Raw genomic sequence first — 57,671 nt, forward strand, 5'->3', positions numbered from 1 at the left:
AATTTTCCCCCTGATTTATCGGGTGAGCCAAAGTGAGGGTTATGGAATTACGTACAGCGAATGTTACCCGATATATCATGCCTCTGCGGGAAGGCGGATCATTGCCTGCTTTAGCGGAGGCAGACGATGAGTTTAAATATGTCGTTAAGTTCCGGGGGGCCGGACATGGGACAAAAGCCTTGATAGCCGAGTTGATCGGAGGTGAGATCGCTCGTTGCTTGGGTTTCCATGTACCAGAATTGGTCTTCCTGAATCTTGACGAGGCTTTCGGGCGGTCGGAAGGTGACGAGGAGATACAAGACTTACTACAAGCAAGTCAAGGGCTCAATCTGGGATTACATTTTTTATCCGGAGCCTTGACTTTCGATCCGGTAGTCAATCGTGTAGATCCCAAACTCGCCTCACAAGTCGTATGGCTCGATGCTCTTTTGACAAATATAGACCGCACGGTCCGGAATACGAATATGTTGATATGGAATAAAGAACTTTGGCTCATCGATCATGGAGCTTCCTTATTTTTCCATTTCTCATGGGTAAATTGGCAAAAACATGCGATCGGCCCTTTCATCCATATCAAGGATCATGTATTATTGCCACAAGCGACGCTGCTGGAGGAAGTAAACAAAGATTTCAAACGTATCTTAACGGAAGAGAAAATTCGTGAGATCGTAGGTCTAGTACCCGACGATTGGTTGCATTGGAACGATAGTCCCGGTACGCCTCAAGAGATACGTGATGTATATATCCGGTTCTTAATTGACCGAATCGCCCATTCTGACACGTTTATAAATGAAGCTCGACATGCAAGACAAACACTTATATGAATATGCCGTAATCCGTATCGTACCGAAAATCGAACGGGAGGAGTTTATCAATGTAGGCCTTATCATGTTCTGTAAACGGCCTAAATTCATCAAGGCTCGCTATCATGTAAACGAGGAGAAACTTCGTCTGTTCACATCAGATATAGATAAGGAATCTTTGTGTACGAATCTCCACGTTTTCGATAAGATATGTTCCGGCGCAAAGGATGGAGGTCCTATAGCCAGCCTAGATATTCCGGAGCGCTTTCGTTGGCTTACCGCCATAAGAAGTGCCTCTATCCAAACCTCGCGTCCACATCCCGGTTTTTCCAACGATCTAGAACAGACATTTGAGAGATTATTTCAAGAATTAGTCTTATAGATAATAAACATAAATCTCCGTATCACGATAAAAGAAAAAAGACGGATCGTCCAAACAACCCGTCTTTCCTTATAGAACTAATAGATATTATACTTATCCTCTTAAGTCCGCATCCATAGCGGCGGCAGCCTTACGACCGTCTCCCATCGCCAGAATCACGGTAGCTCCACCACGAACGATGTCACCACCGGCATACACATCGCCTAAAGCGGAGCGCATACTGTCTTCCTCCACTACGATCGTACCCTTCTTGCTCACCTCCAAGCCTCCAAAGGCACGGGGTATTAATGGATTCGGAGATACACCGACGCTAACGATCACCTCATCCACATCGATTGTTTCGATAGCTCCCTCGATAGGTACCGGACGACGGCGACCAGAGGCATCCGCCTCACCTAGCTCCATCTTCTGCAAGCGCATCTGCTTAACACGACCTCTTTCATCTCCTATATATTCAATCGGATTATGAAGCGTCAAGAACTCTACACCTTCTTCCTTCGCATGTTTCACCTCTTCCAAACGAGCGGGCATCTCCTCCTCGCTACGACGGTAGACAATCATAGCACGCTCAGCGCCCAGACGGCGAGCAGTACGGACAGAGTCCATAGCTGTATTGCCACCTCCGATCACGGCCACCTTCTTCCCTTGTAGCACCGGCGTATCACTTTCCGGATTCGCCGCATCCATTAAGTTTACACGGGTCAAATACTCGTTGGACGACATCACGCCCACAAAGTTCTCACCCGGAATGTTCATAAAGTTAGGCAGACCGGCGCCACTTGCCACGAACACGCCCTTAAAGCCATCCGCATGCAAATCATCATAACTGATCGTCTTACCCACGATACAATCTTTCTCAAACTGTACGCCCATCTTACGAAGGCCATCAATCTCCACGTCCACGATCTTATTCGGTAGGCGGAACTCCGGGATACCATATTTCAATACACCACCGATCTCATGCAATGCCTCGAACACAGTCACATCATATCCACGCTTCGCCATATCTCCGGCAAAAGACAATCCGGCAGGACCGGAACCTACCACGGCAATCTTGATACCGTTCTTCTCCGCAATCTCCGGAACCGAGATATTACCGCTCTCACGTTCGTAATCAGCGGCGAAACGTTCCAAGTAGCCAATGGCAACCGCTTCCTTACCCATTTTCAAATGGATACACTTGCTCTCACATTGTTTCTCCTGCGGACAGACACGACCGCAAACAGCGGGCAGGGCACTTGTCTCTTTCAAGGTCTTAGCGGCCTCCAAGAATTCCCCACGCTCGATATTCTTGATAAAAGTAGGTATATTGATATTTACCGGACATCCCTGCATACAAGTAGGATTCGGACAATCCAGACAGCGCTCGGCCTCTTGCATAGCCTGTTCTTTTGTCAAGCCTAAGTTAACTTCCTCCAAACGGGTACGACTCCGGTATTCCGGGTCCAACTCGTTCATCTTCACACGGGGGATATCCGCACGTTCTTTATTTTTCTTGCTTTTGCGAAGCGCCTCCCGCCAAGGTTCGGCACGACGAGCAGCGATTAATTCTTCTGTTGTCATGATTCAATTACGTGGTTTCGTTATTTCTTCTCTATATCCTTATAAGCGCCGAGGCGCATGATCATCTCATCAAAATCCACTTGATGAGCATCGAACTCCGGTCCGTCCACACAAACGAACTTGGTCTTCCCGCCTACCGTAATACGGCAAGCACCACACATACCCGTTCCGTCCACCATGATCGTATTCAAGGAAGCTACGGTAGGAATCTCGTATTTCTTTGTAAGAGCGGAAACGAATTTCATCATAATAGCCGGACCGATCGTAACGCATAAATCCACCCTCTCCCGGTTGATCACGCTCTCCACGCCATTCGTCACCAAGCCTTTCATACCATACGATCCGTCATCGGTCATGATAATTACCTCATCCGAGTTTTGGCGCATCTGCTCCTCAAGGATCACCAAGTCCTTGGTACGGGCCGCCAATACGACGATCACACGATTTCCTGCCTTATGGAAAGCCTCCACGATCGGCAACAACGGAGCGACACCTACGCCACCACCGGCACAAACAACCGTTCCAACCTTCTCGATATGGGTAGCCTGCCCTAACGGACCCACCACATCCGTGATATAGTCACCCTCATTCAATTCACAGATTTTACGGGATGAGCCGCCTACCGCTTGGATCACCAAGGTGATGGTACCTTTCTCGGTATCCGCCCCGGCAATGGTAAGAGGTATACGTTCGCCTTTTTCGCCAACCTTCACGATCACGAAGTGACCGGCCTTGCGGGAGCGGGCGATCAAAGGAGCCTCGACTTCCAGCTTCACCACGTTGGCTGAGAAATGTTCTTTACTTACAATCTTATTCATTATAATCGCTACTGTTGATAGTTTGTCTTGTTTTGCTGGCAAAAATAAGATAAAAAAGTGAATATAGCCCTATTTTCCTTAACAAAAGGCTTTATTCAAACAAACCTTCATCACGCACTAACATCAAAATAGCGGAATGAGGGACAATCAAGAACTTCTCGTCATTAAAATTGATCTCGTAAGCGGCATTCTGCAAATAGACAGCCAAATCACCTTCACGGGCTTGAAGCGGCAAGTATTGCACCTCCTCCCCTTTCTTTTTCTCCCAGACCTCATGCTCCTCAGATTGAGAAGGCAACGGATATCCGGGCCCCGTCTTTATGATATAACCCGCTTGTATCTTCTCCCCTTGTTGAACCGAGGGAGGCAGATACAATCCGGTCTTCGTCTGGCTCTGTGGATTCTTAGGCTTAATCAATACTTTATCGCCTATCATCAGGAATTTATCGATGTCTTTTTGATCTATGGATAGTTGCATGATTATAAGATGTTAAATTTTTATTTCGCGAACTTACGGAAAGTTTACCGAACAAAAAACCCTGTTCATCGAATAATTCCGCCAGTTCACTGATTCTATTTTTTATACTTCTCTCCTTAATTTACATTTGCACCGTTAGGACTTGTGAAAGCCCTAACAAACCGGTTCATCATACAGACCGGCAGAATAGGTAAACATTAAAGAAAAGGACACCTGCCGGTGTCCTTTTTCTTTGCCCAGACGGATAAAAAACAAAAGAATTCCACCAAAAGTTGTTCGCCGATTAAAAAGGCTTTTTCACCGAATAGATAAAGGCATTCATTGATTTTTATTGGTCTTCGTCTAAACAAACCTTAATATTGCCTCAGTTTACTAGACTTTATTAACCTATTTATTATGAAACACAGACATGCGATCTTTAAAAGCAGGCTAGGATTGGCCTTATGCTTTTTATTGGCAGGCGGTGCTATCATACCGCAAAGTTCCGTATTAAAAGCGGAAACCTCTGTTACGCAACAATCCCGGAAAATAACGGGTACGATCACCGACGCTAAAGGAGAGCCCCTATTAGGTGTTAACGTAGTCGTAAAGGGTACCACGAACGGAACGATCACCGATCTGGATGGTAAATACGTATTAGAAGTAGAGCCGAATGCCATTCTGGTCATCTCTTACATCGGGTACGTAACTCAACAAACACCTGCAAGCGGGAACGTCATGAACATTACCTTAAAGGAAGACACCCAAAATCTAGACGAGGTAGTCGTTGTCGGTTACGGTACCCAACAGAAAAAGGACATCACAGGTTCCGTAGCGGTTATCGATACTGAAGAGCTATTGGCGTCTTCCGGTTCTTCCGCCACACAACAGTTGCAAGGTAAAGCGGCGGGCGTAAACATCGGTACCTCCGGTGCTCCCGGTTCAGCCACGATGGTACGCATCCGAGGTATTAATTCCATCAATGACAACGGACCTTTGTATGTTATCGATGGCGTATCCACTCGTGACCAAGACCTAAGCTCTATCAATCCCAATGACATCGAGAGTATGCAAGTATTGAAAGACGCCTCTTCCGCTGCGATCTACGGAGCGCAAGCAGCGAATGGCGTCATTTTGATCACGACCAAGAAAGGGACAAAAACGGGACAACCGAGATTAACCTATGACGGATATTACGGTTTCTCTAAAACAGGTAAACGCTATGACGTCTTAAACGCTTATGACCGTATTGATGTTGAATGGCAAGCCTCGAAAAACAATCTGGACCTAACGGGAGCCAGCGCCAATGGAGAATTACCTTACCACCAGCAATTCGGAAGTACTTCCGACTCTTGGGTTAATCATCTACCCAATTACATGACCGTAACCGGCGCCGGTGGTAGCACCTCCATCGATCCTAGCGATTACGATCAAGCGAACAACGTAGTCTATGCGCCCGTAGGCGATACGAACTGGTGGGATGAGATCAGTCAACTCGGTTGGATGCAGAATCATCAGCTGTCCTTGTCTGGAGGTACCGATAAAGGGCAATACACCATGAGCATGAACTATTTCGACCAGCAAGGTACCGCTATCGAATCTTATTTCACACGCTATCAAGCACGTGCTAATTCGTCGTATAACGTCCGCCCATGGTTGCGATTCGGAGAGAACCTAACTTATAGTTTTAGCAAAAACAACGGACTTAGCTTCTCAGGTACAGAGTCCAACATCTACTCATGGACTTATCGGGCCTCTCCTTATGTACCGGTTTATGACTATGCGGGCAATTATGCAGGCTCCTTATTCGCCGGGACCGGCAATTTCCAGAATCCTGTAGCTATTCGTGAAAGGAATAAGGATAATTATGCCACTACCCAACGTATATTTGGCAACGTATATGGAGAAGCAGACCTATGGACTGGACTGACTTTCAAAACAAACTTCGGTATCGATTATCGTAATGACTATTCTTACTCGATGACTAAAAACAACCCGGAGTTCTCCGAGTCCGGCGGTCAAAATAACTTTTACGAAAGTAATTACTTTAATTATCGTTGGGTTTGGACCAACACGTTATCTTTCAGCCGGACATTCAATGAGATCCATTCCTTGAACATCTTATTGGGAACAGAGGCTATTCGGGACGGTTTAGGCAGATCCCTCAACGCACGTAGATATAACTATTTATTCGAAGACAATACCAATACATACACCTTGGATATGGGCGAGAACAATAGCCAACGTACCAACTCTTCCACTTACAATGGAGAATTCGCGCTATTTGGTATGTTTGCCCGTGCAGACTATGGATATAAGGATAAGTATCTATTAACCGGTATTATCCGCCGGGACGGTGTTTCCCGTTTCTCGGAAAATAATCGTTACGGAGTCTTTCCATCTATCTCCGCCGGTTGGCGTATGTCAGAGGAGGCATTTATGGAACCAAGCCGAGATTGGCTGGACGACTTAAAGATACGAGCCGGTTACGGCGTCACGGGTAACTCAGAGATTCCTGTCGCAACTAATTTCGCCAATTTGTTCACGACCAGCACCTCCTATACAAATTACGACATGACCGGAGCGAACAATAGCGAGACAACCGGATTCCGCCTCAGTACCTACGGTAACACTGATACGAAATGGGAAATGACCAAGATGGTCAACTTGGGTCTGGACGCAACCTTCCTGAATGGTAAATTCAGCGGTTCATTCGAATGGTATACGAAGAAGACATCCAATATGTTGATACAAGCGGCCTACACCTCGATGGCCGGAGAATCCGGAAGCCCTTATATCAACTTCGGAGATATAAAGAACACCGGTTTCGACTTCATGTTTAATTACCGTGACCGAAAAGGAGACTGGGCATGGGATCTATCCTTGAATTTATCCCATTATAAAAATGAGGTCTTGAAACTCGCGGAAGCTGACGATTATTCTCTATGGGCTAGCGGTACGCGCATCGAAGGATACGTAACCCGTACGACAAAAGGACATGCCGTGTCTGAATTCTGGGGGTTGAAGCAAAATGGTTTTTATGAGTCCGTAGCCGATGTTATGGCAACCAAGCCATTCGGACAAAGTGATATCACAGAGGCAGACGCTGCCGCTTATGTCGGCCGCTTCCGTTTCGAGGACTTGAACGGAGACGGCAAATTGGATGATAGCGACCGGACCTTTATCGGCTCTCCTCATCCGGACTTAACCGGAGGCCTCAACGCCACGTTAACATGGAAAAACTGGGACTTTACTATGTTCTGGAACTTCTCTATCGGCAATGACTTATATAATAACACAAAATATTTTACCAATTTCTGGACTTTCAACGGTAATAAATCCTCACGCCTCAGAGATCAATCATGGACATTGAATGGCGATAACAGTAATGCTATCCTTCCTATGCTGAATACGGAAGATAACTATTCCGGAGCTTATTCTAGCTCTTATTACGTAGAAGACGCCTCCTTCTTACGCCTGAAAAATCTCGTATTGGGATATTCCTTGCCTAAGGAATTACTCAAGAAGGCTGGTATCCAGAATCTCCGCCTGTATTTACAAGCCGAGAATATCCTTACGGTCACCGGATATACAGGCTTGGACCCAGAGTTTACCAACGCCTATTTACGGCAAAGCGATTCTGACACCGACGGAGCCGGACGTGTAGACTTAAAAAGAGGAGTCGATATGGGAGGCTGGCCTACAACTATGCGATTCTTATTGGGCGTGAATTTTACTTTCTAAATCCATTTTACTATAAAAACGACTATTATGAGACATAAAATATTAATAGTAAGCGCAGTTGCTTTATTTACCTTGAGTTCTTGCGGTGAGGATTTTCTATATAAAGCTCCTCAAGGCAGTATTGACCAAGAAGCATTAACAAATGCTGAAGGGGTTGAGTTATTGGTGGTCAACGCTTATGCCGGTTTGACCCGGCCGACCGGATATGACAATATGTTCAATTGGGTATTCGGTGGTGTATACGGAGGTGACGCTAATAAAGGCTCCGAATCCAATGACCAATCTGTATTGAATTCCGTAGAGACGTATGCCGTCACGGCCACAAACGACTATTTACAGAATAAGTGGAAAGACGCATATTATGGAGCACAACGTTGCAACTTAGCACTCAATGTGATGAAAGAAGCGGCAGACATGGATGAGACAACCAAGGCCTACCGGACCGCGGAGCTAAAATTCTTACGTGCCCTATTCATGTTCGAAGGGGTAAAGATTTTCGGACCGACCGGCATGCCCTATATCGACGAGACGATCGCCGCTGAAGAAAATGACCCGAAAGTTCATAACGGTACGGACATTTATCCTAATATTTTAGCAGATGTAGAAGCGGCCATCGAAGGATTACCCGAAAAACAGACCGAAGTGGCACGCCCTACGAAAACAGCGGCAAAAGCGTTAAAGGCTAAAATACTAATGCAACAAGGTGATATGACAGCCGCCAAACCGATCTTGGCCGATATTATCGCAAACGGATTAAGCCCTAAAGGAGAGAGATTAGCCTTACAAGATGATCTGGACGCAAATTTTAACGCAACTACCGAAAATGGGAAAGAGTCTATTTTTGAGGTACAATTCTCTGTCGGAGCCAATAATAACGGGAATTACGGATTTTTACTGAATTATCCTCATAACACAGGCCCCGGTGGATGTTGCGGATTTTATCAACCCTCTTACGAACTGGTAAACTCATTCCAAGTAGACGAAAACGGACTTCCTTATCTTGATGGAGAGTACAGAAATAAAAAATCCGTAACAGAACGTGTTACCGATTATGATTACATCTCTAAGAATGATAAAACAATCGCCGTGGACCCTCGTTTAGATTTCGCCGTAGGACGTATGGAGATTCCCTATAAAGATTGGGGATTGCCTGCTAATGATTGGATACGAAATGTAAGTAGCGGTGGTGTATTCCTACCGAAAAAGCATGTCTATAGCAAAGCGGAACAGGATGCCGGATTAGCTGGCTCCACCTATTCATCCGGCTGGGCTCCCGGTTCTGCCATGAATTTACAATATCTATGCTTACGTGATTGTAAATTGTTATACGCGGAATGCCTAGCGAACGACGGAGAATTAAGTGCCGCCATGCAGCAAGTAAACGATATCCGTGAACGTGCAGCCAAACCGGACAATATCATTTATCTGGAAGACGGAACGCCTGCCGCCAATTATTTAGTGAAACCTTATCCATCCAGTCACGCCGCATTCAGCAACAAGGAAACTTGTATCAAGGCGATTCATATGGAACGTAAGCTGGAACTTGCGATGGAAGGACAACGATTTTTCGATCTGGTTCGTTGGGGAGGTGATTATATGAACAAGGAATTGACGGCATATATAAATTATGAGAAGCAATACCTAACTAAATTCTATGGTGTATCCGCTCCAACCGCTTCTAAGACGATGTTCCCGCTTCCCGAGACAGAGATCCAGACCGCAGGAAACGATGAGAACGGCCAAGCTTATCTGGTACAAAATGATGCTTGGAAATAGTCCAATCTCATCCTTCTTATAAACAGAAAGGCGGGCTTCCCGAAAGAAAGTCCGCCTTCACGATTCTTTGTATCTACATTAAATAGAACGTCCCTTGAACACATTCGACTCGCTCGAAGGATAGAGATTTCCCGTAAAGGATATACGGTTGCTATTAAAGTTAGGCGATACCGTGGCAGTACATTTATTCGTACCTTTCGCCATACGGAACGTAACCCTAGCGGATACTGCTACACCCTGCACATTCATCTCGTACATAACGTTTCCTTTTTTGTCAGTCTTCATCTGTACACCGGAAGTTGTTCCATCAACCGTTATACCTCCTATTCCGTTAGGACCGGCCGCCGGAGTATTAAACGCTAACTGAATGGTAGCCTTCTCACCCTTCACCGAAACGAAGTTCGTGTTCGGAGTAACATAAACAAAACTACCGCGCTTAAACTCTATACGATCCGCTTCCAATACGAAATCCTTATTCTTCAAAGCTTGCACCGCTTGTTCAAACAATGCGTTAGCCTCGGCTTCCTCCGCAGCTTTCTTCGCTGCCTTCTCTGCTTTCTTTGCTTCTTTCTCGGCCTGCTTCGCAGCTTTCTCTGCTGACTTGTCCTGCTGTGCCATCATCGACCCTGCACCAAATAATAAAACGGCGAGCAATAATACAATCTTCTTCATATTAACTCATTTTTAAAGGTTTGTCTATAAAAGTACTTTTATACATACAATAAAAATACAATTAACATCGACATAAGTTCATCTTTAACCCTTATTTTTCACGTTTTTAACATGATACCATAAAAAGCCCCATGCGGTTACCGCCGCGATGAAATCGGAGAAAGGTTGCGCTAGCCAAACGCCATCCAATCCCCAGATCGGAGGAAATAGCAGGATAGCCGGTATCAGGAATAAAACCTGCCGACTTAGACTCAGAAACATCGCTTTCCATGCGACACCGATACTTTGAAAAAACTGGCTGATCGTAATCTGGGAACCGACAACGAAAAAGACCAGCATCGTCAGACGTAATCCATTATCCGTAATCGACACCAATTCGGCATCCGTCGAGAATACGCTAACGATCAGTCTCGGGAATAATAAACTGACGATACATCCTACCCCTGTAATCAAGGTCGATACTATAATAGACAACCGCAAGGTAGCCAATACCCGGTCATGATGCCCAGCGCCATGATTAAACCCGACAATCGGTTGCATCCCTTGGGCGATACCGATAATCAACATAACCAGCAGCATGGCGATACTGGAAATAATACCGCTGGCTCCAATCGCCAAATCGCCTCCATTCTCTTTCAACGCATGGTTCATGATCACCACAACCACACTGCCCGCCAGCTGCATGGAAAATGGAGACATGCCGATCGTAAATATATTCCAAATAATGGAACCTTTCAACCGGAAATATTTCGTATGGAAACGTACGATACTATCCTTGCTGATAAAATGACTCATCACGAAAGCGGCACCGGCAGCCATGGAGATCACCGTAGCGATAGCGGCACCCTGTATCCCCATATCCAGCCAGAAGATAAAGATCGGGTCTAGGATCACGTTCAATACGGCACCGATCATCATCGTGAACATCGCCTTTTTCGGATATCCGGAAGCACGCATCACGGCATTAAAGCTAAAACTTAATGTAGCCAGCAAATTACCCGGGATAGCGATATATAAATAGTCTTTCGCATAAGGTATCGTCTGCTCGCTTCCTCCGAACCACGTTAACAAATCATCCAAGAAAATCATACTGGGGATAATCGTCAAGGCTCCGATAATGAATGTCAAAGTGAAAGCGTTTCCTAATACGTTATCTGCCAGATCATTCGCCTTACGGCCTAGATGAATGGAGACCCTTGTAGCGGCTCCCGCGCCGATCAACATTCCAAATGCCTGCATAAAGAGTAGTATCGGGAAAGTCAAAGTCAATCCGGAGATAGCTAGCGCACCCACTCCTTGTCCGATAAATATACGATCTACGATATTATAAAGAGCATTAACCATGGTCCCGATAACGGCGGGAATCGCGTAATGTACCAACAAACGGCCTATATTCTCATTTTCCAGCCGCCATGTAATTTCATTTGTCATAACAAACTCGCTTCTTATAAGATTTGAATCCATGAGACCATCTCCGCCATACTTGTCGCAATCTTTACATCCCCATTGGGTAATTGGATACGCAGGCGATCCGGTGCCTCACAATAAACATTTATAGAATCCTTATTCACCGGGGAGGGTTTAAATCCATTCCGGATCAAGGCATTCCCCACCCAATAAGAAACCATGAAATCTCCCTCTACCCCGATCGGAACAGTAGGCGCTACCGTATTCAATTTTCCGGTATTCGGATCAAACACTATTCCTTCCTTACTGAAGAATGTCTCAAACGACCCTCCCATAATCAAGTCCTCCGGCGTTCCACATGCCATCGGACGTTTTTTCTCTTGCAGCCACAGGCAATCCCCCAGCTGGATCGCTAAATCCAGATCATGCGTTGATAAGAGAATCGCCTTTTGTTGTTCCACTGCCAACTTATGCAAGAGAACCATGGTCTCAATCCGGCTTGTCACATCCAGAAAGGCGGTCGGTTCATCCAGCAAGATTATCGGGCATTGCTGAGCCAAAGCTTTAGCGATCATGGCCTTCTGCCGTTCGCCATCGCTTAATTCCGACACATAATTGCGTGCTTTATGGGCAATCCCGGCAGCAGCCAACGACTCTTCGATAATCCTCCGGTCGTCCTGCCTCAACTGGCCGAAGAATCCCGTGTAAGGATGTCTTCCTAAAGAGACCAACTCGTAAACCGTTATTCCGCCGGCATTCGTTTTCTCCGTGAGAACAACACCTACCATCCGGGAAAAATCACCTTGCGAGTAAGAGGCCAACGGCTTTCCTTTCAATTCGATCTCGCCCCCTAGAGAGGGCTGGAAACCGCACAGCGTACGCAATAAGGTAGACTTTCCCGCACCATTCAACCCGAGAAGGCAAGTCACCTCGCCCGGATATAAATTCAAGTCGAGGGCATCATGCACCAACTTTAGGTGTCCACCTTTCAAAACATATCCAATACTCAGATTTTTTGTCCTTATAACTGGAATCCTTTCCATAACCACTAATTAAAATATTGAATATTCTTCCGGTTTACGATTACATAGATAATAACCGGCGCACCCAGCATAGGTGTCACCGCATTCAAGGGTAAAATCGTGTTGCTTCCCGGTACGACCATCAATAAATTACAAAGCAAGGCGATACAGGAGCCCGTCAACATCGTTATCGGCACCAATATCTTATGATTGGAAGAACCAAGCATCAGCCGTGAGATATGCGGAACCGCTAATCCGATAAAAGAGATCGGTCCGCAGAAAGCGGTAGTCGTAGCGGTCAATATCCCCGTACATAAAAGGATGGCTATTCGTGCCCGCTTGATCCGTATACCCAGATTAGCGGCATACATCTCTCCCAGCAACAAGGCATTCAGAGGCTTTATCAGCAAGACAGCCAACAGCAACCCGATCAATGCGCAAGTCCCGAAGAAAGGCAATTGTTCCAAGGATACCCCCGAGAAATTGCCCAGTCCCCACATCACGAAAGCATGTACCCTATCTGTCGAGGAATAATAGTTCAGTATAGAGATAACCGACGAGGCCAGATAGCCGATCATTATACCGATAATCAAGAGCATGACATTGTTCTTCACCTTCGCAGAGAAATAGATAATCAATCCCAAGATCACGCAAGCCCCTACGAACGCAGCAAGAATCACCGCCATATATCCGCTGACCGGCCAATCCGTAAACTGCCCCAGCGTACCTCCAAAATACAACATGATAGCGGCCACTCCCAGATTAGCCCCATCACTGATACCTAATATAGAGGGTCCGGCCAACGGATTCCGGAATAAGGTTTGCAACAACAGCCCACTCGTAGCCAGTGAAGCCCCCGCCAACAGTGCGGTTATCGCCTGTGGTAAACGAGATTGCAACACGATATTCTGCCATGCGATCTTATCAGATCCCTTCCCCAGTAAAATATCCATCACGTGATCCAAAGGAATCGGTACGGCCCCATACGCCAGCCCTCCCACAAAGAGCACCAAAAGAACCACCCCCAACAACGGATAAAAAAGCAGCGCTTGTTTGTTCATGGCGCGAAGGTATACAAAAAAGCGGAGTTATGTTATACTTCTCCCTACCTCCCGGAGAAAAACAGAATATCGCTCACGTACGCAATTATTAGGAATACACATTCTTAAACGATCGCCTCGAGTACCACACATCGTAAGCAAACCGTAATAATAAAGTAGACTACGGAAATTATCTATATCCGTTACCCGTTCGGCAGGAAAGGATGTATGTAAGTCCACCAAGATCTCTCCCTTTGCCGCGATTTCCTCGATGATACCCATACGATTTTCCTCCTGTACGAAGTCACGATCAATACGTGCCAGCATCTTCAGCTTACTATAGTCCGTTCGGATATTCTTATCGGCCATTTCTACCGGGGAACAATGAAAATCAACTTGCCAACGTAAATAATACAAAGTCATATCACAGTTAAAAATCCGATCGTCACCCAAGCTCTCTCTTGCGAAACAGTAATTATCATACCAAGGCTTCATTTCCGTAATCATAGCCTCAGCATCCCCTTTGAGCATATCGTTTTGCTGATAATAACGGAACATCTCACGAACATCCGTTTCATCAAAACCCATCATGGCATTAAAACGAGGATCTACCGAGATATTCCAGTCTATATTATATCCACTCGACAAATCATCCAGCGTCACAGGGCTTACCCCCATCATGAATATACGGTCAAACATTCCCTTGAATTGTTTGAAATACTCCCGGTAGAAACCACTGGCATGAGTCAAATCATGAAACATTCGCTGCCCATGCTCACTCAATATCACATTGGTAAAGTTGTCGTACTCATCTATAATGAGATACAGGGGATATCCCTTTTCCTTCGCTTTTACCTCTATGTAAGCCAGCTTAGACTTGGCGCTTTCTATATGCTCGACGGTCTCCTTAAAATCAGCGTCATAATAAGCTGCGTACACATGTGCGAACTGATTAATGATTAAGCCGCAATAATCATTGAAACTTGTCATCAGGTCCGCTCCCGGCATCGAACAGCCCGCTTTAGAGAAATCGAAATAAAGTACCTGATACTTATTCCTTTCACCGGTTGGATGCGTACCAATCCAGAGATCTCCAAAATATGCATCAAAATCATCCTGACGCAATATATCATAATACGTACGCATCATGCTAAGGAATACGCTCTTGCCAAACCGTCTCGGACGGATCAAGAAAAGATAGCTAGGCATCTTCTCGATAAGCGGAAGGTACATCGTTTTATCCACGAAATAGAAATTACCATTCCTTATTCGATTGAAATCTGATATTCCGTAAGGGATTCCTTTCACTTGACTCATACTGAAAATATTTTGTTGTTTGGCAAAGTTAAGGCATTTTATGGAACAAGCATTATAATATAATGAAAGATGATACATCTTATCGCTGCAACATGATACATCTTGTTATTGTAAGATGATACATCTTATAGGGAAAAGACGCATCATCTTTCATGGGGATAAATTTGGTAGGGTCCCATACGCCAGTCCCTCTGCAAAAAGCCTCAAAAGCCCCCCTAATAATCGATAAAAAAGCAACGTCTGTTTGGGGCAGTAGAACCTCAGTGGGGATAGGCGTATGAGTTAGCTATACCCACCCTTTTGATCAAGGAGAATTTCATCCGTATCGGCACAAGCGATAAGCACTAGTGCCTAGGACCTGCACAAGTAGTCCTTACGGCCCACGCCGGTAGTCGCGCATAAAAAAGGTTGTGCCAGTGTTTTGGCACAACCTTCTGCTCTTGTCTCTTTTATTTTCCAATGGATCTTCGGATTCATAGAATCCAAATACATCAGATTATACAAAACGAGCTAGACAAAGTATAAGCATACCTCATCTAGCTCCGAAAAATCCTTATTTGAACGCAGGATAACCCGGGTTCTGAGTCAATTTATCGTTAGATTGATAAGCATCTTGAGATATAGGGAACAATTTCAAATAAGCATCTGTCTTTCTCACACAATTTGAAGCAGCCCACATACCTTTGTCATAGACCCCGAAACGGATATCATCCTGACGGTTGTGCATCTCCCAAGACAATTCGAGTCGACGCTCAAGAAGGATATCATCCAGCGTAACAGTAGCGTAATTGTGATTGGAATCACCAAACGCACGTTCACGGACTTGATTAACCAAGCTTGTGGCCTCAGACGCACTACCACCACTACGAAGCAATGCCTCTGCTTTCATTAAAAGAACATCCGCATAACGGAACACATGGAAGTCATTACCCATAGCGTCTGTCAAAGTCGTTGAGTACGGCCATTTTTGGCAACGTGCGCCATCGTGCTGATTTACCGCTCCCCAAGTTGTTCCATCATATTCCGTACCAGCCAACATAGTAACATCGATCGTATGGTTCAACAAGAAACCATGGTCTGTCTCAATAGGCTCACCGGTCGAGGCATTATACATCTGGCCGATCAAGAATGTAGCTTCCTTACGAGGATCGTCATCAGAGAACAATTTAACATATTCCGGCTGCGCACAAACACCATTCCAAGCAGAAACACCGTTAGAAAGAGCCAACTGATCTTTGTAGTGCAACGTACGGTTCATCAATTGCCAACGATTATCCTTATCCGTATCCGTCTCTGAGAACGGAGCGGCCAAGATCGCCTCACGAGAACTCTCGTTCGTCAAGGAGAAGTTTGCCTTAAAGTCCGGCTCTAATATATAACCCATCGCCATCACCTTGTCGCAACACTCTGCGGCCATCTGGTAAGCATTGTTACAACTTACACCCCAAGCTTCCGCATTCAAATATAATTTAGCCAACAACGTATAAGCTGCACCTTTCGTAAACTTAGCATAACCATTTTCACGACCCGGACAAGTTTCCGCAATCTCTGTCACTTCTTTAATCAACCAATCAAACACGGCCTGGCGAGGTTGGCAAGCCGGAAGTTCCTTATCCGCATAATCAGTAACCAATGGAATATTGCCCCAATCGTCCATCATCTTGTAAATCCAAAAAGCACGGATACCTCGGATTTCAGATGTATATAGAGACATCTGTTCGTCCGATAAGAAATCAGAAGATTCCACTACCTTCAAGTTGGCATTACAAGTACCGATAGCCTCAGAAGCCGTAGACCATGCCCCCTTGATCACAGAAGTCTGCGAAGTCCATGTGTGCATGTAGATCTCACGATACTGACCACCATCATACCAGTCACCACCCTTACGGGTAGGAGTAACAGCATCTGATCCCGACATCACATCCAGCGCAATAAAATTTCCATCCGCAGGATAATTCTTCAATGTCTTATACACGGTCCCTACCAACACACTGATCTCCGAATCAGTATAACCGAATGAATCCGCAGGGACATTATCGTATACCGTTTCATCCAAGTTCGTACACGCTGGCATAGAAAAAAGGAGAGCCGTGCCAGTCAAGAACGATATTATATTTCTTTTTTTCATAACGAATGCATTTAAAATTAGAATGATAAGTTAACACCAAATGTAAATGAACGAGCCTTCGGCATATAGTTACGCGGTTCGATACCCGGTGACAGACCGGCATCCGTATCGCTAGCCTCGCCACGGAAGAGCTCCACTTCCGGATCCAAACCGGAATAGCTTGTGATTACGAACAAGTTCTGAGCAGCTACATAAATACGGGCTTTGTCTAGCCAATCAATCTTCTTCGTATTGAATGTATAACCAATAGACATATTATCCAAACGGGCGAAAGAGGCATTCTCCAAATAATATGAGCTTACACGTGAATTCTCTCTCAGTAACATCAAGTCATCACCTTTCATAGCGTTAGCTCCGGCTACATAGGTATTATTACCATAAGCGGCACGCGGGTTGTTCAACAACTTGCCACCGATCTGCCCACGTAAGAAGAAGCTGGCATCCCAATTCTTCCAAGTGAAGGTATTGTTCCATCCAAATGTCAAATCCGGCTGGGAATCACCTACGTATGTACGGTCATCGTCCGAGATTTGTCCATCCTTATTGACATCTTCCATAATAAACTTACCGTTTTCATCAATGCCGTTACATTTCAACATAAAGAACTGACCGACCGGATAGCCTTCCTCTACCACATGAGAAGTCACGCCGGAAGCACCGCGGATCCACGGATCACCTACATAAACACGGCTTGTTGAAAACAGGTCGTTAGACAACTTCGTGATCTCATTCTTATTGTGAGACAAATTAATAGAAGTATTCCAGTTAAAGCTCTTGTTTCGGATCACGTCTAAGTTCAACATGACCTCGATACCCTTATTGCTCATATCACCAACGTTGGCAGCGATCTTTTTATACACATACGTTGGAGTCGGTACAGCATAGTCATAAAGCATATCGGAAGTCTTCTTACTATAATATTCTACCGTACCGCCCAAACGACCGTTAAATAACTGGAAGTCTACACCGATATTAAACATAGCAGTTGATTCCCACTTCAAATCCGGGTTCGGGTTCTGCGTGATACGGAAAGAGGTAGATGTACCACCACCGTTGTAATAAGTACCATACGGCTGATACAACTCCAAGCTCTTATAAGGCTTCAAACCATCTTGATTACCTGTCACACCATAACCAGCACGCAACTTTAAGTCGTTCAACCAACTGATATCCTGCATAAAGGCCTCTTGAGAAATACCCCAAGCAGCAGATACAGACGGGAACCATCCCCATTTATGATTAGCACCGAACTTAGAAGAACCATCACGACGCATCGTAGCGGTGATCATATATCGCTCATCGTAGCTATAGTGCGCACGAGCAAAGAAAGAGATCAATTTATAGTCATTCTTGCTGGAAGTCACATTACCGATCTTCAAATCGTTACCAGCTTGGATAGAGTTGGCACCCATAGATGCTACAGAGAACTGTGTTGCCAAAGATTCTTGCGACTGATAACCGTTGGTTTCCCAAGAATAACCCAGCAAAGCGTTCAGTTTATGTTTTTCCTCCGCACCGAAAGACTTGTTATAGTCGGCCGTCCATTCCATCAACTCACGATCCCATACGAAGTTGCGTCTCTTGGCATAGCCATTCGAGCTATCACCCAAAGAGTTTCCGGCACCACCACCTAACGCATTGTCGGGGCTTTCCCATTGGCTATAATCGCTAGTATAACGACTCTTATATAAGTTCGCCTTTACGTTCAGGCCCTCAATTACTTCAAACTGCACATCGCCTTGTCCATAGAAATAATTATTTTTGAATAATTTGTAGTTTTCATCTTGGGCTTTCACCATGTTACCTTGGTTATAAGCGTTGTCGTTACCCGTAAAATAAGAGCCATCCTCATTGTAAATCGGAACGACCGGAACATTATTGTAAGCAGCGATGAAATAGTCGGCAAACGTAGCTTGCATATCTGTCAAGGTAGCAGCTCCCGTCAAACCAATACGCAAACGATCATTGATAGCTCGTTGCTGGAATTGGAAGCGGAAACTGTGACGCTTCATCCAGTTATCGCGAGCGATACCCTTACGGTCTAAGTAAGTATAAGACGCACGATAGTTACTTTTGGAAGAACCTCCAGACAATGACAAGGCATGATTCTGAGAAATACCCGTACGTAATAAAGCACCGAACCAGTCAGTATCAGCGTTATATTTGTCATATTGCGAGATGTCACTACCCAATTGTTTGTTCACATCACGCCATTCGGAAGCATTCAGCATATCCGGTTTGTTAGCAACCTTATCCATTGTCACATAACCATCATAATTAATCTGAGTCTTAGCTCCCGAACCTCTCTTGGTCGTAATCAAGATAACACCACCTGCGGCACGAGAACCATAGATAGCAGCAGAAGAGGCATCCTTCAATACGGAAATAGACTCGATATCTGAAGGAGAAACCGTAGACATATCACCACCGGGAACACCATCGATAACGATCATAGGACCTTGATCGTTTTGCAAGGTAGAAGTACCACGCAAACGAATCTGAGAGCTACGAGTCACATCACCAGAGCCAGAAGTAATCTGCAAACCAGCCACTTTACCTTGTAGCAAATCTGAAGCATCACGATTAACACCCTTGTTGAAGTTTTCCTCGGAGACATTGGCTACAGATCCGGTAATCTCCTTACGAGTCTGCGTACCATAACCGATCGCAACAACCTCACCCAAATTTACTACGGATGGAGCTAATTTAACGTCCACTTTGTTACGTCCTTTAACACCTTCTTCCAAAGTGTTATAACCAATAAAAGAAAATTGAAGAACGGCTTTTTTCAAGTCGTTAAGCGTTAGAGTGTAATTACCGTCAATATCGGTAATCGTACCATTGGTAGTACCCTTTTCTACAATGTTCGCACCGATGATGGGCTCACCTTGTTCATCTAGAACTTTTCCTTTAACAGCGCCAGATTGGGCAAATGCCGCTGTCATGCAAAAAGACATTAACACTGAAAGTATCACTACCTTACAGCGTCTGAAAGAATCAAATGTTTTCTTTCGTTGCATAATTACTTAATTTTTAGGTTAACAATCATTGAATTCACAAACACAATTGAGAATTTTCGAGGCAAATATAATAACTTTTTTAAATTAAACCATGATAATGTAAAAAAACATTACATAAAACCATCCATACTTTGTTTTGATGATTGATTTATTTCACTCTATTGTGTAATACTCATATGGTACCTGATATACCTAGATGCTACCATGCTTGATTTCTTATTACGGAAAAATATTGAATATGTTTGATATTAACAGAGTATACGTAGCATGATTCTAAACCATGGTACTAGATGAACTTGGTGAACCCATCATCGGTGCGAACATCGTAGAAAAGGGAACTACCAATGGTACTATCACTGACATGGACGGTAACTACAGCCTTACCGTAAATGATTTAAAAAAGGCTGTTCTTCAAGCATCCTTTATTGGTTATAACACGATCGAAGAGAGTGTTAAAGGACGTAGCACGGTAGAGATTAAGTTATCTCCATCCGTAGTAAACTTAGGAGAGGTCGTGGCGATCGGTTACGGTACGCAGACCCGTAGGGAGATCACAGGATCCGTGGCGAACGTATCCGAAGAAAGTTTTAACAAAGGTATCACACGTGACGCTTCCGACTTGTTGCAAGGCAAGGTAGCTGGTTTGACGATCACTTCCGGCTCCGGTGATGTGACGCGTGGATCTACGATGCGTTTGCGTGGTACATCCACGTTGCAGAACGACCAAGGTCCGTTAATCGTTATCGATGGTATTCCCGGTGGTGATATGTCGACGGTAGCTCCTTCCGATATCGAGTCTATCTCCGTCTTGAAAGATGCCTCCTCCGCCGCTATCTACGGCTCTCGTGCCGCTGGTGGTGTAGTATTGATTACGACCAAGAGAGGTTCTGGCTCCAAGACACAAATCAGCTATGATGGTTATGTTGCCTTTGATCTGATGGCCAATAAGCCCGATTTAATGAATGCGGACGAATGGAGAGGTTACGCAAATAGCAAAGGTCTAGACTATAGCGTATACGACCAATATGGTGCCGACACAGATTGGTTTGATGAACTGACTCGTACCGGAGTTTCTCAGAACCATTCAATCTCTTTGTCTGGTGGTGGTTCTAAGAACAACTATCGTGCGTCCTATACCTATTTGGATCGAAATGGTATCATGCGCGATAACGATATGCAACGCCATAGCTTCCGCTTCCAGTTCCAGCAGCGTGCGATCAATGACCGTTTGCGTATTGGTTTGGCTGGATCTGCTACCTTGACAGACTCACATGTTCCGAATGGTGACAACTTCGTGTTGGCATACAGCATGTTGCCTGTTTACCCAGTTTATAACGCTGATGGTTCTTACTTCACGAAAGTTAATGCGGAGTATGACCAAGGTAATCCTGTTCAAAACCAAAATCTGAACGAGCGAAAAAACAGCAACGTTTATTTTTATGGTGCCGGTGATATCCAATTTGAGATTATCAACGGATTGAACATCAAGGCAAATTTATATAAGAGCCGTTTCTCTAATGAGTATAGCCGCTATGACGACTCTCGTACGACGGTCGGACAGGGTAATAATGGCTTTGCGCAAAAACGTAATCGGGCATGGGATCGTAACTTGATGGAGTGGACTTTGGACTACAATAAGTCTTTTGGTGCGGACGAAAAACATAAATTGAATGCGATTCTCGGTTACTCTTGGGAGGATAACACATATTCTTATTTCTTCGCTCAAAACCGCAACTTTTTGATCAACGATTTGTCATATAACGCTTTGCAATCCGGAGCCGGATTAAAGACAGGCGACGTTGAGTCTGGTAAGAACTACTACAAATTGATCTCTATGTTCGCCCGCGCTCACTATAGCTATGACGAGCGTTATATGATTACGGCTACCGTCCGTCGAGATGGTTCCTCTAAGTTCGGTGCGAATCATAAATGGGGTACGTTCCCCTCTGTTTCCGCAGCTTGGGGTATCTCACAAGAGGCATTCATGCAAGACGTAAACTGGATCAATGACTTGAAGTTACGTGCGGGCTACGGTGTTACCGGTAACCAAGATGGTTTACAGCCGTATAAGAGCATGGAGCTTTATGGCATGTCCGGTATCTATTATGACAATGGTAATTGGGCTACATCTTATAAGATTTCCCAGAATGCCAACCCGGATTTGAAATGGGAGTCTACGGCTATGTTAAACATCGGTTTAGATTTCTCTTTGTTCAATGGCCGTTTAGGTGGTACAATCGAATGGTATGACAAACGTACATCAGACATGCTTTATACTTACAAGGTTCCGACTCCTCCGTATGTTTACGACCGTATGCAAGCCAATGTAGGTGATATGAAAAATACAGGTATCGAGGTTTTGTTAAACTTAGATGTGATCCGTAACAAGACATTCAACTGGAATATGTCATTGAACTTGTCCCACAATAAGAATGAAATCACGAAGTTGTCAAGCGATCTTTATACGACAGACCGTATTTATACAGGCGATCCATGGATCCGTGGTGCTTCCGGCGTAACTTCTCACGTAGTAGAGGAAGGCCGTCCCGTAGGACAATTCTTCATGCTGGAATGTACGGGTATCAAGGACGGAAAATATATCATTACGGATTTGAACGGTGATGGTGAGATCTCGGACGATGACCGCACATACGTAGGAGACGCACAACCAGACTTGACATTTGGATGGCAAAATAATTTCACTTGGAAGAACTGGGATTTCAGCTTCTTCTTCCGTGGAACGATCGGCAACAAGGTATTGAACAACCCGCGTGCGGCTTATGCGAATAATACGTACTTGATCGGTACAAACGCATTAGATGATGAATTGACTTATACGATGAAAGAATCTTCTCGCGTATGTTCTTATTATTTGGAGAATGGTTCGTTCATCCGTTTGGATAACTTGGCCTTAGGTTACACCTTCGATACGAAGAAGATTAATTGGTTGGATAAAGCTCGTCTTTATTTCGCCGCTCAGAACTTATTCGTAATTACTGGATACAAAGGTTTAGACCCAGAGGTTGAATTGTTCCGTGGTGAATCTTCCGATACGGATGCTGGTTTGTCTCCGGGTATTGAGCCTCGTCAATTCTTCCCGAAGGCACGTACCTTCACATTGGGTGTTAATTTAACTTTCTAAATTAAATCGTTATTAATTATGAATAAAAAATCAATTATATCATTATTTACTGGTGCTGCACTAATGTTTTCCATGCCCTCCTGTACGGATTTGGATGAAACGGTGTATGATAAGATTCCAGCAGAAAACTTCGGTAAAACCGATGGTGAAATCAATTCGATCATTGGCCCTGCATACAATACATTTAAAAGATATTTCTCTGACGCATGTATTGCTTTATCGGAATGCTCAGGAGATATGGCGGTCGTACCTACCCGTAAAGGTGGTGACTGGTATGATGGTGGTCAGTATCGTGAGTTACACATGCACGCATGGACTGCGAATACCTCAGCCGTGAAAAACGCATGGTCAAGATCTACGGAAGCGATCTCTGCTTGTAACTTAATTTACGAGACTATTAGTACTTCCGCATTGGAAGAATCCGCAAAAGCTAGAGCGTTAGCGGAAATCCGCGGTGTACGTGCGTTCTGGATTTATTACCTGATGGATAATTGGGGAAATGTTCCATTGAGTATAGATTACAATGACACAGAACTGCCCACTTGCAAAACAAGGAAGGAAGTTTATGATTGGTTGGTTAAAGAGGTAAACGAGATCAAGGACTTGCTTCGTGAAGATGTTTCTGACGCTAGTTATGGAAAATTCACGAAAGGTGCCGCTTATACCTTATTGGCAAAGTTGTACCTAAACGCAGAGGCTTGGGGCGTAGACTCTCCTCGATATAAAGAGGCCGCTGACGCTTGTGATGTCGTGATGGGGCTTCCTTATATATTAGAGGCTAACTGGAAAACAAATTTCCAAGTAAATAACCAACAATCAAGAGAAGCTATCTTGGCTTGCTGCTTTAGTGCGAACGATACGGAATGGCAAAATCAATTACATTACCGTACTTTGCACTATAAAGATAATATACCTCTTGGAGCTACTTTCAGCGCATGGAACGGTATTTGCGCACAGCCGGATTATGTATTGCTATTCGACAAGGAAGATCCTCGCTATGAAGGCTCTTTCTTAGTAGGTCCAAGTATCGACCCTGCTACTGGGAAAGTGTTGATCACGGCACACGACCGTCCTTTGATACACACTCCGGAAGTTACAGTTATCCCCGGAACGGAACGTGATGGTACGATTTGGGGTGACGTGAACCAAGAAGACGGCGCTCGTTGTAACAAATGGACTTTCGATAAGTCCTTAACTAATGCGATGGAGAATGATTTCCATATTTTCCGTCTGGCTGATGTATATTTGATGAAAGCAGAGTGTTTGATACGCACAGGAGGCAACAATGCGGAGGCTACACGTTTGGTCAATGCGGTCCGCGAACGTGCTTACGGTAACTCTAACCACAATTACGCATCCGTAGATCTAGAAAAGATCGCCTTAGAACGTAAGTTCGAGTTGGCATGGGAATGCCACGCACGTCAAGACAATATTCGCTTTGGAACTTTCCAAAACGCTCGTTGGCTGAAATCTGAAACGAAAGGGAAAGACTACATGAATATCTTCCCGATCTCTCAAGACGCATGGCAAACGAACCAGAACTTAAAACAGAACCCGGGTTATCCCGCATTCTAAAATATTCTATGGGCTAGATGAGACTTTTTAGGTTTCGTCTAGCCCTTTTTGTATAATCTTAAAATAATACGAACATGAAGAAGTATTTGATTTTACTTGCGATGTTACTCGTCGCCGTTGCGAACTATGCGGAAAAGCCCGCTAATTATGTGGAAGCCTCCCAAGAAGCGTATAGAGCTTCTGACCCTCTGATGCTAGAAGGATATTTTACAGGTGATACTTTCTCCGGGCAGATTGAGTTGATGACCGCAAACCAGATTCCCGGATACAATACACCCACAAGGCTTACAATTGTCGTAAGTAATCCCGTATTATCTTCCTATAATTGGTCTGTCTCCGGTAATGGTATATCATCTTATATCTCTGATAGCCATTTATGTGAAATATTCTTCAAGACAGGAGGATCACGTGGCTGTACGGTTACTCTATCAGGTCCTCTTGCGTCTACCGGTCAACAGGTGACAAAGGTTTTCGGATTCTATTGATGTTGAAAGTGAAGACATTCTTAGAAAGTAATGCCCCGTCACCAACTTATTCGTAAGTCTGTGACGGGGCGTTGCTTGTTTTGTATCTTCTATTATTCTATTGGATATTTGTCAATACCATAGACCTTTTTTATATGAGGATCAATGTAGTAGATTCTTTGCCTCTTCTTGTCCCCCGATCTTGAATATTGCGCTCTTACCTACTAGGCGTTTGAAAGAATGAACGTGTGCCCAAATGCTTATGGGCATTAGGGGAGCGTTACAGTATGTCCGATACCCTATCTGTCAGGAACTACCGCTCCATCCTCTCCTTCTCCTTTATCAACCCATTCCGATACGCATAAAGCAGTTTCTCCAAGTCCTTGATCTGGCTTTGAAGATCCGCACCCTTATCCGTATCTTTCACCATCTGGCGATGGGAGCTTAATTCTACCACGATCGTGGTGGATTTGATATCCAAGCCTTCCTCGATCGCTTTCGCCCGGGATTCGAAGGGTTCGTGTTGCACAAGCTGGAAACCACGGGAGTGATATACTAATGTATAGCCCGCAATACCGGTTTCCAAATGATACGGACGGGAGAAACCGCCATCGATTACTAACATCTTGCCATTCGCCTTGATGGGATTCTCACCTTGATTGGAACGGACAGGGACATGTCCGTTGATGATATGCCGATGCATACCGGTCACCCCAAACTCATCCAATATCCTATCACAAATTTCCTCTTGCTCTCGTAACGTATAATAAGCGCCTTTTTCCTCCTTATGAGTCTCGGCCTCTTCGATAAAGGCACGCTCGAAAGTAGCCATCTTGCTTTTATCGAATAACGGAGAGTCCTTGCCGCCCCAAAGATACCAGATATAATCATGCGCATATTCCACTTCTTCCTGCTCCCCGGTCTTGAAATAAGCCGTACGGATCAGTTGGTCTACACGGTCCAACAAAGCACGGCCCTTATAATCCTGCCCCAAGATACGTACTGACTTAAACGTCCCATCCGGATTCATCGGGATAGAGGCATGAAACAGTAAATTGGAATTACAAACCTGATACATTCCCCCATGCCGGAAGAAACAACGCATATGCTTTTTCATCTTCTCGCTGCTCTCAAAAGAATGCAAGATCTTTCGGATCAAATCCTCCTCCTCAATAGAAAGACGATACGGATCTTTCGGGTCTAAAGTAGGCCAGTTAGTATCTTTAAGCATATAATCCTTTCCATCGATATGAACCACTCCCCGCTTCAGATCGATATGGTGCAACAACATCCGGTCATCCATCTCAAACTCCGGACGACGGCGGATGATCTCACCCTCCAGCTTGAACTGGATGATGGTGATCGCCTTGTGCATCTGGGCGATCAAACGGGTGGTCTTCTCATCCATTGCATTATCGGCGAACTTTGTTTTCGGCATGAATAACGCACAAGGATCATCCCCGTACGCCTCCATCGCGAAAGTGGCCAACGGCAAAAGATTGATGCCATATCCATCTTCTAAGGTAGCCATATTACCAAAGCGTAAACACATACGAATCACGTTGGCGATACTTACCAAATTACCGGAAGCGGCTCCCATCCATAAGATATCATGATTACCCCATTGAACATCGAAATTATGGTAATCGCAAAGGATATCCATGATCAGATGAGCGCCCGGACCCCGATCGTAAATATCGCCGATGATATGTAACAGGTCGATTGTCAACCGTTGGATCAAGTTACACATAGCGATAATGAAATCGTCCGCACGTCCCGTGGAGATGATCGTACAAATAATCTGATCCACATAAGCGGATTTATTCGGCTCTACGGAAGACTCGTGCAATAACTCCTGAATAATATAGGAGAACTCCTTGGGTAAAGCCTTACGTACTTTCGAACGGGTGTATTTGGAGGACACGTTCCGGCAAACACGTACCAATTGATTCAAGGTCACTTGGTACCAATCTTCCAGATCTTGCTCTTGACTCTTGATCAGTTCCAGCTTATCCTCTGGATAATAAATCAAGGAACAAAGCTCCTTCTTCTCGGATTCCCGGAGCGTATTACTGAAAATCTCGTTCACCTTGCGCTTTACGGCACCGGAAGCGTTTCTCAGCACATGGCTAAAGGCTTGATCCTCGCCATGTAAATCACTCAAGAAGTGCTCCGTACCCTTCGGTAGGTTCAAGATCGCTTCCAGATTAATGATCTCCGTACTGGCATCCGCGATCGTCGGGAAACTCCGTGCCAACAATTGCAAATACCGTAAATCGTTTTGTACAGATTCGGCTATAATATCTTTTGTCATCTTATCTCTTATTTATACGCGAATATAAATAGATCCGGTCATTTAAACCGAACCTGCTCCGGTTTATTTTTCTCGGCTACTTGCTGGATCTCATAGGGGCTGACCTCTACGGCGCCTTTCGTCAATTCCGGAATATTGTAGGAATACAACTGATAGTCATACTTATCCGGATCTTCTTGAGGCAATAAGAACGGTTTCGAAGGCTTACCGTCTTTCCCTATATAACAAATATAAGGTAAAGTATATAAACCGTTATCCCGGCGGCTACTAAATACGACCCAATCACTATTACTACTCCAAGAATGATAGCTATCCGTATCCGGGCTATTCAACGCAGACATATCCATCGCTGTCCGATTCTCCAAATCCATCATCCGGATCTCCGCATCCGGGTGCCAAATAGGGAACTGCCCATAAGCGGTTTCCGTGTACATCAGGAAACGCCCATCGGGAGAGATACGGGGAAATGTATAGCTCAAGCTATCCGCATGTACCAACGTATCGATCGGGAAGCTGATCTCGCCACGATCCGGATCGAACGCGACACGGCAGAGATTATAACGTACCTTATCATAATTCTCCGGCATCTTCTGGGCCGGGGCCGTACAGAAATAAAGCCATTTACCATCCGGAGAGAACGCGGGGAAAGTCTCGAATGCATCTTTTGTGATCAATGAGGCTTTCGAAAGGATTTCTTTGTTTTTCACGTCATACACCACCACATCGGACTCCAAGTCGAACACTTCCATCTTTTTCTCTTTCACGGAATGGAAAAACTGTTTGATATCATTTACCGATGTGGTGATATAGCGCCCGGAAGGATGCCAGAAAGGATACGTCATATTACTGATCGTCCCATTCGTTTTCGTATTCAATTTACTGATTTTCTTGTCTTGGACAATATAAGTTCCCCCATTCGCCGCACGCATATGGAACATCATCTGCCCCGGATCTCCCATACAGAACGAATGGCAGTTCATACAATTATAGCCGGTCATATCGTTACGGATAATCGGCTGTTCGTCAAACGACTCCAAATTCCGCTGATAAATACCCACAATATGCCATTTCTCGTATCCCGGCTCTATCAAACGGTATACTAAATGAGAGTCGATCGCTTGATCACTGATATAGACAGAGAATGGTGCCCATTTAGTCCACTCATCACCTATCTTCGTGGCGATCGTAACAAAAAAGGCTTTTCCACGGTTCGCACGTGTCAAGCGAATCCAATCCTTCATCTTAAAACGGATCGTATTTGTCCCATGATATTCAAATACTTCCGACTCACTACCTTCTATTTTCGCATAGCATTCATCCGCTGGTACATTTATCCGGAAATTCAACGGAGCTATATTATAAGGTATAGTCGTCCCTTTATAATCCGGAAAAATAGGAGGCGGGGACATACGTTCGTTCGTGACATTCGTAATGCCTTCCGGATGCAAGGACCAAAAGCCTAAATATACGACTATAGTGAGAACTTGTATTATTAGATATCCGATCACAAAATTTCGGACGATCTTTCTTTTCTTTGTATTATCCATGTATTATTGTCGTTTAGGAGTCGGGATAAATTGAGCGTAATAATAAATAGGTATCACCAAACTGTTGCTTCAAGGCTGCCGGCGGCATAGAGCGTGCCACTTTCATGAATTGCAGGAAGCGATTCTGCACCTCCTGACTGATCGGGAAGCTCCGGAACGCCTCCGGATCTTTCTGTACGGCCGCGAAGAACAAGCAAATAGCTTCTTGATAAAGCACCGGGAATGCCTCACCCCGTTCTTTCATCAATTCCATATAATGCATAAAAGTCATCAAATCCTTATAAACCAAAAGATATCCCATCCCATATTCGAAAGCCGGACGGTTATCGGCATGATCGTCGATCAAAAAAGCCAATGCGTTCGGAAAGATCAAGGTCAGGTCCAAAGGATTATCGGTAATCGGAAGCATCGCCCGTTTTGCCGCTATCCAATCTTCCGACGCACAAGCCACGGAGTCCAATAATGGACGTTGAGCGGTTGCCCAATCCCGGTAATGCGGGTTCGATTCCAGTATCTTGATATATTTCTCCGCCGCACGATATTCGCCGGTTACCAGATAAGTCTCCACCAAACGCTTCATCAAACGAGGTTGCACGCAACGTTGTGAACTTAATACCCCCACAAAGGCGAAACGTTGGGCGGCGTTCACTTGCCCGACTTGCCAAGCCACCTCACTCGCCTCGATCAATCCCATCCGGCTTTTCGGATCGTGCGGAATAAAACCACCCTCACCGATCTGGGGGAAACGCATCAAATCGGAAGTAAAACGTCCGGTTTTCGACAAAGCCAAATTCAGATAAATCAAGGCATCCATATCCCGCACAGAATGCGCACGAGCGTGCGAGACAATCTTCTGCCATTCTCCCAGCCGTGCATAGTAATCATACCGATAGGCCTGCTCCATCGGATCTTTCTTATAGAGAATCCCGGCGACCATCGCTATCAAAAGAAAAACGTAAGAAACGATTCGTTTCCAAGATTCCTTACGGATGAAAACCCGGCTCCTTACATAATAAAGAATGAAAGCGATCAAAGGATACGCAAGCATGATATATCCTAAAGAATTAGGTATCGGATATTCGGGATGGCATAGATGTTTGCTGAAAAAAGCTTCCCGCATCGGAAGAATATAAACCGTACGCATGGCGATCAACGGTAGCAAACCTCCCCAAGCGATAGCGATAATGGCTACTCCAAAACGAGCCTTATCCTCTTTAGCACAACACTCATAAACCGCGATCAATAAGGCCAACAATAAATTAGCGGGTGCCGCAAAAAAATAAGAGCCCCCCAAAAACAAGAAGCCAAAGAGATAACGAAGCCAATCAATCTTGATTGAAGTATACAAATACGCAAGAACCTGCACGAAAGCGAGCATCGTCAACAAGGCGATTGACTCCTGCGGATAGATCCAAATTAAAAAAGAGGGAAGAATAGCCGCCAACATAGAGGCACGCACCCCACAAGCTTTTAAGTAAAGGAAAAAACAGCCGGAGATCAGTCCTAATAATAAAGCGATCACTACCGAAGCCCCATAAGGATGGATAAACGCAAGCGATAAGAACTCAGTCACATATTCATTCAATCCACCCGGTTCGGCCAATCGGTCTTGGAAATAACTACCGGTAGTCTGAAACATCATATACTGCTCCAGAAAACGATACCAATACCGAAAATTCAACTCTATGAATAGGAAACTACCTATAATAAAAAGGAATAGTATAATGGTATTATTGTTAACAAATAGTCTATTCTTCATTCTCCAACTGTTTTTCGGATCGTAAAGATAGAAAGTATATAGAAGACGGCAAAAGAAAAAGTTTAATTATTATATTGAACACGGAATACACGAAACACACGGACTGATACTATATACCTCAGTGTATCGCTGTGTGTTCCGTGTGTTCCGTGTTCAATCCTGTACTTACATCTGCTGCTCGCCGCCGCCAGAGCCGCCGCTCTTCACATCATCGTTATTGATACCGCGTTTTACTTTCTTGATAGCATCTTTCAAGGTACCGAAACGATAGGATACGCTAACTTGTAACATGCGCATCGTTCGGTAATTGGTCTCACGGCGGAAGAACGTATCGTCTGAAGAAGTGTTTTCCATCTTCATTCGTTTCCAGAACGGGTTCTGGAAAGACAACTGAACCGAGAGCTTTTTCTTCAAGAAATCCTTATTTACGGAGATTCCCGTAAAATAGAATGGAGAACGTTTACCCTGCAACTGAATCCAAGGAGAGAAATATCCTCCATGCAAGTTCAAGCGAAAATCCATCGGGAAATTAAACTGCGTACCGGCGAATATACGTCCGCTGAAACCACTGTTCGCCATATCATTCATATCGCTCTTCAAATCCGTATAATCCACACCTCCATTCATATAAATACGGAACAAAGGAACCGGGTTCCAATTTGCGTATACGAACAAGCCCGTAGATTGTTTCTTTCCTATATTACCATAAGTAGTCTGGAAAATACCCGGGTTCTTCGGATCGATAAAGGTATATTGCTCGATCGAATTATTCACGAACGTATAAGTAGCGCTCGCGTTAATGCTGAATTTCTGGGCGAACATACTATAGTTCAAGTTAATATTATTACTTTTCTCAGAGTCCAGATTCGGGTTACCGAAGGATATATTCTGCGGATCCGCATTGTTTACATAAGGATTCAAATACCAGATACCCGGACGCTGGATACGCATATTATATCCCAAGCGAAGCTGTTGTGCCATGCTCAGTTGATAAGAGATCGTAGCGTTTGGCACCACGTCGAAATAATGGGTGTCAAAATTCATATCGGGAGCCATCTCGTATTTCACATCCAAAGAAGTTCCTTCCGCACGGACACCCGCTTTCACGCCAAACTTATCAAACTTCATCGAATAGCCCAGATAAGCGGAATAGATATGTTGGGTATGACGGAAATGGCTATCCTTGGAAGTAACATCTTCCCATATATTCAGCGAATCGTTGAAAGCGGTACGATCTGTATTACTCCGGCTCTGGCGGAATATGTATTTCGCGCCAACCTCCAAGGTCTGGTCCTTCCATGTAGGAGTCGTATAATCCACCTGTCCGGTGTGCTCATTCGTAGAAGCCTTATTGATATTATTTTGCGGATAGCCGAGCCAAGGATTGTAATTCACGACATTCTCTAATTCCGTATAATCCTTACTATCATTCGGAGAATGGCTGAAACGGTAAGAGACCGTCAGCAACTCATCTTTCTTATGGGTAGAGTGCTGGTAATCCACGTTCACGTCCGTAGAACCAAATGTCTCTGTCGTTTCCGAGTTACGGTTATAACTGTAGACCGGATTATGATTGATATCCTGCATATTCACGTTATACTCCGAGAAACTTTTCATCTCGCCACGGAATAAGTTCGCGCCAACGGTCAATAGATTCAAAGAGTCGATCTCATAACTTCCCTCCAAATAACCGAATTGGAACGGTCCACGGCTCTTTCTACGTCCATTTTGTGTCAAGAAGTGTTCCCCGTCATTTTGCAAATCTTCCCGTACGGAGTTAGCGTCATTCCATGGGTCCCGCTCCCGATTATAGTTATAGTTGGCGGTAAGTCCTAATTTTCCGGCTTTTAGAGATACATAACCACCACCGCCTACACGCCCCAACGAACTACCGTTCACACGAACCGTACCAGTATATCCTTGTAGAGCATTTTTCGTTGTAATGATATTAATAATACCACCGATACCCTCGGCGTCATACTTAGCGCCCGGGTCTGTGATCACCTCTATGTTTTTCACGGAATTGGCCGGCATACTCTTTAATACCTCAGCAGGATTATTACTCAACAGGTTAGAAGGTTTACCATTCATGTAGATCTTGAAGTTCGTGGAACCTTTCAATTGGATTTGGTCATCTCCATCCACGGTTACCATCGGCACTTTGCGCAACATATCCAACGTATTGTTGGTCTGTGCCTCGGGGTCATCTTCCAAGCTATAGGTAAGTTTATCAATCTCAGCCTTCACCAAAGGTTTCTGCGCCGTAACCGTCACTTCCCCCAGCCGCTGGTTATCCTCCTGCATATATAACTTACCCAAATCCAAGTTCCTCTGTTTATCCGAGATCGTAAATATTTTCTCGGCAGGAGCTTTTCCTATAGATTGCATAGAGATGATATATTTGCCGGCGCTACTCAATGGTGCCTGAAACTTACCATCCACATCACACGCTAAAAGCTTGACCGGTTTCTCGGGGGTCTTCGCAAAAGCAATTCTCAACGTCGCATAGGGTACGGACTCGTTACTCAGCGAATCTAACACCTGTCCCTTAATTGAATAGGAACCGGTTTTATCAGCCTGCGCATACAGAGGAAGCGCAAGGAACAGTACCCAAAATAAGGCAAACAATTTTTCTTTCATACGTTCATCATCTATTACATAATACTATACTTATCTCTCAACTTTTTGTACTAAATCACACTGTTTACGATTGATTCGTACAAATAAAGACATTAATATACGTTCGTAAGCATTTTTTCCTCACAAAAAGTCTGAAAAAACTTTATTTTCATACAAAGACGAGCTTTGATACCGATAAGTTGCATATTTCCTCATCTATATCCTTTATGAACCGCTCTCCAAAGCCTTTACATCATCGTTCTTTATACCACGTTTCACCTTCTTGATAGCGTCTTTCAAATTACCGAAACGATAGGAGATGCCTATACCAAATGTACGCGTCGGAGAATAGCTGATATCTTGCCTATGGAAAGTATCGTCGTAGATCGTAGCCTCCATTTTCCTGCGTTTCCAAAACATATCGTAAAAATAGAGGGATACGGACAGTTTCTTCTTCAAAAAATTCCTACTCACATAGACTGTAGCGAAATTCAACGGCGAACGCCTCCCTTGCAGCTGTATCGCCGAAGAGATAAAGCCTCCATTCAGATTCAACCGGATATCGAGTGGTAAGTTAAACTGAGCCCCGGCGAAGACACGCCCGCTAAAGCCACTGTTCGCCATGTCATTCTTTTCGCTCCTCAAATCCGTATAGCTCAAGCTTCCATTCAAGTTAACGCGGAACAGGGGGATCGGATTCCAACTACCGTAAACAAAAAGGCCGGTAGTCTGCCTCTTCCCGATATTCCCGTAAGTAGTCCGGAAAATTCCTGGATCCGCCGGATCGATAAACGTATACCGCTCGATTGAGTTATCTATAAATGTATAAGAGATACTTGTATTGAAACTGAACTTTTGGGCGAATATACTATAATTCAGGTTCACACCGTTACTCTTCTCCGAATCCAAGTTCGGGTTACCATAAGAGATGTTCTGCGGATCCGCATTGCTCACATACGGATTCAGGTACCAGATACCCGGTCGTTGGATACGCATATTATATCCCAGACGAAGCTGCTGGCTCATACTAAGCTGGTACGATACGACAGCGCTTGGCACCACGTCGAAGTAATCGTTCCCGAAATTCATATCCGGTGCCAGCTCATACCTCACTTTCAAGGAAGTCCCTTCTGCCCGCGCACCAGCTTTCACCCCGAATTTCCCAAATTTCATCGTATATCCCAGATAGGCGGAATAGATCTGTTGCGAATGATCGAAATGGCTATCTGCGGGAGTCGCCTCCTCCCACATTTGCGATGTCTGGTTGAAGGCCTTACGATCCGTATTACTCCGGCTCTGACGGTAGATATACTTTATGCCCGCCTCCAAGCTCTGATCTTTCCAAGTAGGTGTAGTATAGTCAAACTGCCCGGTATGCTCGTTCGTCGATGCCTTATTGATATTATTTTGCGGATAGCCCAACCACGGCTCGTAGTTACGAATATCCGTCAACTCCGTATAATCCTCGTTATCGTTCGGGGAACGACTGAAACGGTACGAGAGAGTGAGTAGTTCGTCTTTCTTGCGCGTGGAACGCTGATAATCCACATTCATGTCAGCTGAGCCGGACTTGCGGCTCGATTCCGAATTACGATTATAACTATAAACGGGGTTCCGGTCGGCATCCAGCATCTTCACCGCATATTCCAAGACGCTCCTCGTGGTTCCGAGGTACAGACCAATCCCTACAGTCAATAAGTTCAACGAATCGATCTCATAACTACCTTCCAGATTCCCGAAATGATAAGGGGCTCTCGATTTACTACGTCCCACCTGATTCAGATAATGTTCTTCCTTATTATTCAGATCCTCACGCATGGAAGAAGCATCGTTCCAAGGCGTATTGTCACGGTCACAGTTGTAATTGGCAGACAATCCGAACTTGCCGGCTTTCAGCGACAGGTAGCCGCTCCCGAAGATACGCCCATTGGTGATGGTGTTCAAACTTACCGATCCCGTATAACCCTGCAAGGTGTTTTTCACCATGATGATATTGATAATCCCCCCAATTCCCTCGGCATCATACTTCACACCCGGCTCCGTGATAACCTCGATGTTCTTCACCGAGCTTGCCGGCATGCTTTTCAACACTACCGACGGATTATTGCTTAACAAATTCGATGGCTTACCGTTCATGTAAACCTTAAAATTTGAAGACCCCTTCAACTCAATCTTATCCTCACCGTCCACGGTAACCATCGGGACCTTACGAAGCATTTCAAGCGTATTATTGGTCTGTGCCTCAGGATCATCCTCCAGACAGTAAATGATCCTGTCGATCTCTGCTTTCACCAAAGGTTTCTGCGCCGTGACCGTAACCTCTTCCAAACGCAGGTTATTATCCTGCATAAACAGCACGCCGAGATCCATGACTTTCCGTTCATCCGAAAGGGTGAATACCTTCTCTGCCGGAGCCTTCCCGATAGATTGCATAACGATAATATACGTTCCGATGTTATTCAGCGGAGTCTGGAACTTCCCATCTATATCACACGCCAACAGCTTGATTGGCTTCTCCGATGTACTCGCCAAAGCGATTCTCAATGTGGCATACGGTACGGATTCATTTGTCAGTGAATCCAGCACCTGGCCTTTAACCGTAAAAGAACCGGCTTTATCCATTTGCGCATACAGCGGAAGCGCAAGGAACAGTACCATAAATAAGGTTAACAACTTTTCTCCCATACATGCGTCACTTATTACAAAACACAATATATTCCACTCATAACACTGCGTTTACGATTTATTCGTACAAATAAAAACATTATAAACATTCGTTGGCTATTATTTCTCACAAAAAGTCTAAAAAAAGAAATATATCATTATTTTTGTACATCTAATTTTCTAAATAACAACATTATGAGAACTATTTTTTGTGTATTAGCCACTTTGATGTTAGGCATAGCCGGTATGCAGGCCCAGAGTTTAAAAGCCATTAAGTTGAATGCTCCCGACAAGACCCGAGGCGCTTCGGTGATGAAAGCCTTGGCAGATCGTCATTCCGAGCGTGAGTTCGCCAACAAGAAACTCAGCCAACAAGATCTTTCCGATTTGATATGGGCCGCTATCGGTATCAACCGGGAGGATGGGAAACGTACCGCCGCTTCCGCTTTGAACAAGCAAGACATAGATGTCTATGTACTTATGGAAGAGGGCGCTTATTTGTATGATCCAAAGGCCCACCAACTAAACCCGGTAGTGGAAGGTGACCATCGTCCGTTAATCGGTGGCAAGCAAACCTCCGTGAACTCTGCCCCTGTTTGCCTGTTGATGGTTTCTGATATTTCTAAGTTCGGCAACGTGGGCACACCGCAAATGCGCGAGCGCTTTGGAGCGTTAGACGCAGGATTGGTCTCTCAAAACATCGCCTTGTTCTGTTCCGGATGTGGTTTGGTTACGGTTCCCCGAGGTAGCATGGAGGCTGATGCTTTGAAAAAAGTGTTGAAGCTATCCGACTCCCAAATCCCAATGATTAATCATCCCGTGGGTTACGCTAAATAACAGGGGTATCCCCATCGCCTCACGGCAGTAGTCCCATAAGCCAACACCACTACTGCCGTAGGCTTACGCCACTACTCCTTATGGGGCATGCCAGTAGTCACATTAAAAACACACGCTCCAAGCGAAGATCAAAGCCAGCAACGCAAAGATCACCACCAAAATCGTATTCCCCCAGCGAATCAGGAAAGAGGGTAAACGCTCGATAAATCCCTCTATATTAGCGATACGGGCTGCCAATAACAAGCGAGATTTATCAATCTCACCGTCATCCACGGCGATATTGCGTGCGATCGACTCTGAGAACAGATAACCGTCTTGCATCACTGCGCCACATTGGTCACGCCACCATAAAAGGCTGAAAGATCACAAATCATCTCCACCCACCCGGATATCGCCTTCTACCGGATTATAGTAGCCCAATAATAACTTGATCAAGGTTGTTTTCACCGTAAAAGAAAGTCTTGTTATAAATAGACTCTTCGATTTGAGACAGCAGAAATATCCAAAAAACATTTTTAGCGGTAGAGCCTATAAATGAGTTTCCCAGCAAAGGATACAAGGTTTGTTACGCCAACACGTTAAGCGGTATTCAAGACATATATCATATCTATTGGAGATTATCAGCTGGAACTTTCCACACATCAATTATTCTATAAACAAGAGCTGTTAAAGGTATTAAGCCCCAAAGATTTCAAGTTACTCTATCAGTTATCCGAACCATTGAATCAACCGGTAAGCAGAGAAAAGCTTTTCCAAGAAATTTGGGAAGGGAAAGAAACTCATGACAGCTTGAATAATAGTATCTCACGTTTACGTAAGTTATTGGAAAGGGATATCACGCTTTCAATAGATGCCGTAAAAGGAGTTGGCTATATATTACAAAAAAAGACCTATTCCCCTCATCGCAATTAAGGGAGGCTTATTGTAGATTTCTTTATACGTTCTTGTTCCCTATCGCATGATTCGGGAAAAACACGTATGACTTTTTTGAAAAACACGTACGACTTTTCCCGGAAACACATACGTGTTTTGAAAGAAAGATAGCAATGTTTTAAACATACTAATTCTCAACACATTATACACCTATGTCATTCGCTTGCTTATTGTCTGGAATTTGTCTTGGAATACAACGCATCCTTACTTGCCCTGTATTTACATCCACGTAGAGACGCAGCACGCTACGTCACTACAATTAGAGGACATAATGCGGTGAAAATCGAGCAGAAAAAGTCTTTCGCAAATCATACCATTTGCCGCATAAAGAGTTTTCATTATCTTCGCGGAAAATTAATAGAAATGTTATCGTTCTTTATCATACTTCCAATCCTGTATCTTGCAGGGAATATTTATATTTATCTAAAGGGAAAACAGGCTTTGAAAAGCCAGTCTACCGGAGTTAAAGTATTGTTATCCATTGTTTTTTGGGGAGGAGTTTTGTCATTCTTCAGTAGTTTTCTATTCAAGAACCTAGATATGCCGGCTTCTTTCGCTCAAACAGTTTCTCAAGTAGGAACAGGATGGCTCGTGTTCACTTTATACATGGTATTGGCCCTGTTGGTATTTGATATCTTACGACTTTTCCACCTACGTTTCAAATACTCATTCTATTTATCCTTATTCTTAACACTCAGCTTATTAGGATATGGAAACTATAATTACCAACATCCTGATACACGAGTTATCAACATGGTTATCAACAAACCGGCCGATACCGATGGACAGTCGCTGAAGGTCGTAGCCATTAGCGACATACACTTAGGATACGCTACCAACAAGACGATGCTTGCCGGATATGTGGATATGATAAACGCCCAACGCCCGGACATCGTTCTTATCGGTGGAGACATGATAGACAACAGTGTCGCACCTCTGCGATACGAGCATATGGAAGAGGAACTGTCCAAGATATACGCTCCATTAGGCGTTTATATGGTACCGGGTAACCATGAGTATATCAGTGGCATAGAGGAGAGCGAGAAATTCATAGCGCAGACGCCCATCGTACTTTTAAGGGATTCCGTGGCTATCTTGCCCAATCAGATCCAACTCATAGGACGGGACGACCGGCATAACAAAGGACGGAAAACTTTAGGTCAGCTTACCGCGAACCTTGATAAAAGCAAACCTGTTATCTTACTAGACCATCAACCCTACGATTTAGAGAAAACGGAAGAGGCTGGCGTAGACTTACAGTTTAGCGGACATACACATCGAGGACAAGTATGGCCGATGAACTGGATCGTGGATCATCTGTTCGAATTAAGTTACGGGATTAAAAAAATCGGAAATAGTACGATTTATGTCTCATCCGGCTTATCTTTGTGGGGACCGCCTTTCCGTATCGGGACGGACAGCGAAATGGTGGTGTTCAATATTACATTCAAAGAGTAAAGATGAAAGTATTTATTCAATCGATCGTAGCGCAGCTATTACTAAATCCGTATATTTTCTGGAGAGGATATCAAGCGCTTCCTCCTAAGAAAAGTTGCCGGATTCCTTTTATCTTGTTTTTCGTACTCGAACTATCGCTTTATTTTTTCGGATTTATTTTTAGGAATGAACTACCTGATAACGTGATAATCACGATCCAATACATCTGTAACACTTGGTATATAGCGTCCATTTATATCACTTTATCTCTCTTGGTACTTGAGTTGATCAGGCTCTCCCAACGTATCAAGCCATGGTTCCCCAAATGGATGAAAGGGCATTGGCAACAAACCAAGCTAACCCTGTTTTTTCTTATCGTATTCGGTGTTACCGGTTTAATGATTCACGCATACCATACGGTAATGAATCCGATTGTTAAGAACGTATATATCACGTTGCCCAAAGCCGCGGGGGATCGGGATAGCCTGACTATTGTCATGATGAGCGACTTACATATCGGAGAGGTTATCGGGAAGGACTTGGTACAAAAATATGTGGCACTCAGCAACGCACAGCATCCGGATATGGTGGTATTAGCGGGGGATATTATGGATTATGAATCCCGATTCGCGGAAAACGCCCACATCGAGGATGATTTAAAACAATTAAAAGCTCCGTTGGGCGTATATATCATTTACGGGAATCATGAATACCGGGCAAACCGGAACGCGAAATATCGTTGGTTGCAAAAGACCGGAGGTACGCTACTAATAGACTCGGTGGTCCAACCGGACTCAACTTTTTATTTGATAGGGAGGGATGATTTCATCCATAAGAAACGAAAATCGCTTCATTCGTTAATGGAAGGGGTGGATACCGGCAAACCGATTATCGTTTTGGATCATCAACCTTGGTCGTTCGCCGAGATGAATATGAATGGGGTGGATTTGGGACTGCACGGACATACGCATAACGGGCAGTTATGGCCTTATCCCCTGCTGATGAAACTTGTGTATGAATGCCCGTACGGATATTATAAGAAAGGACCTACGCAATTCTATGTATCTTCCGGCATTGGTATAGCAGGACCTCCTTATCGGGTGGGAACCGTCTCGGAATTGGTCGTATTGCATATCCGCTTCAAAGCCCCCAAACAGACTGGCGAAAGAGGGAAAAGCACGATGCCCATTCAAGGGAGCTGACAATGGGCATCGTAAGCTCGCTTGAATGGGCATTGTAAGGCCCTTTGAATGGGCATCGGCAGAAACCCGCCTATTCGGTACCCTTGGTGGCCGCTTCCAACTCAACCGGCACGCTCAATGTACGCCTGTATAAATCCGGATCGCCCAATACCTCCAACGCTTTCTCCAATACAAGATCATCTTTCAAGCTTTCTTGCAACTCTCCTCGTTGGTAATAATAACGTTTTACGATCTCGGCGGCCATTACTCGTTTCACCTCATCCTTGAAACGATCGAAATCTCTTTCCAGATTCGGAGTCAGCTTAGCCTCTAATTCCTTGAACGCAGTAGAATCCTCCTCCAGATACCCCTCGAACTCAGCCACTTCTTTCAAGTTCTTCAATACTTTCTCGCTTTGGCGGTCATACGTGAAATTCTTGGACTTGGCGTATTGCTTCAAAGCTTCGAAATCCTCATCGGAAACCGTAAATTCCTCGATGGGAGCGATTGTCTTATGCTTTTGTGCCCAATCCGTAACGAAGTCGAACAAGACCGTATCCGCCGCCAAATAATACATCATGGTAGGCACTTTCGGCTCCTTCACCTCAAACTCCGGACGTACGCCACCCCCATCACGAACCGGACGCTTCTTGGACGTATAGAATACGGAAGTCAAGCTATCCGGAATAGCCGCCACGCTACCATCCTCTTTCCGGTGCGAATAATCGATTTGCTGGATGCAACGACCACTCGGGATATAGTATTTACTCATCGTGATTTTCACTTTCCCATTATAAGGCAGGTCACGAGGAGCTTGCACCAACCCCTTACCAAACGAACGTTGTCCCACCAACACGGCACGATCCATATCCTGCAAAGATCCCGATACGATCTCAGCGGCGGAAGCCGTACCTCCATTGATCAATATAGCCAACGGCATTACCGTATCCAAAGGCTCCGTAGAGGTTCGGTACGTACGATCCCATTGCTTGATCTTTCCTTTCGTTGAAAGCACCTCGCTGCCTTTCGGTACGAACATACCTACGATTTGTACGGCACCTTCCAGCACGCCGCCGCCGTTACCGCGCAAATCCAGTACCAAAGACTTAATATTATGATTTTTCTTTAAATCCAAGAATGCCTCTTTCACCTCTTGAGCACTCTTGATAGTAAATGCCTTTAGATAAATATAACCGATACTGTCATTCTTAACCCCGTAGTAAGTAACTTGAGGTGTCGTGATCTGCTTACGGGTAATCTCGAACTTCCGGGGTTTCTTCTCGCCCGGACGTTGGATCGTCAAAACCATCTTCGTATTCGGAACACCTTTCAACAACTCGCTGACCCGGGAGTTTGTCGCCTTGGAAACATCGATCGTATCGATTGCCAAGATCAGATCGCCCGGCTTCAGACCCGCTAAATCGGCCGGCATTCCCTCGGTAGGCTCGGCAATCATCACGCCTCCCTCGTTGTTACGCTGACGGATCAAGGAACCGATACCTCCGTATTCGCCGGTCGTCATCAGACTCAATTCCTCCGTTTTTTGCTCAGGATAGTATTCCGTATAAGGATCTAAACCAGCCAACATTGCCTCGATTCCCCGCTGAACGGTTTTATCCACATCCACTGAATCCACGTAGAACATCTCTACTTCTTTCAATAAAGAATTGAAAATGTCTAGGTTCTTACTCACCTCAAAGCGGTTATCTTTTTGCGCCCATCCCGGCACTACGCTACTTGCGACGAACAGCAAGCAAAATAAACCTATAATTCCTCTTCGTTGAACCAATCTGTACATACAATATTTAGTTAATTAACGGCATAAATGTAAGGAATAATACGCCGCCTAAGCCAATATCCCTTTTACTTTTAACTTTATTTGTTCCCATTTATTATACGGAATCTCCGGGCCAACCACGTCGATCACATAGCCCGCCAACATCGATCCGATGCGTGCGGATTGTACCAAAGACGCTCCTATGGATTGACCGTACAAGAATCCGGCGGCGAAGTTATCACCGGCGCCTGTCGTATCAACAGGTTTGCCCCCCTCAGCCGGGACAGAATAAAATTGACCATGACTACCGATCAAGGCACCTTCCTTTCCCAATGTAACCAATGAGACCTCTACCAACTCAGACAAGGTATGTACGGCCTCAGCAGCCTTCTGCCCGGTAAAAGCCTCAGCCTCACTCTCATTAGAGAACAAAATATCCACATATTTAGGAATGATATCCTCCAGCATTCCTTTAAAAGCATTCACGATATTGAAGTTCGACAAATCCAGCGCTACTTTCAAGCCCAACTTTTTAGCCTTCTCCATCGTAGAACGAACCAACGGCTCGTTTACGAGCAAGTAACCTTCTATATAAATACATTGATATTTACTTAGCATCTCCTCGGTGATCTCATCCGGGGTTATTGTCGGGGCCGGGCCAAGGAAAGTCCCCATCGTACGTTCCCCATCCGGAGAAATCATCACCGTACAGCTACCTGTAAGTCCATCCGTCTTGATAAAATAGGAAGTGACACCCGCTTTTTCCAACGCATCCTCATAAAATCCGCCGATCGAATCATCCCCGATCTTACCGATAAAACCGGAATTCGCCCCTAAAGAAGACATCGAACGCATCGTGTTGCAGACAGATCCTCCCGGGGTTTGCGTACGTGGCAAGCCGGCTAAAGTTGTACGGATAGCGATCATTTGTTCCCTGTTAATCATATCCATAGCTCCTTTCTGTATCCCGATTTCCGATAGGACATCATCATTTTCAAGCCTCAATAAAACGTCAACCAAAGCGTTTCCTAAACCTATTGTATTCATTTTTTCGTAATTTTTTTCGCAAAGATATTGCATATTTCGAAAATACCCCGTACTTTTGCAGTGCAATTTCAGAAAGGGGTTACGGAATAACCTTTGAAAGAGCGAAAAATTCTTCCTTAGCTCAGTTGGTTAGAGCATCTGACTGTTAATCAGAGGGTCCTTGGTTCAAGTCCAAGAGGAAGAGCGAAAAGAGAGATACCTATTAATAGGTATCTCTTTTTTCTTTTGTTCTTTTTCCGTTATTCACAGGGTTTTCAACAGGGTTATTAACAACCCTGTAATCCTCCTACCCTCTCCAAGCGATTAAAAATAAGTTCTTTAATTCTTCCGCAAGGACTCCACGACGCATATTGGGAAGATGAACGTTATCCCGCAAATCAGCGGGCATGTCTTTAATAAGTACATCCGACTCCTGCGAAGCCTTATAAATAAACTCCGTATCAAATAAAAAGCGATTCACCTGAGTTGAGGCCAAGAACGATTTTCCCCGCTGGTTAAAACCTTTCAAACCTCCTTGAGCATCCGTATGCGTTAATCCTAGAAGCGTAAAATTCAATATACGGGAAGCATAACTCATAATCTTTCTTCGAGTACTTAAATGGGTATAATAAGTATGATTCCGCACGGCGATAACAACATCATATCCCGATTCCAACCATTCTACCATCCGGCAGATAGAATCCGTCTCATACGGAAAATCATAATCCGTATATAAAGTAATGGATGAAGTGGAATGAGACAAGCCAGCCCTAACAGCGGCTCCTTTTCCCTTATTCGTATCATAACTTACGATCATCGTATCAGGGAGAGCCTCCAGAAGACGTCCCACCGCATCCTTCGTAAATCCTCTCTTCGAAGCGTCATTCACGACGATAAAACGAAGTGAGCGACCTTTAAGCATCTTTACCAATTCCGCATGTTTCTCGATCATCAAACGTTCCCAGCCTTCTTGTGGGTTATAACAAGGCAAGATAAGGTCGATCGCCTCCTCTTTACCCGGGAGAGTCTTCGGCCGATGAAGCGGCTCTGAAAAATCCAATGTCAATTGCTCCCATACGATCTTAAACCAGATCAACACACAAGGTAGTGCTTTCAACGCATAAGGAATAACATACGTTTTCCGGATATAACAGGGAAATATATCTGTAGGGGAAAGGGATGTAAGAATAAAACAGAAAACGAATAGTACCGTATTCAAGACAGGAGTCGTCTTACGGGTAGGCGTACCTATATACCAAAGGCAGACGGCTATCATGGCTCCCAAATATCCGCTATTCTCTGTTCCGGAGCTAAAAAGAACCATGAACAAAAGAGTAGAGCAAAGAAAATGCATGCGGAACCGCCGGTTATCATATTGATTTATCCTAAAATAAGGAGCAATAAATAAAAGTAGCCCGGGGATAACCAACCAGAGATCACTATACGTATTGACTCCCAAAATCTTACGAACCATCCCCAACAAAGAGATATTTGTATAAGGAGTAAATAAATTCTCTACATTCTTATCGAGAAGTACCTCATACCATTTCACGTATTGACTTGCCACATATTGAGGAGACGTATATAACATCGGAAGAACATACAAGACTATGCCCCAGAAAATAAGTCCTTTCAAAAAGGCGATCCGGCGTTTTGAGAATAGCAGGAAAGCAAGACCGACAATGCCATAAATCTTAGTCATCGTACCCAAGACAATCATTAGCGCCGCCCAAAACTCCTGTTTCCGCTCAATAAAAATAAACGAGAATAAAATCATGCCGGCTATGGCTATGTTAAATTGCTGCATAAGAACACACGTAAATAACTCATTCAAGCATACCCAAATGACAAACGCCTGTTTCCAATCCGCCAATCCGAGTTTACGGATAGCCATATAAAGCAGCAAGCTATTCGCGAGACACCATAGCAACATCCCGATATAAGGAGAGAAGAGGGAGAAAGGCGCTATTATAGCCGTAAAAGGGATCCCGTATAAAAACCGGTCGTGGTATTCATTCGGATAATATATATAAAGGTCTTTCAACTCTAACGCATGGAAAAAGGAAGCCCTATAAATCATAAAGTTATTATAAGTCCTTCCCACAGGTAATTTCAATAAGCAAGCGACAAGGGCCGTCGCAAACCAAACAAATCCGACAAACCTCGGATTCTTAAATATCGGGCATCTAAAAAATACTCTCAACATATCCTTTTTTATTCGTTACAACTCCACTTTCAAATAAAACTTCTGACAGCCTATATGTTCAAAAGACTCGCCAACGCATAAAAACCCCTATCTAAAACAGTAGAAAAAACGTAAAAAGCATTTTTTTAAGTATTATCTTCGCGACATGGGAAAGAATAAATTAGCTAAGTTTGACGATATGGCGGGCTATCCGCACGTATTCCAATACCCTTTCGCCGCCCTACAAGAAAAAGGGTTTGATATGAAAGGACAGTGGCATGAACGTTTTTTCAAGAACGACCATCCTATTGTTTTGGAATTGGGATGTGGAAAAGGGGAATATACCGTAGGTTTGGGAAAGCTTTTCCCAAATAAGAATTTTATTGGTGTCGATATCAAGGGAGCACGTATGTGGACCGGAGCGAAAGAATCGCTGGAAGCCGGGATGAATAACGTGGCTTTCCTACGTACCAGTATCGAATTGATTTCCTATTTCTTTGCTCCGGGCGAAGTAGCCGAGATCTGGATCACATTTCCGGACCCTCAAATGAAAAAGGTCAATAAGCGTCTGACCGGAACCCGTTTCATGAAAATGTATCGGGAAATCCTTTCCGGAGATGGTATTATCCATTTAAAAACGGATAGTAACTTTATGTATACCTATACGTGCGAGATGGTAAAAGCGAACCATTATCCCGTATTGTTCAGTACAGACGACCTATATCATTCCAATCTGGCGGATGAGATCTTATCCATCAAGACCTATTACGAGCAACAATGGCTGGATCGTGGATTAAACATCAAATACATCAAGTTTGTTTGTGAGGAAAGGGAACGATTGGTGGAACCTGACGTAGAAATAGAGTTAGATCCTTATCGTAGCTTTAATCGCAGTAAACGAAGCGCTTTGGCTTCCGGTAAATAAAAGAATGACTTAAAAAAATCAACAGATATGACAATCTATCCGAATCTGATTATTGAGGCGTTGAAGAACGTTCGTTACCCGGGTACCGGAAAGGACATCGTTTCCATGGGCCTCGTAGAAGACAACATTCGTATCGATGGTATGAATGTCACCTTCTCGTTATTATTCGAGAAACCGAATGATCCGTTTATCCGCTCCGTAGTAAAAGCTGCGGAGACAGCTATCTTAACCTATGTAAGCCCGGAGGTGAATATCAAGGGAAACATCACGGTAAAAGCCCGTCAGTTAGCTCGCCCGGAACCGGATAAATTATTACCGCAAGTAAAAAATATTATCGCCGTATCTTCCGGTAAAGGAGGAGTTGGTAAAAGTACCGTTGCCGCTAATCTAGCTGTCGCATTGGCCTTACAAGGATATAAGGTAGGATTGCTGGATGCCGATATATTCGGGCCGTCCCAACCCAAGATGTTCAACCTAGAAGAGGCTCGCCCTTATATGGAAGAGGTAGAGGGCAGGGAACTGATCAAGCCGGCCGAAAATTATGGTGTCAAGATGTTATCCATCGGCTTCTTCGTAAATAAAAACGACGCAGTCCTATGGCGTGGAGCAATGGCTAGCAACGCATTGAAGCAATTGATCGGCGACGCCAACTGGGGTGAGCTTGATTATTTCTTAATCGATTTACCTCCCGGAACGAGTGATATCCATTTGACAATGGTACAGACACTAGCGATAACCGGAGCCGTGGTGGTAAGTACGCCGCAAGAGGTTGCTTTAGCGGACGCTCGTAAGGGTATCAGCATGTTCACTGGAGATAAGGTTAATGTCCCTGTTTTAGGATTGATCGAGAATATGGCTTGGTTTACCCCAGCGGAATTACCGGAAAACAAATATTATATATTCGGAAAGGAAGGTTGTAAACGCCTAGCTGAGGAACTGAACGTGCCGTTACTGGGACAGATTCCTATCGTACAAAGTATCTGCGAAGGAGGAGATCAAGGTAAGCCGGTAGCGTTGAACCCGGACTCGATCACAGGAAAGGCATTCCAAGAATTGGCCGAGAATGTAGTCAAGCAAATAGACTATCGCAACGAGCATCTGGCTCCGACAGAGCGAGTGATTGTAACCAAGAAATAAAGATGATTTATACGTATATACGTGTGGTCTCGCACGTATATACGTATCGTCCTACACGTACGCTCGCATTGGCCTACGCCTATATACGTATCAGCCTATGCGAACGTACGTATAAATTCAGCCCACAATATACTTGGCTTTCTTACCGCAAATCTTCCTGATACCCAATACGATCAACCAAGATACGGCGAATGCTACCACAGAAGCGGCAGGAATCTGTAAACCCAAAGGGATATTCAAGGCTCTCGCCAACAGCACGCTGGGTCCCGTAAAGAAATAATGTACCATATAGATACCGAAACCGCATATGGTTAAGTTCGCCAACATTCGCTTAATCGTATCCGACTTAACATTTACCTTCTTCGCCAGCAAGAAGATAGGAATCGTCATCATCACCACATTGGGAGAACAATAATAGAAGAATAACTCTAACTGTTCCTCCGTGTAAGCAGGCAAAGCGGTCGTATAGCGGAAACCGAAGAAAGTAATGGCATAGCCTACGACAAACATAGGAATGCCTATCCCAACGATCTTTCCTGACGACCAATCATGATTCCGCAGATAATGCCCCAATAGCAAGTAACCGTTAAACCCGGCGAAATAATAAAGCATACTGAATTCATTCCATGAGCATCCACCCCAAATGTAAGGAGATACGAATTCCCGATAATAAGGAATAAACAAAGTCACTCCCCAACCTGCCAGAAACCATAATTTCGCCTTATCCGAAACTTTCTCGACCCAAGCGGAGAAGATCGGCAAATAAAGATATAAACCTATCAGTAAATAGATATACCACATATGTACATCCAACAATGAGAAATTGAACGGTATCTGGGCGATATAGCCTAAAGACACACTCAACGATTGACGAGTCACCTCTTCTCCCGAATAAGGGAAGAAATCAAGAATAAGTTCCGGCCTCAAACCAAGCAGTCCCGTAAACCAAGGAAATAAATTATAAATAACAGACCAAATCAAGAAAGGCCAGAATACACGCAATATCCTTTTCTTATAGAAAATAGAAGTCTCTTCCCGGACCGGTAGCAACAAGGCTCCCGTAATCATAACGAACAGAGGTACACAAGGACGAAGAAAAGCCCCATAGGCAGCTCCCCAAAACTTAATATCCCCAATAATCGGAGAATCTCCGGGATAGAAATTAAACGGGTCTGTACAATGACAGCAAACAACAGTAAACATCGCGATCAGGCGAACAACGTCCAACCATACGACATGAGTTTTCACGGTAGAGATTTGCTTTTGTTCCATATAAATAACTGTTTCATTCGTAATAGTTGGCGAATATACAAAAAAAGGAATAGTCATACATCGTATCCACGGCTATATAGCTCCGGCTCTCGCTCTTCACCCGACAGAACGGGTGATCGCAACCAAGAATCAAGAAAAGATAACATAAATTGCACCGCAAGTAGTGCAATTCTTTACGAAAAATGCACTATTCACAGTGCAAATTAGTATATTTGCGAAAACATTATAATATATGGATAAGTTACAAACAAGTTTCGATGCGATGTTACGTACTACACCTACCTCATTCCATCGATATATGTTCGACCGCATTAATTGGAACAACCGGCTATTGGGCTTAGTAGGTCCGCGTGGCGTTGGGAAAACTACTTTGATGTTGCAATATGCCAAAGAAAAACTGAACAGAAATACGACCTTGTTCGTCAACGCTGATGATTTGTACTTTTCCAGCCACCACTTAGTGGATTTAGCTGATGACTTCGTCAAGCGAGGAGGGACCCATCTTCTTATAGACGAAATCCATAAATACAAGGACTGGGCCCGCGAGCTAAAACTGATGTATGACTATCACGCAGATCTAAAGATATTCTTCACAGGTTCCTCCATCCTTGATATCAACAAGGGATCGGCAGACCTGAGCCGACGGGCTATCGTCTATTCTATGCAAGGGCTTTCATTTCGCGAATATCTTAATATGTTTCACAACATAGAGATCCAGACCCATACACTAGCCGATATCGTAGAGCACCGCATAGAACTCCCCGAGAAATTCCGTCCTTATGCCTATTTCCAATCCTATCTAGAGAAAGGGTATTATCCGTTCTCGAAAGAAGACCAATTTCATATACGCTTACAACAAGTAATAAACACGACGTTGGAAGTTGATATACCGCAGTATTCAGAAATGAGCATATCAACAGCACGAAAACTAAAGCAATTGCTCACCATCATTGCCCAAAGCGTACCATTCAAACCGAATATGAGTAGCATAGCGATTATGCTAGGAGTGAGTCGCAACAATTTATCCGATTACTTTCTTTATCTCGAGGAATCCGGATTAATCTCCCAACTACGCGATGGAGTCGGTGGCATCAGAGGGCTAGGCAAAGTAGATAAAGTTTATCTGGATAATCCTACTCTTATGTACAATTTGGGGAAGGAAATATCCAACATCGGGAACATCAGAGAAACATTCTTCTTGAATCAAACACGTGTGGAGCAAGAAGTCATCACCTCCCCTATATCGGATTTTCAAATAGCCGACTATACTTTCGAAGTTGGAGGGAAAAATAAAAAGCAAAAGCAACTGCAAGGAATAGAGAACGGCTTCGTTGTAAAGGACAATATCGAACAAGGATACATGAATGTAATCCCTTTGTGGCAGTTCGGGCTCAATTATTAAATCCGCTCATTTAGTTTCATTCGTAATAGTTGGCGAATATACAAAAAGAACACGGAGCACACAGGATACACGGCATCGCACAGATCAATATTACATATCGCAAAACAAATCCGTGTATTCCGTGTGCTCCGTGTGCTCCGTGTTCCTAAAATTAATATACAAAGTCTTTCCTACGAATAAACGCCACCGTACGATGTATTTCCGTGTACATAATAATATCCTCATCGATAAATGGCACCTCTTTCCGGTAATCCTTCAAGAACTTCTCCAACACAGGGGAGGTCCTAGCCGGACGACGGAACTCAATTCCTTGTGCCGCATTCATCAGCTCGATCGCCAAGATATGATCCAAATTGTCCATGATCTTAAACAACTTCGTCGCCGCATTCGCCCCCATACTCACATGATCCTCTTGTCCATTACTGGACACGATAGAATCGCTGCTCGCCGCATAGCAATACATCTTATTCTGGCTTACCATACTGGCAGCCGCATATTGAGGGATCATGAAACCGGAGTTTAGGCCGGAATTAGCGACCAAGAACTCAGGCAATCCCCGCAAACCCATGATCAATTGAGCGACACGACGTTCCGATATATTTCCTAACTCAGCCAAGGCAATCGCCAAGAAATCATAAGAAATCGCCAAGGGCTGACCGTGGAAATTACCGCCGGAAATAATCTTATCCTCCTCCGGGAAGATCGTCGGGTTATCCGTCACGGAATTTACTTCGGTAAGCAGGACATTCGCCACATAATTGATAGCGTCTTTCGTAGCCCCATGCACTTGAGGGATACAACGGAATGAATACGGGTCCTGAACATGTTCCTTTTTCCGGGCGATTAACTCACTTCCCTCCAATAGCCGTCGAAAAGCGGCCCCAGTCTCGATTTGTCCGGGATGCGGACGCATCTGCTGGATACAATCCATGAAAGGATCGATACGCCCATCGAAAGCCTCCAAAGATAAAGCGGCGATCAGATCCGCTTTCTTGGACAGGCTAAACGCACGCATCAAGGCGAATACGCCATTGGCGCTCATAAATTGCGTACCGTTCAATAAAGCTAACCCCTCCTTGCTTTTCAGCTTCACAGGCTTCCAAGCGAACTCGTCCAATACGCTGATCGCTTCCCGTTTGCGGCCCTTATAATAAACGTCACCCACGCCGATCAGAGGCAGGAACAAATTCGCCAGAGGCGCCAAATCACCGGAAGCGCCTAAAGAGCCACGATCATACACGATCGGAAGTACGTCATTATTGAAAAAGTCCAAAATACGTTGTACAGTGATCACCTGTACGCCACTATGCCCCAACGAAAGGGCATGCGCCTTCAATAACATCATCAAACGGACGATCACCGGACTTACCTCATCTCCTACGCTACAGGCATGACTTTTCACCAAGTTCTCTTGCAAGGTGCTCAATTCGTCCGGAGAGATATTCTTATTGCATAAGGACCCGAAACCGGTAGTAATCCCATACAAAGGCCCCTCCTGCTGCTCGATCTTATGATCCAAGTAATCCCGGCAACGCTGGATGCGCTCCTTCACCTCGGGTGAAAGCTCCAACTTCATATTTTGAGTAAGTATCCGTTCGATTCCCTCAAAAGAGAGAGGCTCGGAACCCACATAATAGACATTGCTCATATGCTATAATTTAGTCTTCACCCAATCCAATAACTTTTGCTCTACACGGATAGCGTTCGCCTCCAGTTCATCCGCTTTCTTCCGCATCATTCCGACGAACACCTCGTCTTGGATGGACGTTAAGTTAATTCGGACATTCAATAAAGCCCCCAATACACAAGTACGGGCAGCCATCATCGCCACGCAAGCATCCGTGACGGCATTCTGATTACCTTTGTGAGCCACATAGATAATCGTCTCCATTACGGAACCGATCTCCTCCGCCACCCTCATCGGAACAATAGCCGCCTCCTTCGTTGCGCTCTGTATCGCATTCGTACGGATCACCTGTTCGTCAGGCGTTTCTTTCGGTAACTTAAAAGCGGAGAATACACGATCATAAGCCTCGCTGTCCTTATCAATATATTCAGTAAGACGTTCACGGATCATAGCCGCCTCGGTAGCGATCGTCTTCATTTGTCCTTCCACTTCCGCATATTTCTTTTTGCCAACAGTCAGATGGGCCACCATCTCTGTCAAAGCTGCCGCTATAGCGCCATTCAAGGCTGATATACTTCCACCACCGGGAACGGGAGCACTACCCGCCGTTTCCGCCAAAAAATCTTTAATTGTCAAGTCTGCTAACATAGTATTTTGATTTAAATGATTCAACAATTCTTATCTTACATCATATAAAGTTCCCCGTCCTTAATTACGGTATCCACGAGATTCATTCCCACATGATAAGGTAGAAACTTATAAGACGGGTATTTCAGCAAGATCACGTCCGCACGTTTTCCCACGCTGATACTTCCAATCTCGGAGGCACGTCCCACGGCTGCGGCTCCATTAATGGTCAATGCCGTTACCGCTTCTTCAGGAGTCATTTTCATATAGATACAGGCCAAAGCTATCATCATCGGGATCGAGGCAGAGAAACAACTTCCCGGATTTAGATCGGAAGCTAAAGCCACCGCGCAACCGGCATCTATCATCTTCCTTGCAGGCGCATACGGCTCATTCAAGGAAAAGGCAGTCAGCGGAAGTAAGGTAGCCACGACACCCGCTCTTGCCAGACGTTTGATGCCTGTGTCCGATATATGTAACAAATGATCAGCACTTACACACTTCAAGGAGGCCGCCAGTTCCGCCCCTCCGAAAGGAACGATCTCATCCGCATGCATCTTCAATTTAAAACGATGATGACGGGCGGCACGAAGCAAGCGCTCACTCTGTTCTAACGAGAAAACGCCTTTCTCACAAAACACATCACAAAACGTAACCGTATGTTCGGCTCGTATGGCAGGAAGAACTTCCTCGATCATATAATCCACATAATCGTCCGTACGACCGGCAAATTCAGGAGGAACAGCATGAGCACCCAAAAAGGTCGATACGACATCCATCGGATGAGACTCATTCAGGTCCGACATGACACGAAGCTGAACTAATTCTGTTTGCAAATCCAAACCATAACCACTTTTCCCCTCCACCGTGGTAACACCCATGGAGAATAACTCATCCAAACGTTCTTCCCCTCTGTCCCATAGTGTATCGAAATCACTTTCACGGGTAGCTTTCATCGTATTCACGATACCTCCACCACGCTCCATGATCGACATATAACTATCTCCCCGCAATCGCCAAGAGAACTCCTCCTCCCGGTAACCGCCAAAGATAAAATGCGTATGGCTATCTACAAATCCGGGTAACACCGCTTGGTTCTCCGCCCGAATCTCCAAATAATCCTCCGCATGGATGTTTCGAAGTACCTCCTCCGTAGGTCCTACATGCGTAATAACCCCATCAGACATCGCTACGGCTCCATCCACGATAACGCCTAAATCAGACATCTCCGCTCCCCGTCGCGCCTTATCCCCATGGCAAGTGACGATCTGCGCAGCATTCCTGATTAATATCTTGCTATTCTCCATACGCTATTCCATAATACGAGCTTCCAGCACCTGATTCATTGAGAAATCCTCTAGTCCCAAATAGTAAGAGGCCGTATCGATCAACGCCTCCATAGGAACCAAGCCGATAATCTCGCTCCCCACCACCGGAACACCATATCTGCGAGCTTCGATACGAACTAACTCGAAGGCCCGGTACAAGGCCGTACGGGTATAATCGGTCATATTAATAGAGACCTGTACGATACCACGTTCCTTCAACTCAACCCCCATCGCTTTACAATAGCGTAAACCTCCGCCGATGAAACGGATTTTCTTCGCTATATCCGTAGCGATCTGCAATTGATTCGTTCCTAAATTCACATTATAGGCGACCAAAGGCATGCGGGCTCCTATGGCGACCGTACCGGCTGTCGGATGTCTTTCGGCCGGACCAAAATCAGGTTTCCACTCCGGTTGATGGATTTTCTCTGCCATCCCTTCAAACTCTCCTTTACGGATCGCCGCCAGATTCTCCCGGTAAGGGGCGGAAGCCGATTTCTCATATAAGAAGACCGGCACGGCATAACGAGCGCCCACTTCCTCCCCTACTTCCTTAGACAAGGCGATCGCCTCTTCCATCGTACATCCGCGAATCGGTATAAAAGGAACAACATCTACGGCCCCCATTCGAGGATGTTGACCGCTATGCTTGTTTAAATCGATCAGCTCAACGGCAACTCCAATGGCCTCCAATACGGCTTGTTTTAAAGCGACTGGCTCCCCTACCACGGTAACAACCAAGCGATTGTGATCCTCATCATTACTATAGTCCAACAGTTTAACACCCGTCTTAGCCCGGAAAGGCGCTACGATCTTATCTATCTTCTCCAGATCCCGTCCTTCACTGAAGTTAGGGACACATTCCATAATCTTATTCCAAGTACTCATACCTTTTTATTTAATGATGTTTGTACGATTTCATGAATAAACGCCCTCTCCGGGATATACGGGAGGGTAATATGATACTGTTCGCCACGGTTCTCATTGAAAGTAGCGCTCGTACGCATCGCATTCGGGTTACGGGCCCATGAGCGACGAGCGACACCCCCCATCACGTCCCATATCATAGCAGAGCGAAGTATCTCGTCCACCCGCTCACTACCATCGAGAACCATACCGAAACCTCCGTTTATCGCCTTACCGATACCAACTCCTCCACCATTATGAAGAGCGACCAAGCTCATACCCCGGGCGGCATTTCCAGCGAAGCACTGCACCGCCATATCAGCCATCACATTGCTTCCGTCCCGTATATTAGAGGTCTCACGGAATGGAGAATCCGTACCGCTCACGTCATGATGGTCTCGTCCCAACATAATCGGGCCTACCTCCCCATCACGTACCATTCGGTTAAACTCAAGGGCGATCTTCAAGCGCCCCTCAGCGTCTTGATATAAGATCCGGGCTTGCGTACCCACCACCAAACGGTTCTTCTCCGCGTCACGTATCCAATTATAATTATCCATATCCTGCCCTCTTCGAGTCGGATCGATACACGCCATAGCCGCATGATCCGTGCGAATCAAATCTTCCGGCTTACCGCTTAAACATACCCAGCGGAAAGGACCGTACCCATAATCAAATAATTCCGGCCCCATGATATCTTCCACATAAGAAGGCCATATAAAACCATCTTTCTCATCCACACCGTTACGGGAAATCTCATGTACACCGGCATCATAGATCGCTTTCATGAAGGAGTTCCCATAGTCAAAGAAATAGGTACCCCGGGCAACCAGACGCTTGATCACCTCGAAATGTCGCTTCAACGTTTTATCGACCAAAGCACAAAAGTCTTCCCGGTGATGAGCCAATAATTCCGTACGTTCCTCAAACGTCACGCCTACCGGGCAATAACCACCTTCATAGACCGCATGACACGAGGTCTGATCACTCAAAAGGTCGATGGAAAGCCCCTGTTTATCGGCATATTCCAATAAATCCACGATATTGCCATGAAAAGCGATAGAGATCGGTTCTTTCTTACGAATCGCCTCGTCGGCTAAGGAGAAAGCTTTCCCCATATCATCCGTCACATACTGGACCCATCCTTGGCATCGGCGTGTCTCGATACGGGAAGCGTCTACCTCGGCGATTATACTGGCAGCACCGGCAATCACGGCGGCTTTAGGTTGAGCGCCACTCATTCCTCCTAAACCGGAAGATACAAACAGATAGCCTCGCAAATCCTTATCTTGTGGAATCCCTAATTTCTTACGTCCGGCATTCAACAATGTATTAAACGTACCGTGTACGATACCTTGCGGGCCGATATACATCCAACCTCCGGCCGTCATCTGTCCATAATTAGCGACTCCCATCTGGGCGGCGATATGCCAATCCTTTTGGTTATCGAACATTCCCACCATCATGGAGTTCGTGATAATCACCCGTGGGGCATCCGGCTTAGAATGAAACAATCCCAGAGGATGCCCGGATTCGATCACCAAGGTCTGCTCCTCGGTCAGCTCCTCCAAATACTTCTTAATCAAACGATATTGCATCCAATTCTGGCAGACCTGCCCAGTCTCGCCATACGTAACCAACTCGTAAGGGTACAAAGCGATATCAAAGCAGAGGTTATTATCGATCATTACTTGAAAGGCCTTTCCCTCGATACATTTACCTTTATATTCAGAGATAGGCTTCGCTTTCAGGTCTCCCTGCGGACGGTAGCGATAACCATAGATCCGTCCCCGGGTCAATAATTCCTCCATGAACTCAGGAGCTAGCTTCTCATGTAATTCAACAGGGATGTAACGAAGCGCGTTCATCAATGCCGTTTCTGTTTGAGCGGGCGTAAGCGAATAGCCGCGATCGGGAGCACGGCGAATACCGGAAACGAAGGAAGGATATTCCGGCAAATAGTTATCAAGATGTATTTCCATAACGTGAATGATTTAGTAGGTGCTTACAATCTGCAAGGAATTTCACGGATTCAGCGCCGACAAGTTAGCGATTATCCAAATCCCAACCAATTATCATTCCATGTTTAGAAGCATAAAAAAGCCCCCGTCTCTCTCATCCACCCTAAGGGAAAGAAAGACGGGGGCATAATTATAATTGTTCAGTAGTAGAAGTTGTTTCGTAAATACAATAGTCCGTTAGTTTTCACAAAAGAAATCAAAAATAAGTTTTGACAGCAAATTCAAATTGTTCTATGAATATCTTCTTGAAAGCGGCAATGTTATTCTGTTCATAGAATATCAGCATGGCTTTTTTGTAGTCTATGGAATCAACCGTTCTGAATGAGATTGGGCAATAACCATTGGCTATCAGTATGGCATTGCTTGTGATACGGGCAGTACGTTTGTTTCCATCCGAAAATGCCTGAATATAAGAAAGGAGAACCAGTGCAAGTAATGACTTCTCAAAGATATTGTCTTTGCCATTGATAAGTTTACAGGAATCTTCCAATGCCTCACGAATCTGGAACTCGTTATCAAGGGGACGATAGTTCGTACCTGTGATACCCACACGTCGGCATCGTATGTTTCTTTCCACACCTAAGTCCTTGGTCAGTAAAGAATGGATGTCCTCTATGCGGTGGACGGATATTTCCTTAAGATAGTCGGGCACATTGAGAACAAAATCAAGCGCATCTTTGTGATTGAGCAGCATGATAGCTTCTTCCCTTGTCTTACCAGTAGCTTCCTGTCTTTCTTTCAGCAGGCGCTCCGTTTCTAGCAGGGAATAAGTATTGCCCTCGATTTGTGAAGATTTCCACGACAGGTCAACTCCCAG

At 44.8% G+C, this 57,671-nt stretch carries 38 protein-coding genes, 1 tRNA gene and 2 pseudogenes (1 of these 41 running past the window's edge); 15 read left to right on the forward strand and 26 right to left on the reverse strand.

Annotated elements, in window-relative coordinates; all coding sequences use genetic code 11:
- Positions 1 to 41: 41 nt before the first annotated feature.
- Both DWX84_RS15535 and DWX84_RS15540 read left to right on the forward strand, forming a co-directional pair.
- On the forward strand, positions 42 to 824 hold the full coding sequence (locus DWX84_RS15535) for a HipA family kinase (protein ID WP_005859001.1): 783 nt from the start codon (positions 42 to 44) through the stop codon (positions 822 to 824).
- The gene (locus DWX84_RS15540; RefSeq protein WP_005867882.1) at positions 802 to 1,185 is read left to right on the forward strand and encodes a DUF3037 domain-containing protein; all 384 of its coding nucleotides are present in this window, start codon (positions 802 to 804) and stop codon (positions 1,183 to 1,185) included. The genes DWX84_RS15535 and DWX84_RS15540 overlap by 23 nt, the downstream gene beginning before the upstream one ends.
- A 93-nt stretch (positions 1,186 to 1,278) precedes the next feature.
- Here the strand turns inward: DWX84_RS15540 and gltA are convergent, their stop codons facing one another.
- The 3 genes from gltA to DWX84_RS15555 all read right to left on the reverse strand — a co-directional run bounded on the left by gltA (position 1,279) and on the right by DWX84_RS15555 (position 4,044).
- A complete protein-coding gene (gltA, locus tag DWX84_RS15545) occupies positions 1,279 to 2,748 on the reverse strand; it encodes an NADPH-dependent glutamate synthase (protein ID WP_005867881.1) in 1,470 nt (489 codons plus the stop codon).
- A 20-nt stretch (positions 2,749 to 2,768) separates the two neighbouring features.
- A complete protein-coding gene (locus DWX84_RS15550) occupies positions 2,769 to 3,566 on the reverse strand; it encodes a sulfide/dihydroorotate dehydrogenase-like FAD/NAD-binding protein (protein WP_005867880.1) in 798 nt (265 codons plus the stop codon).
- A 91-nt stretch (positions 3,567 to 3,657) separates the two neighbouring features.
- Positions 3,658 to 4,044, reverse strand: a complete 387-nt coding sequence (locus DWX84_RS15555) for a co-chaperone GroES family protein (protein WP_005859009.1) — start codon at positions 4,042 to 4,044, stop codon at positions 3,658 to 3,660.
- A 396-nt stretch (positions 4,045 to 4,440) separates the two neighbouring features.
- Between DWX84_RS15555 and DWX84_RS15560 the strand changes: the two genes are divergently transcribed.
- Both DWX84_RS15560 and DWX84_RS15565 read left to right on the forward strand, forming a co-directional pair.
- Positions 4,441 to 7,767: a TonB-dependent receptor gene (locus tag DWX84_RS15560; RefSeq protein WP_122377554.1), complete on the forward strand. Its 3,327-nt coding sequence runs from the start codon at positions 4,441 to 4,443 to the stop codon at positions 7,765 to 7,767.
- Between the two features lie 27 nt (positions 7,768 to 7,794).
- Complete coding sequence (locus DWX84_RS15565) at positions 7,795 to 9,543, forward strand: RagB/SusD family nutrient uptake outer membrane protein (protein ID WP_005867851.1); 1,749 nt, start codon at positions 7,795 to 7,797, stop codon at positions 9,541 to 9,543.
- Positions 9,544 to 9,621: 78 nt separating this feature from the next.
- Here DWX84_RS15565 and DWX84_RS15570 read toward each other — a convergent pair whose 3' ends face one another.
- The 7 genes and pseudogenes from DWX84_RS15570 to DWX84_RS15600 all read right to left on the reverse strand — a co-directional run bounded on the left by DWX84_RS15570 (position 9,622) and on the right by DWX84_RS15600 (position 20,149).
- Positions 9,622 to 10,215 carry a DUF4251 domain-containing protein gene (locus tag DWX84_RS15570; protein WP_005859017.1) on the reverse strand — a complete coding sequence of 198 codons (594 nt, stop codon included), beginning with the start codon at positions 10,213 to 10,215 and terminating at the stop codon, positions 9,622 to 9,624.
- Between the two features lie 84 nt (positions 10,216 to 10,299).
- Positions 10,300 to 11,646, reverse strand: coding sequence for an MATE family efflux transporter (locus DWX84_RS15575; protein ID WP_048928127.1), 1,347 nt, complete (start codon positions 11,644 to 11,646; stop codon positions 10,300 to 10,302).
- Between the two features lie 14 nt (positions 11,647 to 11,660).
- Positions 11,661 to 12,665: an ABC transporter ATP-binding protein gene (locus tag DWX84_RS15580; protein ID WP_048928126.1), complete on the reverse strand. Its 1,005-nt coding sequence runs from the start codon at positions 12,663 to 12,665 to the stop codon at positions 11,661 to 11,663.
- 5 nt (positions 12,666 to 12,670) lie between these two features.
- Positions 12,671 to 13,705 carry an iron ABC transporter permease gene (locus DWX84_RS15585; RefSeq protein ID WP_048928125.1) on the reverse strand — a complete coding sequence of 345 codons (1,035 nt, stop codon included), beginning with the start codon at positions 13,703 to 13,705 and terminating at the stop codon, positions 12,671 to 12,673.
- 48 nt (positions 13,706 to 13,753) lie between these two features.
- A pseudogene (locus DWX84_RS15590) lies at positions 13,754 to 15,001 on the reverse strand (AAA family ATPase); the annotation flags it as partial.
- A gap of 553 nt (positions 15,002 to 15,554) precedes the next feature.
- Positions 15,555 to 17,129, reverse strand: a complete 1,575-nt coding sequence (locus DWX84_RS15595; RefSeq protein WP_048928124.1) for a RagB/SusD family nutrient uptake outer membrane protein — start codon at positions 17,127 to 17,129, stop codon at positions 15,555 to 15,557.
- Between the two features lie 17 nt (positions 17,130 to 17,146).
- Positions 17,147 to 20,149: a TonB-dependent receptor gene (locus DWX84_RS15600; protein ID WP_008777904.1), complete on the reverse strand. Its 3,003-nt coding sequence runs from the start codon at positions 20,147 to 20,149 to the stop codon at positions 17,147 to 17,149.
- A gap of 280 nt (positions 20,150 to 20,429) precedes the next feature.
- On the opposite strand from DWX84_RS15600, the gene DWX84_RS15605 reads away from it, so the two are divergent.
- From DWX84_RS15605 to DWX84_RS15615, 3 genes are all read left to right on the forward strand, one after another.
- On the forward strand, positions 20,430 to 23,291 hold the full coding sequence (locus tag DWX84_RS15605) for a TonB-dependent receptor (RefSeq protein WP_008777903.1): 2,862 nt from the start codon (positions 20,430 to 20,432) through the stop codon (positions 23,289 to 23,291).
- An 18-nt stretch (positions 23,292 to 23,309) separates the two neighbouring features.
- Positions 23,310 to 24,866 carry a RagB/SusD family nutrient uptake outer membrane protein gene (locus DWX84_RS15610; protein ID WP_005867840.1) on the forward strand — a complete coding sequence of 519 codons (1,557 nt, stop codon included), beginning with the start codon at positions 23,310 to 23,312 and terminating at the stop codon, positions 24,864 to 24,866.
- Positions 24,867 to 24,940: 74 nt separating this feature from the next.
- Positions 24,941 to 25,351 carry a hypothetical protein gene (locus DWX84_RS15615; RefSeq protein WP_005867839.1) on the forward strand — a complete coding sequence of 137 codons (411 nt, stop codon included), beginning with the start codon at positions 24,941 to 24,943 and terminating at the stop codon, positions 25,349 to 25,351.
- A gap of 292 nt (positions 25,352 to 25,643) precedes the next feature.
- Here DWX84_RS15615 and DWX84_RS15620 read toward each other — a convergent pair whose 3' ends face one another.
- The 5 genes from DWX84_RS15620 to DWX84_RS15640 form a co-directional block, all read right to left on the reverse strand.
- A complete protein-coding gene (locus DWX84_RS15620; protein WP_005867838.1) occupies positions 25,644 to 27,644 on the reverse strand; it encodes a fructose-bisphosphatase class III in 2,001 nt (666 codons plus the stop codon).
- A 38-nt stretch (positions 27,645 to 27,682) separates the two neighbouring features.
- A complete protein-coding gene (locus DWX84_RS15625) occupies positions 27,683 to 29,191 on the reverse strand; it encodes a PD40 domain-containing protein (protein ID WP_034531564.1) in 1,509 nt (502 codons plus the stop codon).
- Positions 29,192 to 29,204: 13 nt separating this feature from the next.
- Positions 29,205 to 30,950 (reverse strand): DUF6057 family protein, encoded by a 1,746-nt coding sequence (locus DWX84_RS15630; RefSeq protein WP_233573948.1) that lies wholly within the window; start codon positions 30,948 to 30,950, stop codon positions 29,205 to 29,207.
- A gap of 165 nt (positions 30,951 to 31,115) precedes the next feature.
- Positions 31,116 to 33,590: an outer membrane beta-barrel family protein gene (locus DWX84_RS15635; RefSeq protein WP_044544878.1), complete on the reverse strand. Its 2,475-nt coding sequence runs from the start codon at positions 33,588 to 33,590 to the stop codon at positions 31,116 to 31,118.
- Positions 33,591 to 33,794: 204 nt separating this feature from the next.
- Complete coding sequence (locus tag DWX84_RS15640; protein ID WP_048928123.1) at positions 33,795 to 36,254, reverse strand: outer membrane beta-barrel family protein; 2,460 nt, start codon at positions 36,252 to 36,254, stop codon at positions 33,795 to 33,797.
- A gap of 174 nt (positions 36,255 to 36,428) precedes the next feature.
- Between DWX84_RS15640 and DWX84_RS15645 the strand changes: the two genes are divergently transcribed.
- The gene (locus DWX84_RS15645; RefSeq protein WP_009016962.1) at positions 36,429 to 37,070 is read left to right on the forward strand and encodes a SagB/ThcOx family dehydrogenase; all 642 of its coding nucleotides are present in this window, start codon (positions 36,429 to 36,431) and stop codon (positions 37,068 to 37,070) included.
- Positions 37,071 to 37,259: 189 nt separating this feature from the next.
- On the opposite strand, the pseudogene DWX84_RS15650 reads toward DWX84_RS15645, so the two are convergent.
- Positions 37,260 to 37,520, reverse strand: a pseudogene (locus tag DWX84_RS15650) (ATP-binding cassette domain-containing protein); the annotation flags it as partial.
- Positions 37,521 to 37,733: 213 nt separating this feature from the next.
- Between DWX84_RS15650 and DWX84_RS21895 the strand changes: the two are divergent.
- The 3 genes from DWX84_RS21895 to DWX84_RS15665 all read left to right on the forward strand — a co-directional run bounded on the left by DWX84_RS21895 (position 37,734) and on the right by DWX84_RS15665 (position 40,642).
- Positions 37,734 to 37,982 carry a transcriptional regulator gene (locus DWX84_RS21895; protein WP_369974666.1) on the forward strand — a complete coding sequence of 83 codons (249 nt, stop codon included), beginning with the start codon at positions 37,734 to 37,736 and terminating at the stop codon, positions 37,980 to 37,982.
- A 384-nt stretch (positions 37,983 to 38,366) separates the two neighbouring features.
- Complete coding sequence (locus DWX84_RS15660; RefSeq protein ID WP_122377555.1) at positions 38,367 to 39,461, forward strand: metallophosphoesterase; 1,095 nt, start codon at positions 38,367 to 38,369, stop codon at positions 39,459 to 39,461.
- Positions 39,462 to 39,463: 2 nt separating this feature from the next.
- The gene (locus DWX84_RS15665) at positions 39,464 to 40,642 is read left to right on the forward strand and encodes a metallophosphoesterase (RefSeq protein WP_005859131.1); all 1,179 of its coding nucleotides are present in this window, start codon (positions 39,464 to 39,466) and stop codon (positions 40,640 to 40,642) included.
- Positions 40,643 to 40,712: 70 nt separating this feature from the next.
- Here the strand turns inward: DWX84_RS15665 and DWX84_RS15670 are convergent, their stop codons facing one another.
- Positions 40,713 to 42,419 carry a S41 family peptidase gene (locus tag DWX84_RS15670; protein WP_044546013.1) on the reverse strand — a complete coding sequence of 569 codons (1,707 nt, stop codon included), beginning with the start codon at positions 42,417 to 42,419 and terminating at the stop codon, positions 40,713 to 40,715.
- Between the two features lie 48 nt (positions 42,420 to 42,467).
- Positions 42,468 to 43,445, reverse strand: a complete 978-nt coding sequence (locus DWX84_RS15675; RefSeq protein WP_044546014.1) for an adenosine kinase — start codon at positions 43,443 to 43,445, stop codon at positions 42,468 to 42,470.
- A 110-nt stretch (positions 43,446 to 43,555) separates the two neighbouring features.
- Here DWX84_RS15675 and DWX84_RS15680 point away from each other — a divergent pair.
- A tRNA-Asn gene (locus tag DWX84_RS15680) sits at positions 43,556 to 43,629 on the forward strand.
- A gap of 102 nt (positions 43,630 to 43,731) precedes the next feature.
- On the opposite strand, the gene DWX84_RS15685 is transcribed toward DWX84_RS15680, so the two are convergent.
- Entirely contained in the window at positions 43,732 to 45,630 is a 1,899-nt protein-coding gene (locus DWX84_RS15685; protein ID WP_048928723.1) for a glycosyltransferase 87 family protein, read from the reverse strand.
- Positions 45,631 to 45,775: 145 nt separating this feature from the next.
- Here DWX84_RS15685 and trmB point away from each other — a divergent pair, with 145 nt between their 5' ends.
- Positions 45,776 to 46,534, forward strand: coding sequence for a tRNA (guanosine(46)-N7)-methyltransferase TrmB (gene trmB / locus DWX84_RS15690; protein WP_005867819.1), 759 nt, complete (start codon positions 45,776 to 45,778; stop codon positions 46,532 to 46,534).
- A gap of 27 nt (positions 46,535 to 46,561) precedes the next feature.
- Positions 46,562 to 47,671 carry an Mrp/NBP35 family ATP-binding protein gene (locus DWX84_RS15695; protein WP_005859141.1) on the forward strand — a complete coding sequence of 370 codons (1,110 nt, stop codon included), beginning with the start codon at positions 46,562 to 46,564 and terminating at the stop codon, positions 47,669 to 47,671.
- 117 nt (positions 47,672 to 47,788) lie between these two features.
- On the opposite strand, the gene DWX84_RS15700 is transcribed toward DWX84_RS15695, so the two are convergent.
- A complete protein-coding gene (locus DWX84_RS15700; RefSeq protein ID WP_048928724.1) occupies positions 47,789 to 48,943 on the reverse strand; it encodes an acyltransferase in 1,155 nt (384 codons plus the stop codon).
- A gap of 232 nt (positions 48,944 to 49,175) precedes the next feature.
- Here DWX84_RS15700 and DWX84_RS15705 point away from each other — a divergent pair, with 232 nt between their 5' ends.
- Positions 49,176 to 50,345: an ATP-binding protein gene (locus DWX84_RS15705; protein ID WP_005867817.1), complete on the forward strand. Its 1,170-nt coding sequence runs from the start codon at positions 49,176 to 49,178 to the stop codon at positions 50,343 to 50,345.
- Positions 50,346 to 50,496: 151 nt separating this feature from the next.
- Here DWX84_RS15705 and hutH read toward each other — a convergent pair whose 3' ends face one another.
- From hutH to DWX84_RS15735, 6 genes are all read right to left on the reverse strand, one after another.
- Positions 50,497 to 51,993 carry a histidine ammonia-lyase gene (gene hutH, locus DWX84_RS15710; protein ID WP_048928725.1) on the reverse strand — a complete coding sequence of 499 codons (1,497 nt, stop codon included), beginning with the start codon at positions 51,991 to 51,993 and terminating at the stop codon, positions 50,497 to 50,499.
- 3 nt (positions 51,994 to 51,996) lie between these two features.
- A complete protein-coding gene (locus DWX84_RS15715) occupies positions 51,997 to 52,620 on the reverse strand; it encodes a cyclodeaminase/cyclohydrolase family protein (protein ID WP_008772697.1) in 624 nt (207 codons plus the stop codon).
- Between the two features lie 35 nt (positions 52,621 to 52,655).
- Positions 52,656 to 53,906 (reverse strand): imidazolonepropionase, encoded by a 1,251-nt coding sequence (hutI, locus tag DWX84_RS15720; protein ID WP_122297698.1) that lies wholly within the window; start codon positions 53,904 to 53,906, stop codon positions 52,656 to 52,658.
- A 3-nt stretch (positions 53,907 to 53,909) separates the two neighbouring features.
- Positions 53,910 to 54,815: a glutamate formimidoyltransferase gene (ftcD, locus tag DWX84_RS15725; RefSeq protein ID WP_036611367.1), complete on the reverse strand. Its 906-nt coding sequence runs from the start codon at positions 54,813 to 54,815 to the stop codon at positions 53,910 to 53,912.
- Positions 54,812 to 56,815 carry a urocanate hydratase gene (locus tag DWX84_RS15730; protein WP_122377556.1) on the reverse strand — a complete coding sequence of 668 codons (2,004 nt, stop codon included), beginning with the start codon at positions 56,813 to 56,815 and terminating at the stop codon, positions 54,812 to 54,814. Before DWX84_RS15730 ends, ftcD begins: the two co-directional genes overlap by 4 nt.
- A 235-nt stretch (positions 56,816 to 57,050) precedes the next feature.
- Positions 57,051 to 57,671, reverse strand: the 3' portion of a protein-coding gene (locus tag DWX84_RS15735) for a Fic family protein (RefSeq protein ID WP_005867808.1). It continues 414 nt past the right edge of the window; the window shows 621 of its 1,035 coding nt (coding positions 415-1,035); its start codon lies beyond the right edge, outside the window — the gene reads right to left on this strand; the stop codon is at positions 57,051 to 57,053.

Origin of the sequence: Parabacteroides sp. AF21-43 (genome assembly GCF_003635435.1) — a bacterium.
GTDB classification, from domain to species: Bacteria; Bacteroidota; Bacteroidia; order Bacteroidales; family Tannerellaceae; genus Parabacteroides; species Parabacteroides distasonis.

Coding starts and splice junctions, on each gene's coding strand:
- DWX84_RS15535 (WP_005859001.1), top strand. CDS start 42: ATGGAATTACGTACAGCGAATGTTACCCGATATATCATGCCTCTGCGG.
- DWX84_RS15540 (WP_005867882.1), top strand. CDS start 802: ATGCAAGACAAACACTTATATGAATATGCCGTAATCCGTATCGTACCG.
- gltA (WP_005867881.1), bottom strand. CDS start 2,748: ATGACAACAGAAGAATTAATCGCTGCTCGTCGTGCCGAACCTTGGCGG.
- DWX84_RS15550 (WP_005867880.1), bottom strand. CDS start 3,566: ATGAATAAGATTGTAAGTAAAGAACATTTCTCAGCCAACGTGGTGAAG.
- DWX84_RS15555 (WP_005859009.1), bottom strand. CDS start 4,044: ATGCAACTATCCATAGATCAAAAAGACATCGATAAATTCCTGATGATA.
- DWX84_RS15560 (WP_122377554.1), top strand. CDS start 4,441: ATGAAACACAGACATGCGATCTTTAAAAGCAGGCTAGGATTGGCCTTA.
- DWX84_RS15565 (WP_005867851.1), top strand. CDS start 7,795: ATGAGACATAAAATATTAATAGTAAGCGCAGTTGCTTTATTTACCTTG.
- DWX84_RS15570 (WP_005859017.1), bottom strand. CDS start 10,215: ATGAAGAAGATTGTATTATTGCTCGCCGTTTTATTATTTGGTGCAGGG.
- DWX84_RS15575 (WP_048928127.1), bottom strand. CDS start 11,646: ATGACAAATGAAATTACATGGCGGCTGGAAAATGAGAATATAGGCCGT.
- DWX84_RS15580 (WP_048928126.1), bottom strand. CDS start 12,665: ATGGAAAGGATTCCAGTTATAAGGACAAAAAATCTGAGTATTGGATAT.
- DWX84_RS15585 (WP_048928125.1), bottom strand. CDS start 13,705: ATGAACAAACAAGCGCTGCTTTTTTATCCGTTGTTGGGGGTGGTTCTT.
- DWX84_RS15595 (WP_048928124.1), bottom strand. CDS start 17,129: ATGAAAAAAAGAAATATAATATCGTTCTTGACTGGCACGGCTCTCCTT.
- DWX84_RS15600 (WP_008777904.1), bottom strand. CDS start 20,149: ATGCAACGAAAGAAAACATTTGATTCTTTCAGACGCTGTAAGGTAGTG.
- DWX84_RS15605 (WP_008777903.1), top strand. CDS start 20,430: ATGGTACTAGATGAACTTGGTGAACCCATCATCGGTGCGAACATCGTA.
- DWX84_RS15610 (WP_005867840.1), top strand. CDS start 23,310: ATGAATAAAAAATCAATTATATCATTATTTACTGGTGCTGCACTAATG.
- DWX84_RS15615 (WP_005867839.1), top strand. CDS start 24,941: ATGAAGAAGTATTTGATTTTACTTGCGATGTTACTCGTCGCCGTTGCG.
- DWX84_RS15620 (WP_005867838.1), bottom strand. CDS start 27,644: ATGACAAAAGATATTATAGCCGAATCTGTACAAAACGATTTACGGTAT.
- DWX84_RS15625 (WP_034531564.1), bottom strand. CDS start 29,191: ATGGATAATACAAAGAAAAGAAAGATCGTCCGAAATTTTGTGATCGGA.
- DWX84_RS15630 (WP_233573948.1), bottom strand. CDS start 30,950: ATGAAGAATAGACTATTTGTTAACAATAATACCATTATACTATTCCTT.
- DWX84_RS15635 (WP_044544878.1), bottom strand. CDS start 33,590: ATGAAAGAAAAATTGTTTGCCTTATTTTGGGTACTGTTCCTTGCGCTT.
- DWX84_RS15640 (WP_048928123.1), bottom strand. CDS start 36,254: ATGGGAGAAAAGTTGTTAACCTTATTTATGGTACTGTTCCTTGCGCTT.
- DWX84_RS15645 (WP_009016962.1), top strand. CDS start 36,429: ATGAGAACTATTTTTTGTGTATTAGCCACTTTGATGTTAGGCATAGCC.
- DWX84_RS15660 (WP_122377555.1), top strand. CDS start 38,367: ATGTTATCGTTCTTTATCATACTTCCAATCCTGTATCTTGCAGGGAAT.
- DWX84_RS15665 (WP_005859131.1), top strand. CDS start 39,464: ATGAAAGTATTTATTCAATCGATCGTAGCGCAGCTATTACTAAATCCG.
- DWX84_RS15670 (WP_044546013.1), bottom strand. CDS start 42,419: ATGTACAGATTGGTTCAACGAAGAGGAATTATAGGTTTATTTTGCTTG.
- DWX84_RS15675 (WP_044546014.1), bottom strand. CDS start 43,445: ATGAATACAATAGGTTTAGGAAACGCTTTGGTTGACGTTTTATTGAGG.
- DWX84_RS15685 (WP_048928723.1), bottom strand. CDS start 45,630: ATGTTGAGAGTATTTTTTAGATGCCCGATATTTAAGAATCCGAGGTTT.
- trmB (WP_005867819.1), top strand. CDS start 45,776: ATGGGAAAGAATAAATTAGCTAAGTTTGACGATATGGCGGGCTATCCG.
- DWX84_RS15695 (WP_005859141.1), top strand. CDS start 46,562: ATGACAATCTATCCGAATCTGATTATTGAGGCGTTGAAGAACGTTCGT.
- DWX84_RS15700 (WP_048928724.1), bottom strand. CDS start 48,943: ATGGAACAAAAGCAAATCTCTACCGTGAAAACTCATGTCGTATGGTTG.
- DWX84_RS15705 (WP_005867817.1), top strand. CDS start 49,176: ATGGATAAGTTACAAACAAGTTTCGATGCGATGTTACGTACTACACCT.
- hutH (WP_048928725.1), bottom strand. CDS start 51,993: ATGAGCAATGTCTATTATGTGGGTTCCGAGCCTCTCTCTTTTGAGGGA.
- DWX84_RS15715 (WP_008772697.1), bottom strand. CDS start 52,620: ATGTTAGCAGACTTGACAATTAAAGATTTTTTGGCGGAAACGGCGGGT.
- hutI (WP_122297698.1), bottom strand. CDS start 53,906: ATGGAGAATAGCAAGATATTAATCAGGAATGCTGCGCAGATCGTCACT.
- ftcD (WP_036611367.1), bottom strand. CDS start 54,815: ATGAGTACTTGGAATAAGATTATGGAATGTGTCCCTAACTTCAGTGAA.
- DWX84_RS15730 (WP_122377556.1), bottom strand. CDS start 56,815: ATGGAAATACATCTTGATAACTATTTGCCGGAATATCCTTCCTTCGTT.